Source organism: Capnocytophaga sp., assembly GCF_030532915.1.
Classification (GTDB): Bacteria; Bacteroidota; Bacteroidia; order Flavobacteriales; family Flavobacteriaceae; genus Capnocytophaga.
In genome coordinates, this window is record NZ_JAUNKD010000021.1 from 1 (window position 1) to 46,497 (window position 46,497).

Below are 46,497 nucleotides of genomic sequence, written 5' to 3' on the forward strand. Positions count from 1 at the left end.
TGAGGTGTGATAGGTGAGGTGTGTAGGGGCGTAATGCTTACGCCCAAATTCTACGCCCAAAATTATTGAAAGAAATGGATACTGAAATAGAAAAAGGGTATGACCCGTATGAGCCAACAGTGGAAGATATTCGCTGCATTGAACTATCCGGGGAAGAATTCAAACAAGGCAAATTGGGAGAACTAAACACTATGTATAAAACTCAAAAGGTGTCGCAACTGCGACACCTTTTGAGTTTATTGTTTTTCTAATGAATCTTGATTGTTAGTTACTTACTTGGCATTAGCAGCAATCAAGTTTAAGGCACTTCCGGCTTTAAACCACTCGATTTGGCTATCGTTATAGGTGTGATTTGCCACAATAACGTCTTTTGTGCCATCGGCGTGAACAAACTCCAAACGCAATGGTTTTCCGGGTGCGAACTCGGTCAAATCCAAGAAATTAACCGTGTCGTCTTCCTGAATTTTGTCGTAATCCGATTCGTTGGCAAACGTCAAGGCAAGCATTCCTTGTTTTTTCAAGTTCGTTTCGTGAATACGAGCAAACGATTTCACCAAAACGGCACACACTCCCAAATGACGCGGTTCCATAGCGGCGTGTTCCCGTGACGAACCCTCACCGTAATTATGGTCGCCCACTACAATGGTCGGGATATTGCTGGCTTTGTATTGACGTTGAACGGCAGGCACTTCGGCGTAAGTTCCTGAAAGTTGGTTCTTTACCGAATTGGTTTTCCCGTTGAATGCATTTACCGCCCCGATGAGCATATTGTTGGAAATATTGTCCAGATGCCCACGGAAACGAAGCCAAGGTCCAGCCATTGAAATATGGTCGGTGGTACATTTTCCTTCGGCTTTGATGAGCAATTTAGCTCCCGTGATATTTTTTCCGTCCCAAGCTGGGAAGGCTTCAAGTAATTGTAAACGTTGCGAATCGGGTTTTACTACCACTTCAATGCCCGAACCGTCGGCTGCGGGAGCTTGATAACCGGGGTCGTCCACGTCAAAACCTTTCGTGGGAAGTTCGTCGCCATACGGAGGTTTGAACATCACTTCTTCGCCTTTGTCATTCAACAATTTATCGGTTATCGGGTTGAAATCCAAACGTCCCGAGATTGCCAAAGCCGCCACCATTTCGGGCGAGGTTACAAAGGCGTGCGTGTTGGGATTTCCGTCCGCGCGTTTTGAAAAGTTACGGTTGAAGGAATGAATGATGGTGTTTTTTTCTTGCTTGTCAGCCCCTTCTCTGTCCCACTGACCGATACAAGGACCGCAGGCGTTGGTGAAGACTTTTGTTCCTAATTTCTCGAAAACTTCTATAATTCCGTCGCGTTCAATGGTGTATTTAATCTGTTGAGAACCAGGGTTTATCCCGAAATCGGCTTTGGGCGTAATCCCGAGTTCTAAGGCTTGTTTTACGATAGAAACCGCGCGCGACATATCTTCGTATGAAGAGTTTGTACACGAACCGATAAGTCCCCATTCCACTTTCAACGGCCAACCGTTTTCGGCGGCTACTTCTTTCATTTTTGAAACGGGCGTACCTCTGTCGGGCGTAAAAGGTCCGTTGATGTAAGGTTCTAATTCTGAAAGATTTATCTCGATTAATTGGTCAAAATATTTTTCCGGCTGAGCGTACACTTCTGGGTCGGCGGTGAGGTGTTGAGCTACTTTATCGGCGGCTTCCACCACGTCTTCACGTCCGGTGGCACGCAAATATCTTCGCATTGAATCGTCATAACCGAAAGTTGAAGTCGTTGCCCCAATTTCAGCTCCCATATTACAAATCGTTCCTTTTCCGGTACACGAAATGGCTTGAGCTCCTTCGCCGAAATATTCAAGTATTGCTCCGGTTCCACCCTTAACAGTCAGAATATCAGCCACTCGCAGAATAATGTCTTTCGGAGCCGTCCAGCCGTTTAGTTTTCCGGTAAGTTTCACCCCGATAATTTTCGGGAATTTAAGTTCCCACGGCATTCCCGCCATCACATCTACGGCATCGGCACCACCTACCCCGATGGCTAACATTCCGAGTCCGCCGGCGTTGGGCGTGTGCGAATCCGTTCCAATCATCATTCCGCCCGGAAAAGCGTAATTTTCAAGCACCACTTGGTGGATGATTCCTGCTCCAGGTTTCCAAAATCCGATTCCGTATTTATTTGATACAGAGGATAAAAAGTCAAAAACTTCTTTTGATTGTTCGTTGGCAACCTGTAAATCTTTTTCAGCACCTACTTTGGCCTGAATCAAGTGGTCACAATGCACGGTTGTTGGCACGGCAACTTTTGATTTTCCGGCGTGCATAAATTGAAGCAACGCCATTTGTGCGGTGGCATCTTGGCAGGCGATGCGGTCGGGAGTAAAGTCCACGTAATCTTCCGAGCGTTTGTACGCTTGTTTGGGTTGCCCGTCCCAGAGGTGGGCATATAAAATTTTCTCGGCAAGTGTAAGCGGGCGACCTACCAATTCACGAGCTTTGGTAACTCGCTCTGGCATACGCTCATACACTTTTTTTATCATTTCAATATCAAAAGCCATAAATGTATTTTTTTGTTTTATGTACTCGCAAATATAAAAAATGTTTTCAAATAGTGAAAAATATGCAACAAAATGTTGATTTAATTGTTTAATCCGTAAATGTGATTTGTTTTGCATTTCGGCAGAAATTACATCAAAACAGTTTCATTTTCTTATCAGTATCGCTTTAAAAATGCGAAAAACATATTAAAAACGGCTTTTTATTGATTGCATTATTTTTAATAAACCTCCCTTATTTATAATAATTCTATTTTATTTGCAGCGATATAATAAAAAAGGATAGCTGTTTTTGGCTATCCTTTTTCGGGATTTATTCCATTCCCCATATTTTTTTGAGCGATTTGTAATAAGTATGCTCAATATCGTTTACTACGTTGTCGGCTTTGATGAGCGATTTGGCAAAATCAATGAATTTCTGGCGTTCTTCGGCGGTTGAATCGTCAAAAAAACAACGTGCGTGAAACTCAAAATGAGCCTCCCACCGGCTAGGATGCAGGGTGGCGATAGTGTCTAATTCATCGTCCAAATTCATTCGGAACGGAAATTCGGCAGCCAAATATTCTCGGATTTTTAATCCTTCTTCGGCTGAAAATTCGTTATCCACTGCCGAGAGCAACATCAGCAAATGATACCCCGCTATTGATTTATTTGATTTTTGCATTTTTCTTGATTTTTAAAGTTATTTCTTGCGTTTTTCACGTTCTTGCGCATCAATCACGGCAAGAGTTGCTAAATTTACCATTTCATCAACGCTTGCCCCCAAAGTGGTTACGTGAATAGGCTGGCTCAATCCTAAAATGATAGGTCCTACCGTATCCAATTTTTCAATTTCTTTGAGAATTTTATACGTGATATTTGCAGCTTCCAAATTCGGGAAAATCAGTACGTTAGCGCCTTTTCCGTTGTTTAATTTTGAAAACGGAAACGAACGGGCTATTTTCTCGGGATTGATGGCAAAGTCGGCTTGAATTTCACCATCAACTACCAAATCGGGGTGGTTTTTATGCAGATAAGCCACCGCATCACGCACTTTTTTGGTGCTTTGTGAACTTGCCGAGCCAAAGTTTGAATACGAAAGCATCGCCACGGCGGGTTGCAACCCAAACATTTTCACGGCGCGGGCGGTCATTAGTGCGATGTTTGCCAAATCTTCGGCAGAAGGATTTTCATTGATGGTAGCGTCCGATAAAAACAACGGACCTTGTTTGGTGAACATAATGCTGGTGGAAGCAATGCGGTTTACGCCTTCGGCTTTTTCCACCAATTCCAAAACGGGGCGAATGGCACTCGGATAAGCACGCGTACGACCGGTAATCATTGCATCGGCTTGCCCCATATTGACCATCATCGCACCGAAATAATTGCGTTCACGCATCATTCGTTCGGCAGTAAGGCGAATTACGCCACGGCGTTGGTTTTTCTGCCAATACACTTTACTGAACTCTTCTCTCCGTGTTTTTTCTTCATCGCTTTTGGGGTCAATCACCTGCAAATCAGCAGTGAATCCAATTTCTTCTTTCAATTCATTGATGATGTCTTTTCGTCCTAACAAAATCGGGATTGCCAATCCGTCTTCGTGTAGGCGTTGTGCGGCTTTCAGCACTTCGAGGTGGTCAGCTTCGGGGAACACCACGCGTTTGGGATTTTGTCGGGCGCGGTCTTGCAACATTCGCACCTCTTTGTTGCCCGTTCCGATTCTGTCCATTAATTCATTACGATACGTTTCCCAATCGGTAATAGGTTTTTGAGCCACGCCCGAAGCAATGGCGGCTTTGGCGATGGCAGGCGGAATTTCATAAATCAAACGTGGGTCAAATGGTTTGGGAATGATGTAGTTACGTCCGTACGAAAGATTTTCGCCTCCGTAAACCAAACTCACGCGCTCCGGAACGGTTTTCTTTGCCAAATCGGCGATGGCGTGAACGGCGGCAAGTTTCATTTCTTCGTTGATTTTGGTGGCGCGCACATCCAACGCTCCCCTGAAAATAAACGGAAAGCCCAGCACGTTGTTCACCTGATTGGGGAAATCGGAACGCCCCGTTGCCATTATGATGTCCTTACGGGTTTTGACCGCCAAGTTATAATCGATTTCGGGAGTTGGATTTGCCATTGCAAATACCACCGGATTTTCAGCCATTGAAAGCAACATTTCGGGCGTAACCACGTTTCCTTTTGAAAGCCCGATGAATACGTCGGCGTTTTGCATCGCTTCGGTTAAGGTGCTGATATTTCGGTCAGTAGCAAATTCGGCTTTTTGAGGCGTCAGGTTGGGCGAATCTTTACGGATAACGCCTTTGCTGTCGCACATCACGATATTTTCGAGCTTTGCGCCCAACGCCACGTACAGATGCGTACACGAAATGGCGGCGGCTCCCGCTCCGTTTACTACGATTTTTACCTTGCTAATATCCTTATTTACAATCTCTAAGGCGTTTTTTAACGCAGCTGCGGAAATAATAGCCGTTCCGTGTTGGTCGTCGTGCATCACCGGAATGTCGAGTTCTTCCTTCAAACGACGCTCAATTTCAAAGGCTTCGGGGGCTTTGATGTCTTCCAGATTAATCCCGCCGAAGGTTGGCGCAATGGCTTTTACCGTTTCAACGAATTTATCCACATCGGTTGCATCTACCTCAATATCAAACACATCAATACCTGCAAAAATTTTGAAAAGCAACCCCTTGCCTTCCATAACGGGTTTGGAGGCTTCCGGTCCGATGTCGCCCAAGCCCAAAACAGCGGTTCCGTTGGAAATTACGGCTACCAAGTTGCTTTTGGAAGTATATTTGTAAACGTTGCTTTTGTCTTCCGCAATTGCCAAACAGGGTTCGGCCACGCCGGGTGAGTACGCCAACGACAAATCGTGTTGTGAGGCGTGTTTTTTGGTTGGCACGATGGCTATTTTTCCGGGTTGCGGAAACTCGTGATAGTGTAATGCTTCGTCTTTTTTACGTGAATCTTTCATATATATATCATTAAAATATTGACAATTAAAACCATTTTTAATTGCCAAATTGCTATTTTTCGGCGGACAAAAATACGAATAATAGCGAAAAGACCAAAGATTTTAAAAACACAGATTTTGTTTGTGATAAAAAAAACTGCCAAAGTTTCCGATTTTGACAGGTTTTCCGATTTATTTTTCCAAGGCTTTCAGTAGCTCGGTTTTGATTTTTTCAACACCGTGAAAACCAACACTTAGATACGATTGATTGCCGTGTTTGTCGATAATTACGTACGTAGGTATTCCTTTGGAATTGAAGCTTTTAGATAAATACGCCCACTGTTTTTTGTTTACCCGATAATGTTGCCCTTTGAGGTACGGAATCATATTTTCCCAAGTTTGCTTAGGTGAATTTTCGCCGGCTAAATACACAAAAACCAAATCTTTATCTTCAAATTCAGCTTTTAAAGGCTCCATCTCTTTATTGGCAGCAATGCAAGGTGCGCACCAAGTTGCCCACATATCAATCAAAACCACCTTCCCTTTGAAGGGTTTTAGCATTTCGGTTAGAAGTTGTTCGTCATCGGTTTGAGGCGTGTCAAGTATGGCAAAGCCCGTTCTTTTTTTGTTTGCTTCTATTTGGGCTACCAATTTATTGTTTTCTTCCGTTAGAAATTTTTGAATTTCAGCAGGAAGCGATTTTATAGCTTCTTTATCGGCATCGGTGAGTGGTGTAAGTTTATCTATATTTTCTCCAAAACTCCGTGCCTTGATGAGGTCCAACAAAAAAGCCTGCTCAACACCCCAGATTTTAGCCAACGCATCGACGCCGGTTCGTTTGGAAAATTCTTCGCGTATCAAGTCGCTGTATTTCATTCCGGTTTCATTCAGTTTCTTCATTTGAACAAAGGCATTTCCTTTTTGTTGGTTATTAAGAAACTCTTTAAAAACGGCTTTGTCATCGCTGCTCACTTTTGGATTTTCCATCAGGAAGTGTACGATGTCTAAAACGCCGTTGTTAATACCTCTGAAACGCGATAAATCCCCCACAAACTCACTTGCGATGGGCGAAAGCAGCACATCTGAGTCGTTATAAGGAATTTCTTTATAAAAATCGTAAAAATCGGCTCGTTTGGGTTGGGTTTGCAACCGAAGCATAGCCTCTTCTTCTGAAATATTATTTTTTTGAGCGTATGATTTTGCCAGAAAGTAATCCAACATCCCCATTTGGTCAATCAATTCTTTAAGGGCTATGGTGTGTATTATTTTTTTTGATAAATCATTTATTTTTAGCGAATTACTTTTCGAAATTCGATTTCGGTATTGCTGTGCAAAATGGTTTTCGAGGGCATTACCACCCAAACCGGCAATAGAATCGATTTCTTGTTGATTGTGATATGTTTCGTTGAAGGCTGTGTAGACTTCGCTGTTTACGTCTGCCAGAAAACCCGAAAAATAAATTTCTTTTCCGTTTGCAGGCTGATTTTTATGCAACTGGCTCTTTTTTCGAGACATTTCAGGCAAGTTGATAAGCACTTGCAACTCTTGATTTGGAGCCACCACCAATGGAAAATAAAACGCATCGGAGCGCAAAATAAGCGAAGTGGGGCTGTAAACGGGAGTTGTGATTCGGAACGAACCCTCGGGCGATACCGCCACAGGTATTCTTTCACGATTTCCCGTAATCGGGTTCGGATAAATAAAATGAACTTCGCCTAAATCAGCTTTATAACCAATTATTTTGCCACTGACCGACACATTTCCTTTTTGCCATTTGGCAGAAAAACCACTTGTTTTTTTGGTTTTTTGAGTGAATTCTTTCGGAAGTGTTGGTTTGCGTTGTTTTTTCGATAAGCGAACGTCGTAAATTTTAAAGCAATTTTCGCAGTCACCACTTTCGATAAAATCAAACACTTCGGTTTTCAGCGGAATCGGGTCAAAAACCAATTTGAATGAAGCCTTGCCCGATTGCGGCATCCAAAAAAGGGAATCCGGCACAATGCCGTCACCTCTACGGATTTTATATTTCTGGTTTTCAGTTTTTAGATACGTTTCAGAAGCTACCCGAATCCAATAATTCGGTGTAAAAAAAGCGTTGATTTCCAACACGGTTTCCTTTTCGGAAAGCGTTACTTTTCGGATTTCCAACGTTTGGGTATTGGCAAATCCGAAGGGCGGCAGGTCGATGCTTTTGGTTTGTGCATTTACGAACGCGGAACCCATCAAAAATGCGAATAACAATTGAAGTTGTTTCATACGATTATTATTTAGTTTGATTCTCAATTTTATACGATAATTCAATTCTTAAAAAGAATAAAACCACAAATATAATCGCTTTTAAGTAGAAAAAGAAAATTTACGAACAAAAAATTAGTTTACGTAACATAATACATTGTTTAACAATAGATTGTTTTAATTTGAAAATAGATTGTAATTCATCTTTTTACATCTTTGAGCGGGAAAAACTTGTTAGTTTCAATATTAATTTTCATTTTTGTAGCCTGAAATACGTACGGACTTATGCATCGATTTATGAAAAAATGTAGTTTTGGAGCCCTTTTTTGCCTTTGGGCAAGCGGTATGTCGGCACAGGTACAGCCCAATATCCCGAATGATACCTTACAAAAAATTGAACAACAATCAGCCAATCAGATATTTAAAAACACACAAGACCCACCTTCAACCTATATTAAAAAAGAAGGCATTTATGTTTTGAAAGACAACCCGAAGGCTGAAAGCTACGATAAAAAATGGTTGAAAGAACTTTCCAATTCCGATTTGTTTTTTCAAATGAGCGAAGATGTTGCCGGTGAATCGGTTACGGACGTTATTTATGACGAACTCCCCACCGAAGTTCTCAAACAGCGGCTTGAAAAACTCAACCAAAAAACACCTTTTAATGTGGAATATAATCCTATTCTAGAGCGCGTCATCAAATCGTTTCTCAAAAACAGACGCACTTCGTTAGAGCGTTTGATGAGCCTGAGCGATTATTACTTCCCGATGTTTGAGCAGGAAATGAGTAATCAGCGTATTCCGCTTGAAATGAAATATTTAGCCATTGTTGAATCGGCATTAAACCCTAAAGCCCGTTCACGAATGGGCGCTACCGGCTTGTGGCAATTTATGTACACCACCGGAAAAAGTTACGGCTTGGAGGTAAATAATTATGTAGATGAGCGTTGCGACCCGGTGCGTTCCACCAAAGCCGCCGCCAAATTTTTAAACGAACTTTACAAAGTGTTTGGCGATTGGGATTTGGTTTTGGCAGCCTACAATTCAGGTCCGGGCAACGTTACCAAAGCAATGCGTCGTTCCAACGGAAAGCAAAACTACTGGAATCTGCGCCCCTATCTGCCTCGCGAGACCGCCGGCTATGTACCTGCCTTTTTGGCAACGCTTTACATTTTTGAATATGCCAAAGAACACGGGTTTAAACCCCAAAAGCGTGCCAATCATCACTTTGCAACTGACACGGTGCGCGTGCGCCAAGCCGTTCCGTTTAAGCACATTGCCGAACTTACAGGAATGGACATTCAGGAAATCCAGTTTTTTAATCCGTCTTATCAATTAGATGTGGTGCCTTATGTTGAGGGCAAAAAATACGCCTTGCGCCTTCCGATTGAAGAAATAGGTAAATTCGTTGCTAATGAGGAGGTTATCTACGCCTATCTGAATGAGGAAAAAGACAAACAAGAAAAACCGTTACCTGAATTGGTAAAAGGCGATAACGTAGGGCAATCAGGCAAAAAAATTATTTACACCGTTAAAAAAGGTGACGTACTGGGCAAAATTGCCTCTCGTAATGGCGTTACGGTTTCCAACCTAAAACGTTGGAATAAAATCAAAGGAAATAACATCAGGGTAGGACAAAAACTGGTCATCTACAAATAATTTTGCAGTTTGGTAAGGTTTTTGATAGGACTACGCCAAACTGAATTGAATATGAAAAAACGTATTTTAACGTTGCTGTTTTTAGCAACTTACATCCATAGCTTTGCGCAACTCACTTTTTCAGAGCGCGTTGAATATTCTGAGTTGGCAACCCCGAAAGACAAACAATTGTTTTTGGTTGATTTTTGGGCTACGTGGTGCGTGCCTTGCATTCACGTTTCCACCTATTTAAACACGGTTCAAGAGCAATTTCGTGATGAACTCTACATTGTTTCGCTCACCCAAGAGCGCTCTGACGTGGTGCGTCCGTTTTTGCAAAAACACCTGACCAAATTGGCGGTAAGCATTGATTATGAAGGGCAAAATTTTAAAAATCACCGTGTTAGAGCCTTACCCTACGGAATTTTACTAAATGCCGATGGTGAGGTGCTTTGGAAAGGAAATCCCGCCAACATTACTCCCAGAATGATTCGTGGTTTTCTGTCGAGAAACAAAAAAACCATCCCGATTTATGACTTTTTAAAATATTCGTCTTACCAAAGTGAGGCGGAAACCGAAGTTACGCTCAACGATGATTTTGAGTTGAAACAAATTAACGCTCCGGCGAGTTCATCGGCAATTGTGCAGCGCTTTGATGCGATAACCTCAGTGCGAGGTTCGTTAGCACAAATCGTTTCGTATTTATTGAAAGTCAATGAAAAACAAGTTGTTCTGACAGAAAACAATACACAATATGAATTGTTGTTACAAAAGAAATTCAACAACGTTTACAGCGAAAAGAAAATAGCCACGCAATTGCTCTCCGATTTGGGGTATACTTTGCAGTCAGAAAACCGAGCCGGAAAAATCATTGAAATCAGGCTTCCTACCGACACATCGGCTTATTGGAACACCGACCAAATTGATTGGGGACAAAAAAACGCCAAATTTTTGGTTGATGACAGTCAATTTTCAGCCGATGATATTTCGGTCTATGATTTTTTGTACAAACTTTCAGAAGTTTTGGGCACGCCCGTGATTGTCAAAAATAAACAACAAGCTACGAATGAGCTGTTTGACTGGCAATTGCACTATAAATTTCCGGATTTGATGTTTTCAAATCTTACCGATTTAGGTTTTGAAGCCATAGAAACTTCCGGAAATTTCACCAAATATTTTATTGTTGAAAAATAATTCATAATTAACTGAATACAAAATAGATACTTTAATTTATTGCAAATTAACATTTTTATATGGAAACATTTTTAATACGTGCTGCCCAACTGATTTTGAGCCTTTCCATTTTGGTGGTGCTTCACGAATTGGGACATTTCATTCCCGCTAAATTATTCAAAATGAGGGTTGAAAAATTTTACCTCTTTTTTGACGTAAAATTTTCGCTCTTCAAAAAGAAAATCGGAGAAACCATTTACGGCATCGGCTGGCTTCCGCTGGGGGGCTATGTTAAAATTGCTGGAATGATTGATGAGAGTATGGACAAGGAGCAAATGGCGCAACCGCCCAAGCCTTGGGAATTTCGTTCCAAACCGGCTTGGCAACGCCTTATCGTGATGATTGGCGGGGTTACGGTGAACCTCCTGCTCGGTTTTTTCATCTATGCGATGATTTTGTTCGTTTGGGGCGAAAAACAAGTGAAAGAAGACGGCATCAAAAATGGTTTTGCCGTAAGTAACATAATGAAATCCTATGGGTTTCAAAATGGCGACATCGTAACTGAAGTGAATGGAAAACCGCTGGAAAACCTGCTCGATATCAATCGGTATGTGATGCTCCGAAATGTTAATGATTTGAAAGTGAAAAGCATAGACGGAAAAATAAGGCATATTTCATTACCTGATTCCATCGGAAAACAGCTTTTTCATCAAGGTGAAATGATTGCCTTTTCGCCACGTGTAAAACCCGTGATGGATTCGATTTTACCGGAACTTCCCGCCGCAAAAGCCGGATTCAAAAAAGGTGATAAAATAGTATCAATCAATGATATAAACATAAACTTCTACGATGATGTGCAAGCCGCATTGGCGGCGTTCCCAAAAGAAAGTCCGCTAGTTTTTCAAGTTGAACGAAACGGCACGCAACAGCGCATTGAAGTCACACCCAACAAAGACGGAAAAATAGGTTTTATGCCTAAGCAACTTGTTGAAATTAAAACAGTTGATAAAAAGTATGATTTCGCCTCGGCGCTTGCTGCCGGAATTTCATACGGTTATTGGACGCTTCGCGACTACATCGCCCAGTTTAAATTCGTCTTCACCAAAAAAGGCGCTTCTGAGTTAGGCGGTTTTGGAGCAATCGGAAAAATGTTTCCGCCCGCGTGGGATTGGAAAGCCTTTTGGCACACTACAGCGTTCATTTCCATTATGTTGGCGTTTATGAATATCTTACCCATTCCGGCACTTGACGGCGGACACGTAATGTTCCTGCTCTACGAAATGATTACGGGACGCAAACCTAGCGAAAAAGTGATGGAATACGCTCAAATCGTGGGCTTTTTCTTGCTTATCGCTTTGGTTTTATACGCCAACGGAAACGATATTTACAAAGCCGTTTTAGGAAAATTCTAAAAGCTGATTTTCTTAAAGAAGTGATTTTTTCACACCTTTGCCAAGGTTTTAAAAACATCGGCAAAGGTGTGGATTTTTAAAAGAAAGAATGATGAATCAGAAAAACACCGATTTTTTTGAAAAAGTATATGAATTGGTCAGGCAAATTCCGTACGGAAAAGTAACAACTTACGGACTGATAGCCAATGCTTTGGGAGCGAAGAAATCTGCCAGAATGGTCGGTTGGGCGCTCAATGCCTCACACGGGAAGGAAGACGTTCCTGCACATCGGGTGGTGAATCGCAATGGAATCCTGACGGGCAAGTTTCATTTTCAAGGAACGAACCTAATGCAACAACTTTTGGAAAGCGAAGGCATCACGGTTGAAAATGACCAAATTGTTGATTTTGAGAAATATCTGTGGCAACCCGAAACAGAAAATCAAGTAAATAACAATTAACAAAGAATAATGTAGGGGTAAAATATTTTTTGCCCGCTACAAGAGAAAGGATAAATTTGTTTGGCGTCGCGATGTAGGGGCGACCCGAATACAAGCGAATAGGTGAGGCAATTGGACACGCCCAAAAGTACCGCAGTAGGGGCGTATTGCATACGCCCTAAAATTTGTAATAGGGTGGGCGTATGTAATACGCTCCTACATCGCAACACCAAACAATTTCAAAAATAACTAAAAATTTCGTACGTTTCTCCCAAACCTTTTTAAACAATCTCACTTATTTCAAACAATTTTCGTATCTTTGGCATTTTAAAATCCGAAAGACTGATTTTCAGTAAAACAGAATATCGAAATTATGCAAAATATACAGAAAAAAGCCGTTTTAGAAGCATTACAAAAAATCACCGTTCCGGGTGAAGGCAAAAATATGGTTGATAGCGGTGCCGTGCAAAACATTGTTGTTTTTGGCGACGAAGTTGTTGTTGATGTGGTGATTAACAATCCCAGTTTGCAAGCCAAAAAACGCACTGAGGTGGAGGTGATGAAAGCCATTCACGCCGAAGTTCACGAAAAAGCAAAAGTATTTGTGAACGTGAAAGTTATCGCTCCTGAAAAACCCGAAATCAAAGGAAAACCCATTCCGGGGATTAAAAATATCATTGCGGTGGCTTCGGGCAAAGGCGGCGTAGGAAAATCAACCGTAACGGCAAATCTGGCGGTGGCTTTGGCAAAAATGGGTTTCCAAGTGGGGTTGCTCGATGCCGATATTTACGGGCCGTCAATGCCCATAATGTTTGATGTTGCCGACCAAAAACCGCTTTCGGTGAATGTGGATGGAAAATCAAAAATGAAACCCATTGAAAATTATGGAGTTAAAATGCTTTCCATCGGATTTTTTACCAATCCGAATCAGGCTGTAATCTGGCGTGGACCGATGGCTGCCAAAGCACTTAACCAAATGATTTTCGATGCCGATTGGGGCGAATTAGATTTCCTGCTCTTGGATTTACCTCCCGGAACGGGCGACATCCATTTGAGCATTATGCAGGCAATGCCCGTAACGGGTGCGGTGGTGGTCAGCACGCCTCAAAAAATCGCACTTGCCGATGCCCGCAAAGGTGTAGCGATGTTCCAGCAAGAAACCATCAACGTTCCCGTACTGGGGATTGTTGAAAATATGGCGTATTTCACTCCCGAAGAATTGCCCGACAACAAATATTACATTTTCGGAAAAGAAGGAGCCAAGCATCTTTCGGAAGATTTGAACGTTCCGTTTTTGGGTGAAATTCCGTTGGTGCAAAGTATTCGCGAGTCGGGCGACGTGGGCAGACCTACCGCACTGCAAGAAAACACGCCACAAGCACAGGCGTTTACGAAACTGGCTCAAAATGTAGTGCAAAGCGTAGCGGAACGCAATAAAAGTTTACCGCCTTCCGAAGCCATAAAAATCACGACAATGGCGGGGTGCAGCCCTAAAAAATAATTTCAGAAAAAATTACAAACAACATAAAATTTTCAGTAATGACATCAGAAAAAGTAAGAGAAGAAGTAATAAAAGCTTTGGACGAAATTCGTCCGTTTTTGCAGAGCGACGGCGGTGATATTTCCTTAGTGGAAATCGAAGATGATAAAATCGTAAAAGTGCGATTGGAAGGAAATTGCATCGGTTGTAGCGTAAACCAAATGACTTTGCGTAGTGGCGTTGAAATGACAATTAAAAAATACGTTCCTCAAATAGAGCAAGTTATAAACATAGCGTAACGTTTTGATATTCAAAAGTTGGCTTCTCGGGATTTTTGTCTTCGGTTTTTCGGCTTTTGAATTTCAGTTTTGCAAAAACATAAAAAAATCCTTAAAATGAGTTCAACAAAGGAAACTAAAAAAGAATACATCAAACGTAAACTACTGAGCAAGTATCGTTTAGTGTTTATGGATGAAGATACCTTTGAGGAAAAGGCTTCGATGCGGCTCAGTCGTTTGAATATTTTTGTATTCGGTTCGATTTTTTCGTTGTTGATTATCATTTTAACCACGCTTTTTATCATTTACACGCCGCTTCGGCAGTATATTTTGGGCTTTTCGGAAGTGGAAAGCAAGCGTGAAACCATCAATTTGGCATTTAAAGTCGATTCGCTTGAAAATGAAATGAAGAAAAACGAACTTTATCTGTCATCTATCAAAAAAGTACTCACGGGCGATGTGCTTCATAAGGAAATCAACAAAGATTCGCTCTATGAAGTGCATAAATTCGACCCGAAATCAATTGATTTAAGTCCGAACAGGCAAGATTCGTTATTGCGTCAGGAAGTTGCCGATGAAGACCGTTACAACGTTTTCGAGAAGGCACTTTATCAGAACAAAGAAATTTTGTTGTTCCCGCCCGTTTCGGGTATTATTTCCAACGAATATCGCCCGCAAACGCGACATTACGGCATTGATATTGTGGCTCCTGAGGGAACTGCCGTGAAATCCGTAGCGGACGGGACGGTCATTTTTGCCGAATGGACAATTGCCACCGGAAACGTCATCATCATTGAACACAAAGGAAATTTGGTGTCGGTTTACAAACACAACGCCTCAATGGTGAAACAACAGGGCGACCAAGTGCGTGCCGGTGAGGTCATCGCAACCATCGGCAATACGGGCGAGCTTTCCACCGGAGCTCATTTACATTTTGAACTTTGGAGTAACGGCTACCCGATGAATCCGAAAAATTATATTGAATTTAAATAATATTTTTTGATTTTCAAATATTTAACTTAAAACCTTAAACCCCGAAAGCCGTGAGTTTGAAATCCTTTTTAGCTAAAATATTCGCCGCTTCCGTTCGGAAAAAAATTGACCGCTGGGCAAACAATCCCGTTGCTACGCAGGAAAAAGTATTTTGGCAACTTATTGAAAAAGCGAAAGATACAACATTCGGGAAAGACCATCGTTTTCAGGAAATAAAATCACATTCCGATTTTGTGAAAAATGTTCCCGTTCGTGATTACGAAGCCTTAAAGCCTTATATTGAGCGGGTTATCGCAGGCGAAGAAAACATTCTCTGGCGAGGAAAACCGATTTATTTTGCCAAAACTTCCGGAACCACCAGCGGGGCGAAATATATTCCAATTACCAAAGAATCAATGCCTTACCACGTTGAATCGGCTCGAAACGCCATTTTGTGTTACATTCACGAAACCCAAAAAGCCGATTTTGTAAACGGAAAAATGATTTTCTTGCAAGGAAGTCCCGTTTTGGAAGAAAAAAATGGCATAAAAATCGGGCGACTTTCCGGAATATCAGCACATTACGTCCCGAAATATCTGCAAAAAAACCGAATGCCGTCGTGGAAAACCAATTGCATTGACGACTGGGAAACCAAAGTGGAAGCCATCATTGAGGAAACGTTTTCGCAGGATATGAGCGTCATCAGCGGCATTCCGTCGTGGGTGCAGATGTACTTCGAAAAACTGCACAGCAAATCGGGCAAAAAAGTGGGCGAATTGTTTGATAAATTCAGCCTATTTATCTATGGTGGAGTGAATTACGAGCCTTATCGCCAAAAATTTGAATACTTAATCGGACGAAAAGTCGATAGCATTGAACTTTTTCCGGCTTCGGAAGGATTTTTTGCCTATCAGGACAGCCAGCACGAAAAAGGAATGTTGCTTCTGCTTGATTCGGGCATTTTTTACGAGTTTATCAAAACGGACGATTTCCTTTCGGACAACCCCAAACGGCTAACAATCAATGAAGTGGAAGTAGGGGTGAATTACGCAATGATTATCTCGACCAACGCAGGGTTGTGGGCGTATAACATCGGTGATACTGTGCAGTTTACGTCCGTTAAGCCGTACAGAATCATCGTTTCGGGGCGAATAAAGCATTTTATTTCCGCTTTTGGTGAACACGTTATCGGAAAGGAAGTGGAAGAGGCTATGCGTCAGGCACTTGACGGAACGGACGTTCGCATTTCTGAATTTACGGTTGCCCCACAGGTTAATCCCGTTTCGGGCGAACTGCCTTATCACGAGTGGTTTATCGAATTTGAAAACGAACCCGCTGATTTAGAGCAATTTGCTTTAAAAATCGACGCTTTGATGCAACAGCAAAATTCGTATTATTTTGATTTGATTCAAGGAAAGGTGTTGCAACCGCTGAAAATCAGTAAAGTAGCCAAAAACGGTTTTTCCGATTATATGAAATCGTTGGGCAAACTCGGCGGGCAAAACAAAGTGCAACGCCTTTCCAATGACCGCAGCGTAGCAGAGCGACTTCAAACTATCGCAAAGTACTAAAAATCAATTAGTTTATTTACAAAAAATGCTGAAAATCGTATTTTATTTGGTTTATATTTTCTGGCGGAAATATTTTGTCAAAGGCGATTATTTGGCATTGTCGTTGATTTTTATCGGGTTATCCTTTTCATTGGCAGGGATTTACAAAAATTATGCGGACTATTATTTTCTCTTATTTTTATTTCCGTTAGGAACGCTTTTTCATCATTGGGGCAGAAATGACTTTCCGCTTTTAAAAACGCATCGGCATTGGCGGAGACTTATTTTCGGGGAATACGTCATCAACAATCTTCCTATATTGTTAATTTTCAGCGTGAAACAAGATTTTCTTTGGGCTGTTTTGACCGTTTTGTTTCTCGGTTTTTGCACTTATCTTCCGCAAAAATCGTTTAAAATGGCGTATCCGTTTTCGGTTTTTGACCCGCTTTGGCTCACGGTTTTTAGAAAATACAAACTGATTTTCGGGCTTCCCGTTTCGTTGTTTTTGGTGGCAATCGCCAAGGCGTACAACAACGAAAATATTGCTGTTTTTGCCTTGATTTTTAATGTGTTACTGTGCTGTATGCCTTATTTTGAACGGGAACATCAGGCTCATATTGGCATATCGTTTTTTAAAGGAAAGGCATATTTACATCAGCATATTCGGGTTGGTTTTCAGAACTATTTATGGGTCAGTTTGTTACCTATTTTGTTTGCTGCCGTGCTGTTTTCGTGGGAATTTCTCGCTTACGGATTGCTGTTTTACGGCATCGTGCTGGTAAGTCTGCTCACTAAATACGCCTTTTTTCAAAACCCAGTTTCGCAAAGTATTGTTTTTGTGCTAATTGCATTAGGATTTACATACGGTATTCCGTTTTTGGCACTGCCCGTTTTGTATATACAAGCCCTGAAAAAAATTAATTCTGTCGGTGATAATTTAAGTCCTAAAAAACAACATACCCTCAAAAATAACAATCCAAAATATGTTACAGATTGATATTCAGCAAAAAAACTACGGGACAAAAACCATTCTGGAAAGCGTAAGTATTTCCGTTGAAAAGGCGGGGCTCTACGGTATCGTGGGCAAAAACGGTAGCGGAAAAACCACTTTTTTTAAGTGTTTAAGTCATTTAACTGATTTTCAAGGCAAAATCAACTACAACAAAAAAACAATATCCGCTGAAAATATCGCTTTTCTGCCTACGGAACCCTTTCTGTATGAACACCTTACAGTAAATGAATTTTTGAAATTTTACGCCCGATTGCTGCATATTGAAAACCCCAAAAACCCCGTGTTCAACATTGACTCTGAACTTTTTATAAAAGAACTTTCCACCGGAATGCGTAAAAAAACATATCTGAATGCCGTTTTTCAAAAAATGTATGACATTTATGTTTTTGACGAACCCTTTAACGGATTGGATATTGAGTCGGTGTATGAATTGGGAAAAATAATTCTGCAATTATCTGAAAATCATATTGTTTTTGTGTCATCACATTTGTTGGAAAGCCTGCAAAATTGCCGGTGCATTTTTGTGTTAAAAAACGGAAATCTGCAAAAAATTCTTCCCGATAAGTACCACATCATTGAATCCATACTATTTGGCAGCTGATTGGTTTTCAGCTTTTTCAGCAGCATACAAAGCAAATGAAGCCAACCAATGTGAGCCCATATAATCGCCACTATCCATCTGTGAATGGCTGTAATGAAAATGAGCATTTGCCAACTGAATCATCTCTTGATTTTCAAGCACATAACCCATTTCATACAGGCACCAAGCGCGACTAAAATTCAACCCGTCAAGGTGTACGATTTGCGGGTCGCTGCGGTCAGTTACTTCGGCAATGGACAAGAATTTCGCCGGATTTTTCTCAAACGACGGCAAAAACGCACGCAACCACTTTTTGTATTCCGCTTTCGGAAGCACTTTCAGCATCAAAGCCGCTTCCTGCAAACAAGGTGAAAAAAAGTCCGTGCCGCTGGGTTCCCACTGCTGTAACGGGCAATTTTCATCGGTCAGATAATAATCTTTGGCGCACTTGACAAGCTGTTTTTCCAATTCGGGGGCGTATTTTCGGGCGTAATCCAGCGCAAATGAAAGCGCAAAAGCAGTGTTGCTGTGAACCCCGTGACGCACCGGATATTTCAGTTTTTCTAAATAGGCAATTAGTTTGTTTTCAATGAGTTGAACTAACGGTTCTAAATCACTGTAAAGTGCTTTGGCTTGCTCGTTGTCCCAATCGCGCAGCAATTCAGCCGTTTTTAAAAGCCATGCCCAGCCATAAGCCCGCTCAAAATGCTGATTGTTAGGTAAATCAAAATACGCAATTTCTTGTTTTATGTTTTCGGCGTTGATATTCCGACGGATTTTTGCCAAAATTTCGTCATTTTTTGAAAAATTCGGCAAGTTTTTCACAATCGTCAAAAGCGACCAATGCCCGTGCACCGACGAATGCCAGTCGTAACATCCGTAAAAAGCCGGATGCAACCGTTTGGGCGACAGTAGTTCGGCATCGTTGTTAAGCACTTGCCCCAGTTTGTTGGGATATTCCTGTTCGATGCAATCAAATGCCATTTTGTACAGGCTCAAAGCCATTTTTTCATCAAAAACGGGTGTTTCGTGCGTATTTTTCAACGTTTCACGTGTTTCATTCTTCGATTTGCAACCTAAAAAAGTAAAAAACAAGCCGATTGTTACAAAAAACAGCATATTTTTGGTAGATATATTCATATTTTTATAACTAATTTTGTTTTTTATGGTTTATTTTCAACGGAAGAAAGGGTTTTGGTTTTTTGATTCACGGCTTCGGTAAACTTTTCAAAGCAACGTATTACTTTTTGTGAAATAAGCTCATAATCAGGCATTTCTTTTCCGGTAAAAATCAGTGCCAAAGCATACGATTGTGAAGTATTTTGCACCAAAAAATGCTTTTGCAAGCGATAACTTTCACGAATGAGCCGTTTGATTCGGTTGCGTTTGTTAGCTTTTTTTACGCCCTTTTTGGGTACGCTCACCAGCAATTGAAACGGCACGTTGAGCCCGTCAATAGGCGTGAAAATCATTTTCAGTGGGAAACTCTGAACGCTTTCCCCTTCGGAAAATAATTGTTGAATATGAGCCAGTTTGCATAATTTTTCTGACTTCGGAAACGAAAAACGCATCGTGTTCAAAATGCCTAATTTTTAAAAACGTTATTCTCTTTATTGATGTCCACCGAAATATTGTCGGGGTCAATGGTTACCGATTTGATTTCCGTCAGCGGTAAATCAACCTCAAAGGTGTAAGTCGGGTTTGCCCAGCCCCAAGCGGCAAGGGTTTGTTGCTGATAGTTTTTGTACGGATTAGGTTTGCTGCCGAAAGTCATCCGAAGCGGAATGTGGTAATAATGCACTTTTTTGTCTTTCTTAACGAGGAATAAATCCACCGAAAGCGGTAAATTGCCCACACGGCGTAAGGTAATTTGGGTTTTATTTCCTTTTGCAAAAACACTTTCAATGGTGTAATCAGCTGTGTGTGTAGTGCTTATAAATTCGTTCAGAAACCATTGCAATTGCATTCCCGACACTTTTTCGGCTATGCGGATAAAATCATTCGGTGTTGGGTTTTTAAAAGCAAAATCGTTATAAAATCGTTTTAGTGACTTGATAACATTCTGGTCGCCAATAATATAGCCTAACTGAGTGAGAAACAGCGTTCCTTTACTATATGCCATTACCGAATAGGCAAAATTGGTGCTGAAACGGTCGGCGTGGGTTGAAGCAGGCTCTTCCAAGCCCGATTCCATCAATTTGTAATAACTGTTGTAAGCTCCTTTGAAAGGCGATTCGTCATTTCCCGGATTTACAACCAAGTGCATTGCCAAATCTTCAATGAACGAGGTAAAGCCCTCATCCATCCACGCATACGAAGCCTCATCGGTGGCGAGCAAATGCTGAAACCAAGCGTGAGCCAACTCGTGAATGGAAGTCCCCAACACGGATTCGTAGCGTTCACCGCCCGCAACGAGTGTACACATTGCGTACTCCATTCCGCCATCGCCCCCTTGAATGAATGAGTATTGCTCCCACGGATAATTTCCCACGAGGGAATTGAAAAAATCAAACACTTTGACCAACACGGGTTGCATTTTTTTCCAATTTTCGGTATATTTTTTATACAAAAAATGGAAGGTTTTACCATTTTTGAGCGTCATTTTATCGTGCTGAAATTCGGGGTCAGCCGCCCACGTAAAATCGTGAACGTTGTTGGCTATGAAATGCCACGTTTTGGTCTTTTGTTTGGTTTTTGGTAATTTAACGCCTTCATTTTCATATCCGAAACCGATTTCGTTTGCGTTCTGCAAAACGCCCGTTCCGCCGAGTATGTAATTTTTATCAATGGTAATTTTCACGTCAAAATTGCCCCAAACGCCGTAAAACTCACGAGCAATGTACTCATTGGCGTGCCAACCGCGAGCGTCATATGCCGCCATTTTCGGATACCATTGTGCCATTGAAAGAGCCACACCGTCTTTGCTGTTTCGCCCCATACGGCGAATCATCACGGGGACTTGTGCGTCAAATTCCATTTCAAAAACGGCTTTTGAATTGGGCAAAATCGGCTGATTTAGGTTGGCTTTTAGGATGGTTCCTTCGGTTTTATGTTGAATCGGTTTTCCGTTTTGGGTCAGTGATTTCACATTGATATACCCGATTTCATTAGGTTTAAGTGATGCTATACGGCTTTGGTAAACGGGTTTTTCGGGCGTGCCTTTGTTGATTGCCATTCGGCGGTCGGGGTCGGGAATGGTTTGCAAACGAGCGTCCATTTCACTGCCGGGCTGAAAAGCGTTCAAAAACAAGTGATAGAAAACCACGTGAAGCGTGTCGGGTGAATTGTTAGTGTAAGTAAGTTGTTGTTTGCCGCTGTATCGGAAATTTTTTGCATCCACTTCAATTTCCATTTTATAGTCGGCTTGTTGTTGCCAATACGGAGCGTTTTGAGCGTTGATTGTGGCAAAAAATCCGAGGCAAAACAGTTTTAAGATGTATTTTTTCATTGTGCGGAATAAAAAATTAAGCGACAAAGATACTTTTTTTTGAAGGAAGCACAAAGGATTTTACACCTAAAACAGCTTAAAAACTGAAAAGTTATCCACATTACATCGTTTTCGTTTCGTTTTCTTTTTTCGTAGAAATTTTCCGTAAGAAAAATTATTGTATCTTTACCGCCAAGAAGTAAAATTGTTAATACATATTGTTTAATTGTTAAGAGAATAGTATATGAAAGTATCAAGACTACGTACTTTGCTTTTGTTTCTTTTCGTTTCTGTGGGCTTGTATGCTCAGCAAATCGTGAAAGGAACAATTACGGATGCAGCCACCGGCGACCCTATTCCGGGTGCAAGCGTTGTTGTGAAGGGCACTTCAACGGGTGTGGCAGCTGATTTTGACGGAAATTTTGAATTGAAAGCCGAAAACGGTTCGGTGCTCGTTTTTTCGTCAGTAGGATACAAAACACAGGAAATCACTGTGAAGGGCAATACGCTTAATGTGTTATTGCAAGAAGATGCCCAACAACTTGATGACGTGGTAGTTATCGGGTACGGGGTAGCCAAGAAAAAAGACGTTACCGGTTCGGTGAATTTGGTAACTTCAAAAGATTTTAGCAAAGGGCAAAACCTTTCTGCGGGTGATTTGTTGCAAGGAAAAGTAGCCGGTGTGCAAATCACTTCGGGAGGAGGAGCACCCGGTGAGGGGCAAAACATCCGTGTGCGCGGAACAGGTTCTTTGACCTTGAATTCCAATCCGTTAGTGGTAGTTGACGGGGTTCCGATGAATGACGGAACTATCGGAGGTGCCCGAAGCATTTTAAACGACATCAATCCTGATGACATTGAAAGTATGACGGTACTGAAAGACGCTTCATCAACAGCCATTTACGGGTCGCGCGCTGCCAACGGGGTCATTATGATTACCACCAAAAAAGGGAGAAGCAACCAAGAAACGCAAATCACTTTAAATTCAAGTATTTCCGTTGCCGAAGTTTCTAACTACGTGAATGTTCTTTCCACCGATGAGTTCCGTAAGTTGATTAATGAAACCGGAACGGCTTCCCAAAAAGCCATTATGGGCAATGCTTCAACTAACTGGCAAAAAGAGATTTACCAATTAGCACCCACAACCAACACCTCATTGGGAATTTCAGGAAATTTGAAATCGCTTCCGTATCGCTTGTCGTTGGGACATACCTATGCCGACGGGGTGCTGAAAACCGACAATTTCCAACGGGCAACCGCCAAGCTCTCATTAACACCTCGTTTTTTTGACGATGCCTTAAAAACGGAATTCAACGTTTCGGGTTCGTTCGTGAAAAACCGCTTTGCCGACAGAGGTGCCATCGGAGCAGCCGTTGAGTACGACCCTACGCAACCCGTGCGCATCAATTCACCAAAATATGACGGTTACTATTCTTGGCTTGATGCCAGTAGTGGTTCGCAAAGCAACACCGCACCTACTAACCCGGTGGCTTTGTTGAACTTACGAAACAACACCGCCGAGGTAAAACGCTTGATTTCAAACTTAAAAGTAGATTACACACTGCCGTTCTTTAAAGACATCACGGCAACTATCAATGCAGGTATTGACCTTACCAACAGTAACGGAAAAGACCTTGTAGACCCTAAAATGCCTAAGTCATCAGCTGATTTTAACGGCGTTAATTCCATTTACGAAAACCAAGCCGTGAACACACTTTTTGATGCGTATGCTAATTATATGAAAGATTTGGGCAAACACTCCATTTCGTTTATGGCTGGGCATTCTTACCAAAAATTTGAATTCACAAACGATTCAAAAAGAACTGAATTTTTTAACGGCAAGAAAGATGTAATCATTCCGGTGATTGACAAAAGTCGAAACGTGTTGATTTCCTTCTTCGGAAGAGCCAATTACAGCTTTGACAATCGTTATATGCTTACCGCAACGCTTCGCGCCGATGCTTCATCAAAATTAAATCCGGATGACCGTTGGGGCTACTTCCCTTCGCTTGCATTGGCTTGGAACGCTAAAAACGAATCTTTTTTGAAAGAAAGTGAAAATGTAAACGAATTGAAACTCCGTTTAGGCTACGGCGAAGTGGGTAACGTAAACGGATTGGGTGATTATCTATTCCTGACACGCTACGTAGGAAGCGTAAATCAAGGTGCTTATTATCAGTTTGGCAATCAATTTGTGCCGACAGCCCGCCCCGAGAGTTTGAACAAAAACTTACGTTGGGAAGTGGGCAACACGCTTAACGTAGGTATCGACTACGGATTCTGGCAAAACCGCGTTTCGGGTAGTATCGACCTGTATCGCAAACTCACCAAAGACCTTATCGCCGAAAGCAACGTAGCGCCGTTTACCAACTACGGAAGCCGTATTTCAAGCAATATTGGTGATATGGAAAACAAAGGAGTTGAATTCTTGTTGAATGTTGTTCCTGTCCGCACTGATGATATGAATTGGACGTTGAGTTATAACATCGCTTATAACGATAATAAAATCACCCGCCTTACCAACCTACAAAACGTGGGAGGCATTAACGGAGGAACCGGAAACAACGTGCAACGCCACCAAGAGGGCTACGCTCCTTATACGTTCTTCTTGTATCAGCAAGTGTATGACAGCAAAGGCTTCCCGATTGAAGGAGCGTATGTGGACAGAAACAACGACGGCAAAATTACCGAAGATGACCGTTATATGGGTAAATCACCTTATGCCGACGTTACAATGGGGCTTACCACCAATTTAACGTACAAAAATTGGGATTTGAACATCGCTACCCGTGCCAGTTTAGGAAATTATGTGTACGATAACGTATCGTCAGCCAACGCTTCTTTGGACAGGGTTTACAGTGACAACATCCTTCGTAACACCATTGCAACCTATTACGACACCTTGCTTTCAAAACGAACTACCGAAACTCTACTTAGCGATATGTATCTGCACGATGGTTCGTTCTTTAAGGTTGATAACATAACCTTAGGATATAACTTCCCGAAAGATAAATACGGCATTCGCCTGTACGGAACCGTGCAAAACGTATTGACAGTAAGCAATTACAAAGGTTTAGACCCCGAAGTAGTTACTTTTGATATTTTCGGAAAACCGGTATTTGGCATTGACAATAACGTGTATCCGCGTCCGAGAACCTATTTAGTGGGAATCAATGTAAATTTCTAACCTAAAAACAAATTTGAGAGAATGAAAAAATTTAGTACATACAAAATATGGGGTTTGGTAGCGGCTTTTGCCCTAAGCGGATGTCTTAAAGACCTTAACCAAGACCCGTCTATTGACCCCGACAGCATCACTTCAAGTTCGGTAGAAACCAATCCGGAGTACGCCAAACAAGCCTTAGCCAAAGTGTATGCTTCGCTGGCATTAACCGGGCAACAAGGACCTACCGGAACAGCTGACATTCAGGGTCTTGACGAAGGAACTACACAGTTCACACGTTTGTTGTTCTATATGCAGGAACTTCCCACTGACAACGCCATTGTGGCGTGGTCTGACCCCGGTGTGCCTGACTTTCACAACCTAAACTGGTCGTCATCAAACGGAATCATCGAAGCGATGTACTACCGTTTGGCACAATCCGTTTCGTTTGCCAATGCTTTCATTGCCAATAATGAAAAGAGTTCTAATGAAGAAATGAGAAAATACGGTGTGGCTGAGGCGCGTTTTATCCGAGCCTATGCTTACTATCACCTGATGGATTTGTTTGGTAACGTACCCGTACTCACACAAGTGCAAGACAACCTTACGGGGCAAAACACCCGCAAAGAGGTTTTTGAATTTATCGAAAGCGAACTAAAAGCCATTGAAAACGACTTAAAACCCGCCAAAAGCAACGAATACGGTCGTGTTGATGTAGCGGCTGCGTGGGCATTGCTTTCGCGTTTGTACTTGAATGCCGAGGTGTACACCGGCACGGAACGTTATGCCGATTGCGTTACGTACAGCGAAAAAGTAATTGCTTCAGGGTATGCATTGCACAATAATTATGTGCATTTGTTCTTGGCAGATAACGACACTAACGGAGCGCAAAACGAGAATATTTTTACCGCAAACTTTGACGGGGTAAACTCGCAAACGTGGGCAGGAAGCACCTTCTTGGTTCACGGAGCCATTGGCGGAAAAATGAGCTTAACCGATTTCGGCGTAAGCGGAGGTGCTTGGGCAGGTATCCGCAGCACAAAGGCGTTGGTTGAAAAATTTGCCGGAACGGGCAATCCGCCAACCGCTTGGACTGACAAACGCGCAATGTTTTTCACGGACGGGCAAAAATATGAAATCACCAACGTATCCGATTTTAAAGAAGGATATGCCGTAATGAAATTCAAAAACCTAACTTCGGCAGGACAACCCGGAAAAGACCCCGGAGGAATGTTCGTCGATACCGACATAGCGCTTATCCGTTTGGGTGAAATTTATCTAAATTATGCCGAAGCTGCCGTTCGTAAAGGTGTAAATCAAGCTAAAGCATTGGAGTACGTAAACGCATTACGCACGCGTTCGGGCGCATCGGCTCTGACAACGCTAACAGCCGAAAACGTACTTGATGAGCGTGCCAGAGAGTTATATTGGGAAGGTTTCAGACGTACCGACCTTATCCGCTACGGATTATTCACTTCATCAACGTATTTATGGCCATTTAAAGGTGGTGTAGCCTCAGGTGCAGGCGTTGATGCCTACCGAACGTTATATCCTATCCCTACCAATATTATTTTGAGTTCAAAAGGCGTACTGAAACAAAACGCCGGATATTAATCATCACGAAGTTGCCCGCATAAACCTTCGGGCAACTTCTTTAAAAACACAGAAAAATGAAGAAAATAATATATTTGATGAGCTTGCTGACCCTCACCTTGGCAAGTTGCGAAAAAGACGAAAAAGCTACCTATGACGGCAACGCCAAGGTAACGACAACGTTGTCAACTGAAAGCGTAGTGCTTGAAAAAGACAATGCCAACCAAACGGCACTGACCGTTACGTGGGAAAGCACGCCCGTAAACGTGAATGTTGCTAAACCGTTGTATGAAATTGTGTTTACCAATGGTGCAAAATCTGCAAGTGAAACCGCATCAGAATCACCCGCCGTGTTTACTGTGGCGCAATTAAACCGAATAATGCTCAACATCAGTGCTGAAGCTGACAAAGAAGCTACAATTTCAGTAGCCGTAAAAAGAAAATTAGGGGCGAACCACTACGTTAATTTTACGGAGAAAAACCTGAAAGTAACTCCATACAAAGACCTTATCACCCCTACTGACTGGGGTTTGGTTGGAAGCGCAGCTCCTAATGGCTGGGACGGGCCGGATGTTCCTTTCTGGAAATCAATAGAAGATGACTCTCAATTTGTAGCATATGTTACCCTAAAAGACGGAGAAATTAAATTCCGTAAAGATAACAAATGGGATGTGAACTTGGGTGGCAGTAACGGAACGCTTACCGATGGAGGCGACAACATCAAAGTAACCGCAGGCACATACAAAATCCTGCTGAATGTAACTGCCAAAACATACAGCATTGAACCCTATACATTGGGAATTGTAGGTGACGGCGCCAACGGTTGGGAAGAAAATCAAGACAAGGATATTAAACTTGCTTATGACGGAGCAACCAACACGTGGAAAGCTGAAAACGTAACTCTTAAAGACGGGCAAATCAAATTCCGACTTAACAATGCGTGGGCTGTAAACTACGGAGCAGACACTGCTACGGAACCAGCCACAGAGCAAAGCGGTGCTTTAATTGCGGGAGGTAAAAATATCAAATCCCACGCGGGGAAACACAATGTTACGTTCTCATTTGACGAAAAGACAAAAAAAGGTACGTATAAGTTAGAAAAACTATAACCATCAAAATAAAAGTACCGAACGGATTGTTTTCGGTACTTTTATTTTTGAAAATTGCTATAGGTTAAAATTATTAGAAATATTCAAAACCTCTATAAAAGCAAAACGGTTGTCTTAATGATAAGACAACCGTTTGTGTAATAATATGTAACAATCTAAAAACCCCTATTTGAAGAACGAATGCGAAACAACATCTCTTCGCTCGTCATTCTTTTTGTCGTATTTTCGCAACTCGCTGAGCCAATAAACGAAAAATCCGCAAGCGATAAGGATAAAAATCCAACTTACCAAATTAGCTGTCCACCAGTTTTCGAGTTCCAAACTACGAATATAATTCAACGGAAGAAACAAAATTTCTTCAAAAAGATATTGTATAGCTTCAAAAAATGCTTTCATAGCTTCTTTTTTAAAAAATTATTGGGCAAAGATATTAATTCTTTTTGGATAAATAAATTTTTTTACCAATTTCTAATGCAATTTTATGCAAAAAATACACTTTTTCTCCGTTTGAACTTGCTTCAATGAGAAAATTATCGCCTTGAAAATAAGCGTTTTCAACCACCGCTTCCCAGTTTGATTGCGTAACGGCTTCAATTTGATAGGGTTTTAAGAGAACCACTTGTCCGTTTTCAACATATTTGGTAACATCACCGAAAAGCGAAGCCGTGTAAAAATCGTCATTTTGGTGATAAATTTCCAGCAAATTTCCGAAGGTAATGCGCTTTCCGTCTCTCATTATCAGTACTTTATCCGAAAACGAAAGCGCTTCTTTTGTGTCGTGCGTGGCAACGATACAACTGATTTTTTTGGATTTCAGATACGAAAAAAGCGTACGTTGCAATTTGCTCCGTCTGAAACTATCAATTTGGCTAAAAGGTTCGTCAAGTAGCAGTAATTCAGGTTCTTGAGCCAGAGCCATTGCCAAACCGACGCGTTGTTTTTCGCCTCCGCTGAGTAAAAGTGCTTTTCTGTCGGTAAAATTTTCCATTTCCACCAGCGAAAGTAATTCACTCACGCGTTGTTTTTTGTAATCCAAATCAATGTTCGACAGAAATTTCCCGACATTTTCAGCCACCGTGTGATAGGGGCTTAACCCAAAATCCTGAGCCAAGTATTTCATTTTCTTATAACCCGGAACCAGCTGAAAAGCAGGGCCTAACACCTTTTCGCCATTAAAAACAACGCTTCCTTCGGGTAAATCAAAAAGCCCGTAAATGGCTTTAAGCAGCGTGCTTTTCCCGCAGCCGCTTTCGCCCATAACCGACAGATGCTCACCTTGTTGCAATTCAAACGAAACAGCCCGAAAGCCCGCATTATTGCCCTCGTACGAGTATGATATGTGATTGACTTCTAACATCGTTTTAAAAAAGCAAATATATAGGAAATAACTAAAAATACAATACTGCCACATAATCAATCACTTACAGGTTGTGTTTTATACCAAATAAAAATTAATTTAAAAAAAGTTGACAAAAAGTTTTTTCTATTTAAAAAATAATTCTACATTTGTAGTCTAAAATCTAATATTGTAGAATTATGAAAAAATTATCAAAGACAGAAGAACAACTTATGGAATATTTATGGCAGCGACAAACGGCTTATATGAAGGATTTATTGGAGGCTTATCCTAATCCTAAACCTGCCAATACTACTATTGCTACGCTGCTTAAACGAATGATTGACAAGCAGATGGTAGGATTTTACCAAAGAGGAAACTCACGTGAATATTATCCGAAAGTTTCCAAAAGTGCTTATTTTTCCCGAAAAATGAAAACCATTATTAACGATTATTTCGGAAATTCAGCTTTTCAGTTTGCTTCCTTTTTTGCTAAGGAAATTTCAATGACACCCGAACAATGGGAAGAATTGAAAAAAATAGTAGATTCAAACCTTAAAAAGGAATAAAATGATACCGTATCTTATCAAAACGCTGTTGTGTGGAATATGCTTTTATACGCTGTACCACTTTCTTTTGTCGCGGGAAAAAATGCTGATTTTCAATCGGTTTTTCTTGTTTTTGGCTTTGGTAGCTTCGTTTGTTTTTCCACTGATTACCTTTGAAGTGCCTTTTGAATCTGTGTTTAACAAAACATTCAATGAAACAACAGTAGTTCAAGAAATTAACGTTTCCGAATTCTACGAAAACGGAGTGAAAGCTCCCGTAACGGAAACTTTTGGTTTTGTGTCATCAATTTTCATTGTGATATATTTGTTAGTTGCCTCTGTGAAGTTATTTCGTTTCGTGCATAATTTACTGAAAATCTATAAGAAAGCAAAAAAGTATCCGAAGCAAATTTATCAAGGAGCTTATTTAGTGTTTTTAAATGAAGAATGTGCACCCCATTCGTTTTGGAATTATATTTTTATCAATAAAGAAGATGCCTATGAAGAAAAAATTTTGTTACACGAACTTACCCACGTCCGACAAAAACATACTTTGGACTTGCTTTTTGTCGAATTTTTGAAAATCGTGTTTTGGTTTCACCCGATGGTGTATTTATTTGGAAAAGCCATCCGAATCAATCACGAGTTTTCAGCCGATGCCTGTGTAGTTGCAAAATACACAAATATTGCAGATTATCAAATGCTTATCCTAAGGAAAGCGGCTTCTGCAAGTATGCCAATTTATAATTATTTTAATTTTTACAACACAAAAAAACGTTTGATTATGTTACAGACAAAAGTAAATCATTTTCGTAATTTATGCAAAGTGGCGTTACTTATTCCAATAAGTATTCTATTTCTTGTTGTTTTTGCTGAAAAAACATACGCCCAAGAGGTTGAAAAACAAAAAGAAGTTTCGCCATCACAACCATCTACTAACTATAAAATAATAAGAGTAGAAGGTGTAAGTTTCCCTAACGGAAAAGGAGAAAAAACAACCGTTATTTTAACAAATGAAGCCGGTAATGAGATTGTAGAGCAAATTACCAACAAAACAGACAGAGCGGTTTTTACCAAGAAGTATGGTTTGCAATTACCACCTCCGCCACCACCTCCGCCGTCTGTTATTAGCGTAAAAAAAGCTGAGGAACTACCTCCGCCGCCACCTCCGAAGCCCGTTAAAGAAAAGTAATATTATTTTTCAAGGAGAAATTAACAAAGAAAAAGCAAGTTTTTAAAACTTGCTTTTTTATTCCGATAATAATAATCCAACTATCTTAAAATTATAACTGATTTCCTATAAAATCATCAAAAATACCTTTAAATTGCAGTTGATAACGCATTATATATTCAAAAAATAGGTTACTTCAACCTTTTCGGTGGGTGTTGGCGTATGGTCTTCCAAAATAACCTTGATAAAATACTGATAAGTAGTGTCGCCGGCGATATCTTCATCATCAACGGAGGTTATTTTGTTAGAAAAACTGCGCCATAGGGTTGGTTTTTCGCCTTTAATGGTTTTGTAGATGATAATTTCACTGATTTCGGGCTTTATTGGTTCCCAGCGGAGTTGTATTTTTCCTTGGTTTACTCTTCCGTTTAAGCCGCGAAGCACCCGATTGTCACGAGAAGCTTGATGCCTGATATGGATAACGGGTGAAAATTCGGAGCGATTGCCATTTCGGTCTTCCGCTTGAAGCGAATAGACATAAACACCTGTCAATTCAGCGGTTTCTTTAAATGAATACGTTTCGTTATTGGTGTGTTTCTGTGAGTGTATCTTTTCCCACTGTCCGTTTTCTTTTTCCTTTCGATAGATATGATATTGCACCACATCGTAATCATAACTTTTTCGCCAATTGAGCTTCCAGTGGTTCTTTTCTTCCGTATATTCAGTGAAAATAGGTGCTGATGGCGGTATTTTATCGGGTTTTTCTAACTCAATAATCTCTTTTTCGGACTCGTTTTTACGAAAATCAATAGCACTTACGCCATAAAATACCTTTTTGTTTAGATTTTTTATCGAGATAGTGTCTGAAAACTGCGTTTCGGTGATGTGTGAATCGGTGATACGCATCATTTCAGACTCGTTTTTGTTCATTCGGAAGACGTAATACCCCATTGTGTCATCGGTATTGGGTTTCCAGCGAAGACGCACGATTCCCAGCGAGTCGATAGTTGCTTCAAGTCCTTGGATGGTGCTTGGCGGAATGTCGTCATCAGGTTGAACGAGCATTGCAAAGGAATCCTGCGATGTGCCGTCCTTTCCGAAGGTTCGAATTTTGTAATAATTAGATGGAGTAGGGGGCAAATGTACGGCATTTCGTTCTGAAATAGCAATGTTATCTATTACAATGGTGTAGTTTTTGTCATCCGGAGCGTGGAGTAGGGCAAAATGAGTGGCTTCGGACTCATTTTCTTTCGGAAAAGCCCACAAAATGCGGTATTTTTCGCCTTCTAAGGCTTGCGTTTGGGTCAGTTGAGCAGCAATTCCTAATTGTTTTGTGCCTTTTCCGCTTAAAATTTTCGTGTAGGGGCTGTAACTTCCAAAGATGGTCTTTCCCCGCAAACGGTAGGAGAATGTTTTGTCGTTTTGAGAGAGCGAATCGACATAAATCATCGCCGTTGCCTCGGGGTTTGGGTTCATATTCACAACGGGAAGCTCACTAACGGACTTAAAATCGCCATTTTCTTCGGCTTTTTCCAGAAAATAATAGCCGTAAAGGTTTTTTAGTGTGCTAAAATCCCACGAAAGTAATACTTTTTGGTCTTGAAAGAAAGCGAGGAACTCCAATGGAGCGGGTAATTCGTCTTTTTCTTGCAAACTTGCTTCTATTCCGGCTTCAATTACGGATAATTTTTCATTGGGAAGGAGTTTTATACGATAGAAATAGCTTTCATTGGGCTGGATTTTCGTGTCTACGTAGCCCCAACCTGCAAATTGAGCCACCTCAAAGTCTAAATCGGCAGCCATTAAGGCAAATGAGAAGCGTTGTTCAATTTCTTTGGCTTTATTTACGATGCCTTCAATTGGATTTTCTCCGGAAGTGATTTCCGTTTGGAAAGTTTCGCCGTAAATGGCTTGTGCTATGATTGCCGCATTGTCATTTTTCTCCACCCAAGGCTTCCATTCTTCCATTTTTGGCACAAAAAAATGCCCTAAATCGGTTATTTCAGCCTGCGGAAGGAATTTTCCGTTTCGCATTATTGTAAATCGTTCCAATTGAAAGCCTATTGCATTTGATTTTTGCCAAGCTACGGGTGAATCGACTGCCCAACGTAGGCAAATTGTGTTATTTTTTACCTCTTTTGCGATTCGTAATGTTGGGTTTTCTTGTCCTATTATGTGATTGCAGACAAAAAGAAGCAAAAAACAGATGGTTTGTATGTGTTTTTTCATAAAATGAATCGGTTTGTACTATTTTTTGAGCGGATGGTGATTAATTTCACTCGGATGACGGATACTTTTAATTGGATAGCGTATATTTTCACTCGGATGACGCATACTTTTAATCAGATGACGCATACTTTTTGTTAGATGGTGTGTAAATTATATTTAACAATGAGTGTTTATGATTTAAAACATAGTAAAACTTATATCTTTCCGAAAAAAAATACAATATCCTAATTAATTTTAGCGACAAAAATATAAAAAAATAGGGTTTCACCTGCACAATCAACGGAAATAATTTGCTTTTTCAAAATCTTTGAAGTTGTTGTCGGGGTTTTATTGCGTGTTTTACCCTTAATATTCAGGCTGCTTCACCCTTCTCTACTTCGTTTTGTGCTGTTTCACACTTTTTGAACGTTTTGTTGTATTTGTAACAAAGTGTATTGTGATATAATTTTTGTATGTATATTTGTCCGTAAATTTTTATCAAATGGAAGAGAAACAAATCGTTAAAATCAGTTTGGTTGCTGCACTTTTGCCTATTGTTGCGCTGATAGTGATGCTGGGTTACAATGTGTTTTTTGTTTATGGGGACAATGCGCTGGGCGGTTCCAATCAGTTTGTGTTGCTTTTGGGGGCAGCCATTGCCGTGTTGGTGGGGGTGGCTCATAAAATACCCGTCCATACGATGACGCACGAAATTTATAACAACATCAAATCAACTAGCGGGGCTATTTTGATTTTGTTGCTGGTGGGTGCTTTGTCGGGTACGTGGTTGCTTAGCGGCATCATTCCGTCGATGATTTATTACGGATTGAACATTCTTACCCCTGCCATATTTTTGCCGGCTTGTGTGATTATCTGCTCATTGGTTTCGGTGGCGGTGGGCAGTAGTTGGACAACTTCTGCCACTATCGGCATTGCGCTGGTGGGCATCGGAAGTTCGCTTGGTATTCACGAAGGACTTATCGGTGGCGCTATTATTTCGGGCGGTTATTTCGGTGATAAAATGTCGCCGATGAGTGATACCACCAATCTGGCGCCTGCCCTCGCCGGAACAGATGTTTTTACGCATATCCGTTATATGCTTTTTACCACCGTGCCAACCATTTCCATTACGCTATTGATTTTTATCGTCATCGGGCTGAATATCGATACGCACGGTATTTCCGATACAACTGCCATACAAACCGCTATTTTGCAACGATTTAACGTAACGCCTTGGGTGTTTGTGGTTCCGGCAATTATTTTGCTGATGATTTACAAAAAGGCTGAACCGCTGGTGGCTTTGTTTTGTGGCGTGTTGCTTGGGGTGGTGTTTGCGCTTTTGTTTCAGCAGGATTTACTTTTGATGCTTACGCAGAAAAACACCTTTGAATTCAACGCATTGTATCGGGTTATAATGGAAACCATTACCACTTCAACTCAAATTCCTACGGATAATCAGGTGCTTAACGAATTGTTTTCTTCGTCAGGAATGGGCGGAATGCTCAATACGATATGGCTGATAATCTGTGCGATGGCTTTTGGCGGAGTGATGGAAGCCATTGGGGCTTTGGAGCGGATTACGCAATTTTTGCTTGATTTGTTTACTTCCGTTTTTGGGTTGTTTGCCAGTACGGTAATTAGTTGTTTGGCGCTGAATATCACCACGTCCGACCAGTATTTGGCGCTTGTCGTTCCGGGAAAAATGTTCGCAAAGGCATACGCCCGAAAGGGATTGGCGCCTGAAAATTTGAGTCGCACCTTGGAAGATTCAGGTACGGTAACCTCGGTGTTAATCCCTTGGAACACCTGTGCGGCGTATAATAGCGGGGTTCTTGGAATCCCGACACTTACGTATCTGCCGTACGCGTTTTTTAATCTTATTAGTCCGTTTATGACGCTTTTATTCGTGGCTTTTAATATTAAAATCCGCAGAATAACGCCTCAATAACAGTAGATTATTAAAATGATTCTATTGTTGTGCGATTACGATTTTTCCTTTTGGGGTAATTGAAATAAGGATTCGCTCTTGACTGCCTTGTAATGTAACGGAATTTTCTATTTTTAAGCGTGATTGGGTGGTGCAGACAATCAAATGTTTTCCTTTGGGAAGGAAAAAGGTGTTGGATATGCCTTCTTTTGTGAAATTTTCTGAAAAGAATCCGTCAATGGTAACGGAAACGGGTTCAAAATAGTTATTTTGTACGTTAATTTGGTATTTTTCGGGTTCAGAAGCGGTTTTTGAACAAGAAAAAACGCCTAAAAACGGACTAATAGCCAAAATAAGAAGCCAAATTAGTGGTTTTGTACCACGATAATTGTTTGTAACTTTCATTGAGTGATGTGTTTGAGTTGAATAAATATGCGCTGATTCCGTGGCAGTTATCAAGGGACAAATTAGCCATTTTGGTGGTGTGCTTTTCCACTTTACAAAGTTTTTGCCAGCAATCGTTTATTTCGGGAATAGCATTGGGTTGGGAGTGTAAAATCTGTTTTAGGTCAAATAACAATTTTTCGTTATTTCGGCTATATTGTTGTAAATCATCAATTTGTAATTTAGTGGTTTTTTTCATTTCAGTGGTTATTTTTCTACAAATCTGAGCCAAATGTTCCAGAAACTGACCGTTAATCAACGTGACAGTGGCAGACTGGTAAGCCCCTTTTTGTGAGGCGTAATACTCGTAGTAGGTTTTGACAGCTTTTTCAAGTTGCAGATTGTTAGTTAGGTACGGAATTATTTGTTGGTACGGAAAACCATCGGCTAAAATTTCGGCAGGTGAAGCGATGAAAAAATCAGCTGTGTGGCGCAGTTCATACAACACTTCAATTGAAGCCATAAAACAAGCGTCAAACAGCAGATAATCAAAGTGATATGGGGTGAGGCTTTCGGCAAGTTCTGTGATTTCCATAGCCGAGTCAGTAGGCACATTGTCTTTTCCGAATGATTTAAAGAAAGGCGTTGTGATGTTTTTTGCTGTGTTTCGGTTGTTGTCAATGTGATAATCATTTGGAAGCCAAGCGTTTCCGTGTGACCATAAAACGAGTCCTTTGGGGTGGTTTGTGCCCCGATACACCGAAAAGGCATCTTTTAAAACGCTTTGAAAAACGTGCTTATCGGCAGAATTTTGTTCAGGATAGGTGTAGATGATTTTTGATTTCACCTCATCGGAAGTGTCAGGTGTAATTTCAAGAAGTACAGGGTGTTGCGGCAGTCCTGCTGAAGCATACGTATCGATGTAAACCAACCATTTGTCGCGCCCGTTTGGGATAAACGCCCGCTCCATTTCGTTGATATCTTTTAGGGCATAAGGAGCAAGGTCATTATCGGCAATCATATACACCAATGTAATTTCGTGTTTTTGAGGCTGCTTGTTTGGAAGGTTTTCGCTTTGGCAAGAAAAAAGCAATGCAGTCAGTGCCAGTAAAATATAAAAACGCATAGGTTTTGGTTTAAGAACTCCGGCAGTGCACTCACTGCCGGAGCATTTTGGTTATTTTGCTAAATAATTTTCTTCGATTTTAATGCCATCAACACGGATTTCATTTGTATATGCAACGAAGCCACAACCCTTGTTTTGCATATATCCGTTTACTTCTATTTTATATGTTTTTGCCGAATTTTGTAAATACAGCGTTTCGGTTTTTCCTGTGTAAATGTCATTTTTGGAATCCAGTGGAATAAAAATTCTTAAATAGCCTTTTTTGTAAGTGTTGTCAAGTGCCAAAGGATAATTTTTTTTGATAGTATTAACCTCTTTGTACATCTTAACAGTGTTCTCGTTGAGATTTCCTGCTGAATTTATAAATTCTTTGTAAGTTTCTGATTCTTTATTAATAAGCAAACTAAGCACAGGAGGAGGAACATGGCAAATTTGTTTGTTTTTTGAGCAACTTATTGAAAGGAGTACCGTTGATATGAATAAGAATATTTTTTTCATAATAGTTTATTTTACAATTAACATTTTGTTTGCTTCTTTGTAGTCTTTTTTGTTATTGGACTTATAACTTGATGAGCCATATTGGTTAAGGCTTGCATCAAAAATACCAGCCCTATACCATCCTGAATTGTCATTTTCTATTCCGTACTTACGTAGGGAACCATCTAAAAATAAACTGTTTTCTCCCCAGCCAAAATTTTGGTGTACTAACTCAAAAATATTACTTGAATGAACCTCGTAAGAAGCTATAAGGTCGTCGTAACAGTTGGAAACGTAAAAAGTTCTTATAGGTTGCCTCATTTGGACATAACCATCAATTACCCAAGCATGGCAATTTTCATAAGTTGTGTTATATCGGATACCTAAAAACCGATGGCTAATTTTTTTAGAACAACCATCCATATATACGGGGGTCCCTTTCTGTATTTCTCTGATAGCTTCCCATATATTACCATTTACTTGCCTAACATTGTACCCTAATTTTTTAAAAGTATCTTCGGCGTTATTAGTAGATGCTCCACTGCCATCACAACCGTAGTTCATATCTAACAGATCCCCATCTCCTAATTTTGCCAATAAATATTGTATATCTTCCTTGGCGGTAATATTGTTGCTAATCCCCAAACTATAAACGTTAGAAAACATATCTCCGCTATCCACCTTTGTCATCTCATTCCAGTGCATTGTCCGCCCTTTGAAAACCGCCGGTTTTTTGTGGTATGCCATTAATTGTCCCACGGCAGTAGCAACACAACCTACGGGAGCCTCATCATTACTACATTTTAAAGGAACCATATTGTTGTAATCTCCACTTTGTCCCCAAAGAGTTTTCAGTAAAGGAGCTATTTTATGTTCAATTCTCCAATGATCTTCCTTTCTGTAACCATTTTCTAATTCCTTTTTATAATCATCCATCTGTGGATGCCAATTTGTAAAGGTTATGTCAACTCCATAAACAGAACAAAACCATTCTCTGTATTCTTCGTGGGAATTGAAATTCATTCCTTCTGATGAGTGTTTCGTCTTCACTCGTTTCCCTTCTCTATCAAAATACCCTTGTTTAACAAGTTCTTCTTGTTTTTCTTTTGGAAGTTGCTTAAAAATGAGTTCTTCGGCTTGGGTTTTTAAATTTTCTTTGTTTTCCTCGAATTTTTCACGTTCTTGGTTTATGTAGTCTTCAACGTATTCAAAAAGAATTGCTTGACCAGGGTTGCTTGGTGCTTTGCCTAAGGAGCCGTGTGAGTTATAAGCAAGCACGCCCGGTACGCGCCTGTCAGCAGAAGTGACGACATAACCTTGATTGTTGGCAAAATTAATCACGTACACATCGGCTTGTTCTTGTTCACTTGATTTGGTAGGCACGTATGGTTTGCGCGAACCCGCCCTAACCACTTCTGTTGAAGCAATTTGTAGAGGTGATTTGGTTATAATGCCCTCCACTTCACGCATTTGAGTGGCGGTAAGTAGGGCGGTTTCTTGTGCCTCTTTTGCCGAAATGTGTGTCTGTCCTGTTAGGGCAACCAGAGCCAACATATTTGAATTCACGGTTTCACTTGTTTCAGGGGGCAGCACTGTGGTGGTAGTTTCATCTGTAAAAGATGCAGCACTTTCTTCTTGTTGGCAAGAAACGAAAATCCCTGTCGCTAAAACGAAAGATAAAATTTTTCTTTTCATAAATCTAAGTGTTTGATTAATATTTATTAATTTCTTGTAAAAGATTTGTTTGCAAATGTATGTCTAAAAATAATTAAAAACAAATAAAACATAAATTTTAACATTTTGAAAACATTGCTTTCTTTTTTTTGGTTAATGACTGATTTTTTTGAAGCGAATGGCGAGTGGAGTGTTTCGTATTCGGTGTAAAAATCTTGAAAAACAATGATTTTAAACAAGCTTTAAAAGTTGTTTATTATCAACAGGTTATAAAAAAAAGTAATTTAGACTCAAAAAAAACATTCTAAAAATTTTCTTAATTCTGCGTGAAAATGTATATTTGCCCGACCAAGAAAAGTCGTATTTTTTATTTTTTATAAAATTCTGATGATAACAAGAAGAATAATGCAAAAAATCACTCTATTATTGTTGTTTTTGTTGCCGTTTCAAGGATTTTCTTCCGAAACAAGCAAAAACGATGAAGCGTTTGACCCGGTAGGAATGATTATGCACCATATCGGAAATTCGCACGAATTTCATATTGCTGATTATCAAGGAAAATCAATGTCCTTGCCACTTCCCGTAATCCTCTGGACGGACAATGGTTTGGTTACCTTTATGTCAAGTGAATTTCATCACGACAATGACGGAAAAGTGGCTGTTGAACGCAACGGAATGAAATTCAGTCGTTTTCACGAAGGGATTTACTACGCCAACGCCGACGGAAGTCTGTCGTTTGACGCAAACGGACACGTAACCAACGCACAACCGCTTAGCTTTTCCATTACAAAGAACGTATTTTCAATGATTTTGGTTTCGTTGCTGTTGTTGGTGGTTTTTATCCCGATGGCACGTTCTTACAAAAAAAATCAAAAAGCACCCAAAGGTGTTGCGGCTGTTTTGGAGCCAATCGTTCTTTTTGTGCGTGATGATATTGCCGTTCCGCAAATAGGCGAGAAAAAATACGCTCGTTATATGCCTTATCTTTTAACGATTTTCTTTTTGATTTGGTTCGGAAATCTATTCGGATTGATTCCGTTTTTCCCGTTTGCCGGAACGCTTACCAATGATATTCTCTTCACCGGATTTTTGGCGGTAGTTACCTTTTTGGTAACGCTGTTTAGCAGCAACAAAAACTATTGGAAACATATTTTTGCTACGCCCGGTGTTCCCGCTTGGCTCTTGCCGATTATGATTCCCGTTGAAATTTTAGGGATGTTCACCAAACCTTTTGCCTTGATGGTGCGTTTGTTTGCCAACATCACAGCGGGGCATATCATCATTTTGAGTTTGATTTCGTTGATTTTCATTTTCAAAACGCTTTTAGTTTCGCCTGTTTCCATTGCTTTTGCATTGTTTATTAACATTTTGGAATTGTTGGTGGCGGTGTTGCAGGCTTATGTTTTTACATTGCTTTCGGCATTGTTTATCGGGCAGGCTGTTGAAGAAGAACATCATTAATTTGCTGATTTAACGATTTTTATAATTATATTTTTTATTAACATTTAATTTTTTTATTATGACTTTAGCTTTAGGAGGAATTGGGGCTGCTATTGCAGCTTTGGCAGCAGGTTTCGGGATTGGTAAAATTGGAGCAGCCGCTATGGAAGGTATAGCTCGTCAGCCCGAAGCAGCTTCAAAAATTCAAACAGCTATGATTATCGCTGCCGCTCTTATTGAGGGTGTTGCCCTTTTTGCTGTGGTAGTTGCGTTAATCGCAAAATAGTTAAGTTCAAAAATCATCTTGCAACGGTTGGTTGCAAGGTGGTTTTTTTGCAAAAAAATAAATTGATTCACTAAAATAAATTTTAAGTAATGAACGTTACACATCCTGAAAGTTTTTTGTTTTGGGCGACATTAATCTTTGTCGTTCTACTCTTTTTATTGTCCAAATACGCTTGGAAACCTATCCTTTCGGCGGTAAAACAACGTGAGGATTCTATCAATAACGCGCTTGAAGCCGCCGAAGAAGCACGCAAACAAATGGCAAACCTAAAAGCCGATAACGAGCGATTGCTTGCCGAAGCCCGTGCTGAGCGTGACCAAATGCTAAAAGAAGCCAAAGAACTCAAAGACAAAATCGTAGCCGAAGCCAAAGAAGAAGCTCAAAAAGAAGGGCAAAAACTCATTGAGCAAGCCAAACAAAGCATCGATGCCGAGAAAAAAATGGCAGTGGCACAACTTAAAGAAAAAGTGGCTACCCTATCGGTGGACATTGCCCGAAAAGTGATGAAAGACGAGCTTGCCGACCAACAAAAACAAGCCACGCTCATCAACGATTATTTAAAACAAGCTACTTTAAACTAATTGATTATGTACGAAGGATTTAGAGCAGCGGGCAGATATGCAAAAGCACTCTTGGAGCATTCCCTACAAAGCCATTCGCTTGAAAAGGTGTTCCAAGATATGCAATTGATACACAAAACCATAGAAGAACACAAGGATTTAAACCGATTGTTGGCATCGCCGGTGGTGAAAGTTTCCGTAAAGCGAAATGTTTTAAACAAAGTTTTTACCAACCTTTCCACCGAAACGCAACATCTGTTTAAATTGTTGGAACAGAACAAAAGGCTTCCCATCATTAATTTGGTAGCCCAGAAGTTCATCGCCTATTACAACGAACACAAAAACAACAAAACGGCTTACGTAACCACGGCAGTTCCGCTTACTGACCAGCTCAAAACACAAGTGTTGCAAAAGGTGGGCGAACTTACGGGCAATGCCAATATCGAACTTAAAAATAAGATAGACCCTAACATCATCGGCGGGTTTATCCTCCGTGTGGGTGATGCTCAATACAATGCCAGCGTAGCCCATAAATTGGCAACCATCGAACGCAATTTTAAAGAAAATTTGTTCGTGTAAGTAATTGGAAATAAAGATAAAATAATATAGCTGTTTGACACAGACATAAACACAAATATAACTAAAATGGCAGAAATAAAAGCGGCTGAAATTTCAGCAATTTTAAAAGAACAATTAGGCAATTTTGACGTAGCAGCCTCGCTTGAAGAAGTGGGGACGGTGTTGCAGGTGGGTGACGGTATTGCCCGTATCTTCGGTTTGTCAAATGCCCAATACGGAGAATTAGTGCAGTTCGACAACGGTTTGCAAGGAATCGTGTTGAACCTCGAAGAAGATAACGTAGGTATCACCCTTTTGGGGGCTTCGACCGACATCAAAGAAGGCGATACCGTAAAAAGAACGGGGCTAATTGCCTCTATCAAAGTGGGTGACGGCATCGTGGGGCGTGTGGTTGATACGCTCGGAAATCCCATTGACGGAAAAGGACCTATCACGGGTCAGTTGTACGAAATGCCGTTGGAGCGTAAAGCACCGGGGGTTATCTTCCGTCAGCCGGTAAACGAACCATTGCAAACGGGAATCAAATCCGTTGATGCGATGATTCCTATCGGACGCGGGCAACGTGAGTTGGTGATTGGAGACCGCCAAACGGGAAAAACTACGGTTTGTATCGACACCATTCTGAACCAAAAAGAATTTTACGACGCAGGAAAACCTGTGTACTGCATATATGTGGCTATCGGACAGAAAGCCTCAACGGTGGCTGCCATTGCCAAAACGTTGGAAGACCACGGGGCGTTGGCTTACACTACCATCGTAGCGGCAAACGCTTCTGATCCGGCACCAATGCAGGTGTATGCTCCGTTTGCGGGGGCTGCCATTGGAGAGTTTTTCCGTGATACGGGTCGTCCGGCTTTGATTGTTTATGATGATTTGTCAAAACAAGCGGTGGCGTATCGTGAGGTGTCATTGTTGCTTCGTCGTCCACCCGGACGTGAGGCGTACCCCGGGGACGTTTTCTACCTGCATTCACGTTTGCTTGAAAGAGCTGCAAAGGTAATCGCTGATGATAGCATCGCTAAGAAAATGAATGACTTACCGGAAAGCATCAAGCATTTGGTAAAAGGAGGCGGGTCACTTACGGCACTTCCGATTATTGAAACGCAAGCGGGAGACGTTTCGGCATATATTCCAACCAACGTGATTTCAATTACGGACGGACAGATTTTCTTGGAGTCTGATTTGTTTAACTCGGGCGTGCGTCCTGCTATCAACGTGGGTATTTCGGTATCGCGTGTAGGAGGTTCGGCTCAAATCAAATCGATGAAAAAAGTAGCGGGAACGTTGAAACTCGACCAAGCACAATATCGTGAGTTAGAGGCGTTTGCGAAATTCGGTTCAGACTTAGATGCTGCCACAATGAACGTTATCGAAAAAGGAAAGCGCAACGTGGAGATTTTGAAGCAATCACAAAACGACCCATATACGGTTGAAAATCAGATTGCAATTATCTATGTGGGGTCGAAAAACTTGCTTCGTCAAGTGCCTGTAAATAAGGTAAAAGAATTTGAAAAAGAATATTTGGAATTCTTGAACCTGCAACACCGCAATGTTTTGGACGGACTTAAAGCAGGGCAACTCACAGATGAAATCACTGGAACGCTTGAAAAAGTAGCCAAAGAAATCGCAGAAAAGTACGCAAAATAATGTCATCATCTTTGCCAAGTGCAACATTTGGCAAAGATTGATTTTTAGCTTAAAGTTCGGCAAATTCTTTGCAAATAACTTTTACGGATTTTTAAATAATTGGTTATGAATATTATAGTAAAACCAACATCGGTGGAAGAGAGTTTCTTTATAGAGGAAATTTTAAAGAAGATGGGTGTTCCGTATGAGAAGGAACAAACAGCTTCGGCGGAGTTCTCACAACCACAAACTGAATCCATCAAAAGAGGGATTGAGCAAGCCGATAGAGGATTGTTAAAATCCAATTTGGAAGTTCGTAAAAAGGCAGAAAGTTATATAAAATATAATTAAATCATAGTTTTTTGTATCGCTTTGAAGAACTTTGATTTTGAGTGTTGATAAACGGCATTGGAGACGAAACGTTAAGAAAATCAATGAATGTAGCGTGGAAAATTTCCACTGTTTGAGCGAAGCGAGTTTGGAAATTTTCAGCGGAATTCATCTGATTTTTAGTGGAGTATCCAAAGCCTTGATTTTTGGTTCTTTTCATCTAAGGAAAAGAACAACAAGAAAATAACTAACAAAAATAAACAATTTAGTCATTCATTTATGGCAAATTTAAAAGAAATACGAAGCAGGATTTCATCGGTAAGCTCTACGATGCAGATTACGGGAGCGATGAAAATGGTATCGGCGGCAAAACTCAAAAAAGCCCAAGATGCCATCATCGCGATGAAACCCTATGCTTACAAACTAAAACAATTGTTGGAGCAACTCAGTTCCGCTTTGGGTAATGATAGTATCTACAACGAACGCAATGAGGAAATTAAGAATGTATTGATTGTTCCGATAACTTCCAACAGAGGACTTTGCGGGGCGTTCAATTCCAATATCGTTAAAAAGGCGTTGGAGTTGGAAGAAGGCAAATACCGAAACTTGAACGTTCAGTTTTATACGGTCGGCAAGAAAGGAAATGACATTTTGAAAAAAACCGATAAGGTTTTCAAATACGAAACGCATATTTTTGACGATTTGACCTACGCGGCGGCTGCCGAATTGGCTTCCGAGTTGATGGAATTGTACACTTCGGGGCAGTTTGATAAAATCGTGTTGGTGTACAATAGTTTTAAGAATGCTGCTACACAGATAGTTACAGAGGAAACATTCTTGCCTATCCAAGCGATAGAAAACGAAGAGGTGCAATCGGCAACGGATTATCTGTACGAACCCTCGAAAGAAGAAATCGTGAAAGAACTCATTCCGCGTTCATTAAAAACGCAGATTTTCAAAGCCTTGCGTGATTCTGTCGCTTCTGAACACGGGGCACGAATGACGGCAATGCACAAAGCCACCGACAATGCCAATGAGTTGCGTAACCAACTCAAACTGACTTACAATAAGGCACGTCAGGCAGCCATCACGGGCGAAATTCTCGAAATCGTGGGTGGTGCCGAAGCATTGGCGTAAAATCTTTTTCATAACAATAAATATTTATTGTAAAAAGGGAATTGATTCAATTCCCTTTTTTGCATATTCAAAAAAAGGTTGTACTTTTGCCGGACATTTGGGGTCGACCGGTTTTGACAGTAAGTCGAATTGAAATGTAAGCATACCGAGCTATGAAATTAATGCTCGTTAATCTCTATTTCAAACTTTTTAAATGGCGAGAATAACTACGCTCTTGCTGCCTAATCTGAAGTTTAGTAAGATTTCTGGCTAAGTCTCTACAAGGTAGGGAAGCGAGATGTCTCTGAAAAGCCCTTGTTGACGGCGGTTCGTACAGAGGCACCATAAAAGTCAACATTGAATTGGAGGTACGTTTCCGCCGAAAATTCCAATTTTAGGAAACTAAGCGGGTTGTGGGCGGTTTTTGGTCAGCAATCCGACGAAAATCAAACAAAAACTAAGTATGTAGAAAGCATTTGAATTGCTTATTTGGACGAGAGTTCGATTCTCTCCGACTCCACAACTAAAAAGGATAATTATTTAATTTATAAATAGTTATCCTTTTTGTTTTGTTAATTTGTACAACCGTTGTACAACCAAAAACCAAACAACGATTTTTTAGGTTTTTTTTGAAGCGTAAAAATGTGTTTGGCGGGTCGGACTTTTTTACTACCTTTGCCCCGTACTTCATAAAGGCAAACGCCTGCCGTTGTACTAAAATATTTTGAATACAAAAAGCCGTGTAATTTAATACACGGCTTTTCTCTTTTCAGTTGTTAAGAACACTTAACAACTGCCTTTATTCTTTCATTGTGTGAAGCGTATCCAGTACATCGGCTTCATCGTACATACTAAACGTTATTTGTTCAGCTATCTTCAAAACATCTATAATACTGTGAATGTTTACTATTTCTTTGGCGTTAATTTCTTGGTCGCTTTCTACTTTGTAATATAACGCTCCAACGGCGGTATTTATAAGACTGCCTACTGAATTAATTAGGCTGTAATACGGATAGTCGCCGTCTAAATTAATGGTTGTGTAATTGCCTGTTTGCGTTTGTTTTACGGCGTTTAACTTTTTTAATAGCTCTTGCAATGTTACATTTTTTGTACTCATTTTTTGGATGTTTTGGAAAAATATATACCCGTACGGTTTAGGTGTTCCAACGCCATCCATTGCGTTTGCGGGGCTTTCGCGCACCGCCACCATACCACACGGGCAAAATCTTTATTTCTATCTATGTAATGGATATTTTGGAATTGCAAATATACGCTTTTTTCTGAAAATTGGCGTTTTTCGGTTAAAAAAATGGTTCTGAAACGTTGTTTTTTGGGCGGGCTAATGTTTATTTTTCGGCTTATGTCAAAAAATATCTTCATTTTTTCGTTCAAAAATGAAACACCAATTTAACAGAAATGCATAAAAACCGCTTTTCAGCCTTTTATTTGCGTTATTTCGGGGCGTTCGGGTGTTATCATTAGAAAACGCCAAAGCTAATTTTTTGGTACTTTTCCAGTACTGAAACAAGCATATTTATTTCCTTTGCGGGGGCGTTTTGGGTTATTAGTTCCCCAATATGGGCGTGTAGGCGTGATATGTTTTTTTCAATTACTAAAATATCGGCTTTGGCTTTCTTTATCCATACGCCAACGGTTTGCTCCGTTACGCCCAACTGGTGGGCTATTTGCTTGTTATTAAAACCCTGTATGTGTAGCTGTACGGCTTTTCTGTACGTTTCTTTGTTATGGGTTCGGGCTTTGAAATACTGTTTTTCGGGTTCGGCTTCGTTCATTTCGTGCCATTTGTTTAATGTGTTCATATATTCAACGGTTTTTTAATTAAATACTCTGATATTCTTTCTTTTATCTCTTTCATTAGTTTTTCAAACTCTTTTTCTGTAACAAGGGCTTTTAATTGTTTTTTTGCGGGCGTTCCTATGTATTCGTGAAACGTCCGATAACAAATAAAATACCTGCATTCTATGATTTTGAAATAAATTTCTTGTAAGTTCAAGCCTATTTTATGTTTTTGAAAATAGGTTATCTCTTGTACTTCAATCATTTTTACTAATAAATTTTTTCTATTGTATGCCATTGGGTATATTGTTTAAATTGGTTATTTTTCGTATTAAATTTTTTGCCCGCCAACTTGTTAAAATTATTTCGCTCCCGTTTTTTCGGGTTGGGGGTA

The 46,497-nt window shown here is 40.6% G+C and carries 43 protein-coding genes and 1 other RNA gene; 25 read left to right on the top strand and 19 right to left on the bottom strand.

Features of this window, described 5'->3' with window-relative positions:
* The first annotated feature begins 74 nt into the window (after nt 1-74).
* Nucleotides 75-251, top strand: a complete 177-nt coding sequence (locus Q4D72_RS07710; RefSeq protein ID WP_303077202.1) for a hypothetical protein — start codon at nt 75-77, stop codon at nt 249-251.
* 21 nt (nt 252-272) lie between these two features.
* On the opposite strand, the gene Q4D72_RS07715 is transcribed toward Q4D72_RS07710, so the two are convergent.
* The 4 genes from Q4D72_RS07715 to Q4D72_RS07730 form a co-directional block, all read right to left on the bottom strand.
* Entirely contained in the window at nt 273-2,537 is a 2,265-nt protein-coding gene (locus Q4D72_RS07715; RefSeq protein WP_303077203.1) for an aconitate hydratase, read from the bottom strand.
* 310 nt (nt 2,538-2,847) lie between these two features.
* Nucleotides 2,848-3,198 carry a TerB family tellurite resistance protein gene (locus Q4D72_RS07720; RefSeq protein WP_303077205.1) on the bottom strand — a complete coding sequence of 117 codons (351 nt, stop codon included), beginning with the start codon at nt 3,196-3,198 and terminating at the stop codon, nt 2,848-2,850.
* A gap of 18 nt (nt 3,199-3,216) precedes the next feature.
* Nucleotides 3,217-5,499 carry an NADP-dependent malic enzyme gene (locus Q4D72_RS07725; protein ID WP_303077207.1) on the bottom strand — a complete coding sequence of 761 codons (2,283 nt, stop codon included), beginning with the start codon at nt 5,497-5,499 and terminating at the stop codon, nt 3,217-3,219.
* A gap of 171 nt (nt 5,500-5,670) precedes the next feature.
* Nucleotides 5,671-7,734 carry a TlpA disulfide reductase family protein gene (locus Q4D72_RS07730; protein WP_303077208.1) on the bottom strand — a complete coding sequence of 688 codons (2,064 nt, stop codon included), beginning with the start codon at nt 7,732-7,734 and terminating at the stop codon, nt 5,671-5,673.
* Between the two features lie 276 nt (nt 7,735-8,010).
* Here Q4D72_RS07730 and Q4D72_RS07735 point away from each other — a divergent pair, with 276 nt between their 5' ends.
* The 10 genes from Q4D72_RS07735 to Q4D72_RS07780 all read left to right on the top strand — a co-directional run bounded on the left by Q4D72_RS07735 (nt 8,011) and on the right by Q4D72_RS07780 (nt 18,247).
* Entirely contained in the window at nt 8,011-9,372 is a 1,362-nt protein-coding gene (locus tag Q4D72_RS07735) for a lytic transglycosylase domain-containing protein (RefSeq protein ID WP_303077209.1), read from the top strand.
* Between the two features lie 51 nt (nt 9,373-9,423).
* The gene (locus Q4D72_RS07740) at nt 9,424-10,545 is read left to right on the top strand and encodes a TlpA disulfide reductase family protein (protein WP_303077211.1); all 1,122 of its coding nucleotides are present in this window, start codon (nt 9,424-9,426) and stop codon (nt 10,543-10,545) included.
* Between the two features lie 59 nt (nt 10,546-10,604).
* Nucleotides 10,605-11,936, top strand: a complete 1,332-nt coding sequence (rseP, locus tag Q4D72_RS07745; RefSeq protein WP_303077212.1) for an RIP metalloprotease RseP — start codon at nt 10,605-10,607, stop codon at nt 11,934-11,936.
* Between the two features lie 91 nt (nt 11,937-12,027).
* A complete protein-coding gene (locus Q4D72_RS07750; RefSeq protein ID WP_303077266.1) occupies nt 12,028-12,375 on the top strand; it encodes an MGMT family protein in 348 nt (115 codons plus the stop codon).
* Between the two features lie 352 nt (nt 12,376-12,727).
* A complete protein-coding gene (locus Q4D72_RS07755) occupies nt 12,728-13,855 on the top strand; it encodes an Mrp/NBP35 family ATP-binding protein (protein ID WP_303077213.1) in 1,128 nt (375 codons plus the stop codon).
* A 38-nt stretch (nt 13,856-13,893) separates the two neighbouring features.
* A complete protein-coding gene (locus Q4D72_RS07760; protein ID WP_303077215.1) occupies nt 13,894-14,133 on the top strand; it encodes a NifU family protein in 240 nt (79 codons plus the stop codon).
* 96 nt (nt 14,134-14,229) lie between these two features.
* Nucleotides 14,230-15,105 carry a M23 family metallopeptidase gene (locus tag Q4D72_RS07765; RefSeq protein WP_303077216.1) on the top strand — a complete coding sequence of 292 codons (876 nt, stop codon included), beginning with the start codon at nt 14,230-14,232 and terminating at the stop codon, nt 15,103-15,105.
* Nucleotides 15,106-15,155: 50 nt separating this feature from the next.
* On the top strand, nt 15,156-16,655 hold the full coding sequence (locus Q4D72_RS07770) for a GH3 auxin-responsive promoter family protein (RefSeq protein ID WP_303077217.1): 1,500 nt from the start codon (nt 15,156-15,158) through the stop codon (nt 16,653-16,655).
* Between the two features lie 25 nt (nt 16,656-16,680).
* Complete coding sequence (locus tag Q4D72_RS07775) at nt 16,681-17,631, top strand: ABC transporter permease (RefSeq protein WP_303077219.1); 951 nt, start codon at nt 16,681-16,683, stop codon at nt 17,629-17,631.
* A complete protein-coding gene (locus tag Q4D72_RS07780) occupies nt 17,618-18,247 on the top strand; it encodes an ABC transporter ATP-binding protein (RefSeq protein ID WP_303077220.1) in 630 nt (209 codons plus the stop codon). Before Q4D72_RS07775 ends, Q4D72_RS07780 begins: the two co-directional genes overlap by 14 nt.
* Here Q4D72_RS07780 and Q4D72_RS07785 read toward each other — a convergent pair.
* Genes Q4D72_RS07785 through Q4D72_RS07795 form a run of 3 tightly spaced genes read right to left on the bottom strand, consistent with a single transcriptional unit; the run spans nt 18,233 to nt 21,674 of the window.
* Nucleotides 18,233-19,366, bottom strand: a complete 1,134-nt coding sequence (locus tag Q4D72_RS07785) for a DUF2891 domain-containing protein (RefSeq protein ID WP_303077222.1) — start codon at nt 19,364-19,366, stop codon at nt 18,233-18,235. The two genes, Q4D72_RS07780 and Q4D72_RS07785, sit on opposite strands and share 15 nt — an antisense overlap.
* A 23-nt stretch (nt 19,367-19,389) precedes the next feature.
* Nucleotides 19,390-19,797 (bottom strand): ribonuclease P protein component, encoded by a 408-nt coding sequence (gene rnpA, locus Q4D72_RS07790; RefSeq protein ID WP_303077224.1) that lies wholly within the window; start codon nt 19,795-19,797, stop codon nt 19,390-19,392.
* Nucleotides 19,798-19,811: 14 nt separating this feature from the next.
* The gene (locus Q4D72_RS07795; protein ID WP_303077226.1) at nt 19,812-21,674 is read right to left on the bottom strand and encodes a M1 family metallopeptidase; all 1,863 of its coding nucleotides are present in this window, start codon (nt 21,672-21,674) and stop codon (nt 19,812-19,814) included.
* 223 nt (nt 21,675-21,897) lie between these two features.
* On the opposite strand from Q4D72_RS07795, the gene Q4D72_RS07800 reads away from it, so the two are divergent.
* Genes Q4D72_RS07800 through Q4D72_RS07810 form a run of 3 tightly spaced genes read left to right on the top strand, consistent with a single transcriptional unit; the run spans nt 21,898 to nt 27,518 of the window.
* Complete coding sequence (locus tag Q4D72_RS07800) at nt 21,898-24,840, top strand: TonB-dependent receptor (RefSeq protein ID WP_303077227.1); 2,943 nt, start codon at nt 21,898-21,900, stop codon at nt 24,838-24,840.
* Nucleotides 24,841-24,861: 21 nt separating this feature from the next.
* Nucleotides 24,862-26,430: a RagB/SusD family nutrient uptake outer membrane protein gene (locus tag Q4D72_RS07805; protein ID WP_303077228.1), complete on the top strand. Its 1,569-nt coding sequence runs from the start codon at nt 24,862-24,864 to the stop codon at nt 26,428-26,430.
* A gap of 56 nt (nt 26,431-26,486) precedes the next feature.
* Nucleotides 26,487-27,518 (top strand): SusE domain-containing protein, encoded by a 1,032-nt coding sequence (locus Q4D72_RS07810; RefSeq protein WP_303077230.1) that lies wholly within the window; start codon nt 26,487-26,489, stop codon nt 27,516-27,518.
* A gap of 165 nt (nt 27,519-27,683) precedes the next feature.
* On the opposite strand, the gene Q4D72_RS07815 is transcribed toward Q4D72_RS07810, so the two are convergent.
* Both Q4D72_RS07815 and Q4D72_RS07820 read right to left on the bottom strand, forming a co-directional pair.
* Complete coding sequence (locus Q4D72_RS07815) at nt 27,684-27,914, bottom strand: uracil phosphoribosyltransferase (protein WP_303077232.1); 231 nt, start codon at nt 27,912-27,914, stop codon at nt 27,684-27,686.
* A 34-nt stretch (nt 27,915-27,948) separates the two neighbouring features.
* Nucleotides 27,949-28,875, bottom strand: a complete 927-nt coding sequence (locus tag Q4D72_RS07820; RefSeq protein ID WP_303077234.1) for an ABC transporter ATP-binding protein — start codon at nt 28,873-28,875, stop codon at nt 27,949-27,951.
* Nucleotides 28,876-29,054: 179 nt separating this feature from the next.
* Between Q4D72_RS07820 and Q4D72_RS07825 the strand changes: the two genes are divergently transcribed.
* On the top strand, nt 29,055-29,423 hold the full coding sequence (locus tag Q4D72_RS07825) for a BlaI/MecI/CopY family transcriptional regulator (RefSeq protein ID WP_303077236.1): 369 nt from the start codon (nt 29,055-29,057) through the stop codon (nt 29,421-29,423).
* A gap of 1 nt (nt 29,424) precedes the next feature.
* Nucleotides 29,425-30,594, top strand: coding sequence for a M56 family metallopeptidase (locus Q4D72_RS07830; protein WP_303077237.1), 1,170 nt, complete (start codon nt 29,425-29,427; stop codon nt 30,592-30,594).
* 150 nt (nt 30,595-30,744) lie between these two features.
* Here Q4D72_RS07830 and Q4D72_RS07835 read toward each other — a convergent pair whose 3' ends face one another.
* Nucleotides 30,745-32,802 (bottom strand): fibronectin type III domain-containing protein, encoded by a 2,058-nt coding sequence (locus Q4D72_RS07835; protein WP_303077238.1) that lies wholly within the window; start codon nt 32,800-32,802, stop codon nt 30,745-30,747.
* A 481-nt stretch (nt 32,803-33,283) separates the two neighbouring features.
* Here Q4D72_RS07835 and Q4D72_RS07840 point away from each other — a divergent pair, with 481 nt between their 5' ends.
* Nucleotides 33,284-34,729, top strand: coding sequence for a Na+/H+ antiporter NhaC family protein (locus Q4D72_RS07840; protein ID WP_303077239.1), 1,446 nt, complete (start codon nt 33,284-33,286; stop codon nt 34,727-34,729).
* A 21-nt stretch (nt 34,730-34,750) separates the two neighbouring features.
* Here the strand turns inward: Q4D72_RS07840 and Q4D72_RS07845 are convergent, their stop codons facing one another.
* Genes Q4D72_RS07845 through Q4D72_RS07860 form a run of 4 tightly spaced genes read right to left on the bottom strand, consistent with a single transcriptional unit; the run spans nt 34,751 to nt 38,390 of the window.
* Complete coding sequence (locus Q4D72_RS07845) at nt 34,751-35,113, bottom strand: hypothetical protein (protein ID WP_303077241.1); 363 nt, start codon at nt 35,111-35,113, stop codon at nt 34,751-34,753.
* Nucleotides 35,049-36,218 (bottom strand): clostripain-related cysteine peptidase, encoded by a 1,170-nt coding sequence (locus Q4D72_RS07850; protein ID WP_303077242.1) that lies wholly within the window; start codon nt 36,216-36,218, stop codon nt 35,049-35,051. Before Q4D72_RS07850 ends, Q4D72_RS07845 begins: the two co-directional genes overlap by 65 nt.
* A 51-nt stretch (nt 36,219-36,269) precedes the next feature.
* Nucleotides 36,270-36,716, bottom strand: coding sequence for a hypothetical protein (locus Q4D72_RS07855; RefSeq protein ID WP_303077244.1), 447 nt, complete (start codon nt 36,714-36,716; stop codon nt 36,270-36,272).
* A 6-nt stretch (nt 36,717-36,722) separates the two neighbouring features.
* Nucleotides 36,723-38,390 (bottom strand): C10 family peptidase, encoded by a 1,668-nt coding sequence (locus Q4D72_RS07860; RefSeq protein ID WP_303077246.1) that lies wholly within the window; start codon nt 38,388-38,390, stop codon nt 36,723-36,725.
* 366 nt (nt 38,391-38,756) lie between these two features.
* Here Q4D72_RS07860 and atpB point away from each other — a divergent pair, with 366 nt between their 5' ends.
* The 6 genes from atpB to Q4D72_RS07890 all read left to right on the top strand — a co-directional run bounded on the left by atpB (nt 38,757) and on the right by Q4D72_RS07890 (nt 43,211).
* Nucleotides 38,757-39,830, top strand: coding sequence for a F0F1 ATP synthase subunit A (gene atpB / locus Q4D72_RS07865; RefSeq protein WP_303077247.1), 1,074 nt, complete (start codon nt 38,757-38,759; stop codon nt 39,828-39,830).
* A gap of 58 nt (nt 39,831-39,888) precedes the next feature.
* Nucleotides 39,889-40,095 (top strand): ATP synthase F0 subunit C, encoded by a 207-nt coding sequence (atpE, locus tag Q4D72_RS07870; protein WP_018280211.1) that lies wholly within the window; start codon nt 39,889-39,891, stop codon nt 40,093-40,095.
* An 89-nt stretch (nt 40,096-40,184) separates the two neighbouring features.
* A complete protein-coding gene (locus tag Q4D72_RS07875; RefSeq protein ID WP_303077251.1) occupies nt 40,185-40,676 on the top strand; it encodes a F0F1 ATP synthase subunit B in 492 nt (163 codons plus the stop codon).
* Between the two features lie 6 nt (nt 40,677-40,682).
* On the top strand, nt 40,683-41,234 hold the full coding sequence (gene atpH, locus Q4D72_RS07880) for an ATP synthase F1 subunit delta (protein ID WP_303077253.1): 552 nt from the start codon (nt 40,683-40,685) through the stop codon (nt 41,232-41,234).
* Nucleotides 41,235-41,300: 66 nt separating this feature from the next.
* The gene (gene atpA, locus Q4D72_RS07885) at nt 41,301-42,881 is read left to right on the top strand and encodes a F0F1 ATP synthase subunit alpha (protein WP_303077255.1); all 1,581 of its coding nucleotides are present in this window, start codon (nt 41,301-41,303) and stop codon (nt 42,879-42,881) included.
* Nucleotides 42,882-42,986: 105 nt separating this feature from the next.
* The gene (locus Q4D72_RS07890) at nt 42,987-43,211 is read left to right on the top strand and encodes a hypothetical protein (RefSeq protein WP_303077256.1); all 225 of its coding nucleotides are present in this window, start codon (nt 42,987-42,989) and stop codon (nt 43,209-43,211) included.
* 1 nt (nt 43,212) lies between these two features.
* Here Q4D72_RS07890 and Q4D72_RS07895 read toward each other — a convergent pair whose 3' ends face one another.
* Nucleotides 43,213-43,410 carry a hypothetical protein gene (locus Q4D72_RS07895; RefSeq protein ID WP_303077257.1) on the bottom strand — a complete coding sequence of 66 codons (198 nt, stop codon included), beginning with the start codon at nt 43,408-43,410 and terminating at the stop codon, nt 43,213-43,215.
* 59 nt (nt 43,411-43,469) lie between these two features.
* Here Q4D72_RS07895 and atpG point away from each other — a divergent pair, with 59 nt between their 5' ends.
* Both atpG and ssrA read left to right on the top strand, forming a co-directional pair.
* On the top strand, nt 43,470-44,327 hold the full coding sequence (gene atpG, locus Q4D72_RS07900) for an ATP synthase F1 subunit gamma (RefSeq protein ID WP_303077258.1): 858 nt from the start codon (nt 43,470-43,472) through the stop codon (nt 44,325-44,327).
* Nucleotides 44,328-44,426: 99 nt separating this feature from the next.
* Nucleotides 44,427-44,829, top strand: a transfer-messenger RNA (tmRNA) gene (gene ssrA / locus Q4D72_RS07905).
* Nucleotides 44,830-45,105: 276 nt separating this feature from the next.
* On the opposite strand, the gene Q4D72_RS07910 is transcribed toward ssrA, so the two are convergent.
* From Q4D72_RS07910 to Q4D72_RS07925, 4 genes are all read right to left on the bottom strand, one after another.
* Nucleotides 45,106-45,423, bottom strand: a complete 318-nt coding sequence (locus Q4D72_RS07910) for a hypothetical protein (protein ID WP_303077260.1) — start codon at nt 45,421-45,423, stop codon at nt 45,106-45,108.
* Nucleotides 45,420-45,686 carry a hypothetical protein gene (locus Q4D72_RS07915; RefSeq protein WP_303077261.1) on the bottom strand — a complete coding sequence of 89 codons (267 nt, stop codon included), beginning with the start codon at nt 45,684-45,686 and terminating at the stop codon, nt 45,420-45,422. The genes Q4D72_RS07910 and Q4D72_RS07915 overlap by 4 nt, the downstream gene beginning before the upstream one ends.
* A 98-nt stretch (nt 45,687-45,784) precedes the next feature.
* Nucleotides 45,785-46,126 (bottom strand): sigma factor-like helix-turn-helix DNA-binding protein, encoded by a 342-nt coding sequence (locus tag Q4D72_RS07920; RefSeq protein WP_303077263.1) that lies wholly within the window; start codon nt 46,124-46,126, stop codon nt 45,785-45,787.
* Nucleotides 46,123-46,401 (bottom strand): hypothetical protein, encoded by a 279-nt coding sequence (locus tag Q4D72_RS07925; RefSeq protein ID WP_303077264.1) that lies wholly within the window; start codon nt 46,399-46,401, stop codon nt 46,123-46,125. Before Q4D72_RS07925 ends, Q4D72_RS07920 begins: the two co-directional genes overlap by 4 nt.
* Nucleotides 46,402-46,497: the final 96 nt, after the last annotated feature.

Coding starts and splice junctions, on each gene's coding strand:
- Q4D72_RS07835 (WP_303077238.1), bottom strand. CDS start 32,802: ATGAAAAAACACATACAAACCATCTGTTTTTTGCTTCTTTTTGTCTGC.
- Q4D72_RS07830 (WP_303077237.1), top strand. CDS start 29,425: ATGATACCGTATCTTATCAAAACGCTGTTGTGTGGAATATGCTTTTAT.
- rseP (WP_303077212.1), top strand. CDS start 10,605: ATGGAAACATTTTTAATACGTGCTGCCCAACTGATTTTGAGCCTTTCC.
- Q4D72_RS07725 (WP_303077207.1), bottom strand. CDS start 5,499: ATGAAAGATTCACGTAAAAAAGACGAAGCATTACACTATCACGAGTTT.
- atpA (WP_303077255.1), top strand. CDS start 41,301: ATGGCAGAAATAAAAGCGGCTGAAATTTCAGCAATTTTAAAAGAACAA.
- atpE (WP_018280211.1), top strand. CDS start 39,889: ATGACTTTAGCTTTAGGAGGAATTGGGGCTGCTATTGCAGCTTTGGCA.
- atpB (WP_303077247.1), top strand. CDS start 38,757: ATGATAACAAGAAGAATAATGCAAAAAATCACTCTATTATTGTTGTTT.
- Q4D72_RS07810 (WP_303077230.1), top strand. CDS start 26,487: ATGAAGAAAATAATATATTTGATGAGCTTGCTGACCCTCACCTTGGCA.
- Q4D72_RS07890 (WP_303077256.1), top strand. CDS start 42,987: ATGAATATTATAGTAAAACCAACATCGGTGGAAGAGAGTTTCTTTATA.
- Q4D72_RS07795 (WP_303077226.1), bottom strand. CDS start 21,674: ATGAAAAAATACATCTTAAAACTGTTTTGCCTCGGATTTTTTGCCACA.
- Q4D72_RS07730 (WP_303077208.1), bottom strand. CDS start 7,734: ATGAAACAACTTCAATTGTTATTCGCATTTTTGATGGGTTCCGCGTTC.
- Q4D72_RS07925 (WP_303077264.1), bottom strand. CDS start 46,401: ATGGCATACAATAGAAAAAATTTATTAGTAAAAATGATTGAAGTACAA.
- Q4D72_RS07785 (WP_303077222.1), bottom strand. CDS start 19,366: ATGAATATATCTACCAAAAATATGCTGTTTTTTGTAACAATCGGCTTG.
- Q4D72_RS07850 (WP_303077242.1), bottom strand. CDS start 36,218: ATGCGTTTTTATATTTTACTGGCACTGACTGCATTGCTTTTTTCTTGC.
- Q4D72_RS07855 (WP_303077244.1), bottom strand. CDS start 36,716: ATGAAAAAAATATTCTTATTCATATCAACGGTACTCCTTTCAATAAGT.
- Q4D72_RS07840 (WP_303077239.1), top strand. CDS start 33,284: ATGGAAGAGAAACAAATCGTTAAAATCAGTTTGGTTGCTGCACTTTTG.
- Q4D72_RS07915 (WP_303077261.1), bottom strand. CDS start 45,686: ATGAAGATATTTTTTGACATAAGCCGAAAAATAAACATTAGCCCGCCC.
- Q4D72_RS07920 (WP_303077263.1), bottom strand. CDS start 46,126: ATGAACACATTAAACAAATGGCACGAAATGAACGAAGCCGAACCCGAA.
- Q4D72_RS07845 (WP_303077241.1), bottom strand. CDS start 35,113: ATGAAAGTTACAAACAATTATCGTGGTACAAAACCACTAATTTGGCTT.
- Q4D72_RS07775 (WP_303077219.1), top strand. CDS start 16,681: ATGCTGAAAATCGTATTTTATTTGGTTTATATTTTCTGGCGGAAATAT.
- atpH (WP_303077253.1), top strand. CDS start 40,683: ATGTACGAAGGATTTAGAGCAGCGGGCAGATATGCAAAAGCACTCTTG.
- Q4D72_RS07760 (WP_303077215.1), top strand. CDS start 13,894: ATGACATCAGAAAAAGTAAGAGAAGAAGTAATAAAAGCTTTGGACGAA.
- Q4D72_RS07895 (WP_303077257.1), bottom strand. CDS start 43,410: ATGAAAAGAACCAAAAATCAAGGCTTTGGATACTCCACTAAAAATCAG.
- rnpA (WP_303077224.1), bottom strand. CDS start 19,797: ATGCGTTTTTCGTTTCCGAAGTCAGAAAAATTATGCAAACTGGCTCAT.
- atpG (WP_303077258.1), top strand. CDS start 43,470: ATGGCAAATTTAAAAGAAATACGAAGCAGGATTTCATCGGTAAGCTCT.
- Q4D72_RS07755 (WP_303077213.1), top strand. CDS start 12,728: ATGCAAAATATACAGAAAAAAGCCGTTTTAGAAGCATTACAAAAAATC.
- Q4D72_RS07800 (WP_303077227.1), top strand. CDS start 21,898: ATGAAAGTATCAAGACTACGTACTTTGCTTTTGTTTCTTTTCGTTTCT.
- Q4D72_RS07805 (WP_303077228.1), top strand. CDS start 24,862: ATGAAAAAATTTAGTACATACAAAATATGGGGTTTGGTAGCGGCTTTT.
- Q4D72_RS07815 (WP_303077232.1), bottom strand. CDS start 27,914: ATGAAAGCATTTTTTGAAGCTATACAATATCTTTTTGAAGAAATTTTG.
- Q4D72_RS07720 (WP_303077205.1), bottom strand. CDS start 3,198: ATGCAAAAATCAAATAAATCAATAGCGGGGTATCATTTGCTGATGTTG.
- Q4D72_RS07780 (WP_303077220.1), top strand. CDS start 17,618: ATGTTACAGATTGATATTCAGCAAAAAAACTACGGGACAAAAACCATT.
- Q4D72_RS07750 (WP_303077266.1), top strand. CDS start 12,028: ATGAATCAGAAAAACACCGATTTTTTTGAAAAAGTATATGAATTGGTC.
- Q4D72_RS07860 (WP_303077246.1), bottom strand. CDS start 38,390: ATGAAAAGAAAAATTTTATCTTTCGTTTTAGCGACAGGGATTTTCGTT.
- Q4D72_RS07875 (WP_303077251.1), top strand. CDS start 40,185: ATGAACGTTACACATCCTGAAAGTTTTTTGTTTTGGGCGACATTAATC.
- Q4D72_RS07765 (WP_303077216.1), top strand. CDS start 14,230: ATGAGTTCAACAAAGGAAACTAAAAAAGAATACATCAAACGTAAACTA.
- Q4D72_RS07735 (WP_303077209.1), top strand. CDS start 8,011: ATGAAAAAATGTAGTTTTGGAGCCCTTTTTTGCCTTTGGGCAAGCGGT.
- Q4D72_RS07740 (WP_303077211.1), top strand. CDS start 9,424: ATGAAAAAACGTATTTTAACGTTGCTGTTTTTAGCAACTTACATCCAT.
- Q4D72_RS07910 (WP_303077260.1), bottom strand. CDS start 45,423: ATGAGTACAAAAAATGTAACATTGCAAGAGCTATTAAAAAAGTTAAAC.
- Q4D72_RS07820 (WP_303077234.1), bottom strand. CDS start 28,875: ATGTTAGAAGTCAATCACATATCATACTCGTACGAGGGCAATAATGCG.
- Q4D72_RS07710 (WP_303077202.1), top strand. CDS start 75: ATGGATACTGAAATAGAAAAAGGGTATGACCCGTATGAGCCAACAGTG.
- Q4D72_RS07715 (WP_303077203.1), bottom strand. CDS start 2,537: ATGGCTTTTGATATTGAAATGATAAAAAAAGTGTATGAGCGTATGCCA.
- Q4D72_RS07825 (WP_303077236.1), top strand. CDS start 29,055: ATGAAAAAATTATCAAAGACAGAAGAACAACTTATGGAATATTTATGG.